This window comes from Halomonas ventosae (genome assembly GCF_004363555.1).
In the GTDB taxonomy this organism is placed as follows: domain Bacteria; phylum Pseudomonadota; class Gammaproteobacteria; order Pseudomonadales; family Halomonadaceae; genus Halomonas; species Halomonas ventosae.
Genome location: NZ_SNZJ01000023.1, coordinates 1 through 53,891, shown reverse-complemented (window position 1 = coordinate 53,891; position 53,891 = coordinate 1). Strand labels below are relative to the sequence as shown.

The following is a 53,891-nucleotide window of genomic DNA, read 5'->3' as shown; positions in this document are numbered from 1 at the left end:
GCGTGCCAAGCTGGCGCGCCAGGGCGAAGATGATGCCGCCCTTGGCGGTGCCGTCGAGCTTGGTCAGGGTGATGCCGGTGACCGGCACCGCCTCGTTGAAGGTCGAGGCCTGGGCGAGGGCGTTCTGGCCGGTCCCGGCATCGAGCACCAGCATCACCTCATGGGGGGCGCTGGCGTCCACCTTGCCCATCACCCGACGGACCTTCTTGAGCTCCTCCATCAGGTGGGCCTTGTTGTGCAGGCGGCCGGCGGTGTCGGCGATCAGCACGTCGACGCCCCGCGCCTTGGCGGCCGACACGGCATCGAAGATCACCGAGGCGCTGTCGGCGCCGGTGTGCTGGGCGATCACCGGCACGTCGTTGCGCTCGCCCCACACCTTGAGCTGCTCCACCGCCGCCGCCCGGAAGGTGTCGCCGGCGGCCAGCATCACGCTGCGCCCCTCGCGCTGGAAGCGCTGGGTCAGCTTGCCGATGGTGGTGGTCTTGCCCACGCCGTTGACCCCCACCACCAGGATCACGAAGGGGCCTTCACCCTTCGGCGGCAGCGTCAGCGGCCGGGTGACCGGCTCGAGCATCGCCGCGAGCTCCTCCTGCAGGGCCCGGTAGAGCGCCTGGGGCTCCTTGAGCTCCTTGCGCGAGACCCGGTCGGTGAGTCGGTCGATGATCTCGGTGGTGGCCTCGATGCCCACGTCCGCCATCAGCAGCTGGGTCTCGAGCTCCTCCATGAGATCGTCGTCGATCTGCTTGCGGCCCATTAAGAGGTCGGCCAGGCCGTCGGTGAGATTGGCGCGCGTCTTGCCGAGCCCGGCGCGGATGCGGGCGAACCAGCCCTTCTTCTCGGCGACCGGCTTCTCCTGCAGGGCCGCTTTGGGCTGAGCCGACGCGGGCTCGGATTCGGGTAATGGCTGGGCCTCGGGCGCAGGCTCCGCCTTGGGGTCGGGCTCAGGCTCGGGTTCGAATTCAGCCTGGGGTTCGGGTTCAGGCTCGGGTTCAGCCTGGGGGTCAGATCTTGCCTGGGGGGTAACCGCGGGCTCGGGCCTGGGTTCCGGCTCGGGCGCCTCCGCCGGCTGGCCGCCGGAGACCGCCTCGTCGCCCTCCTCGGTGGCCTCCTCCGCCTGGGAGGCGGTCTCGGTGACGTCGTCTGCCGCCTGCTCGTCCGACCGGCGCTCGGCCTCCTGTTCCGGTGTCGTCTGCTGCCCTTCCTGCTTCTTCTTGCGCTTGAAAATACCGAACATGGGGGGATCACGCCTCACGGATGAACGAATCGCCTCATCCTACCATCGCGCACCATGACTGTGGACAAGCCGGCGGTTACAATCCGCCCCCATGACACGACGCCGCCCCTCCTCTCGAAAGCCCCGCCAGCCAGCCAGCGCCAAGGCGAAGGGCCCCGGCCGGCTGCGCCTGATCGGCGGCGACTTCCGGCGCCGCCAGCTGCCGGTACTCGACCGCCCGGGACTGCGCCCCACCCCCGACCGGGTGCGCGAGACGCTGTTCAACTGGCTCGCCACCGCCGTGCCCGGGGCACGGGTCCTGGACCTCTTCGCCGGCACCGGGGCGCTCGGCCTGGAGGCCCTCTCGCGGGGTGCCCGGCAGGCGGTGTTCGTCGAGCGCGACGCTCAAGTGGCACGCCAGCTCGACGACAACCTCAGGGCCCTCAAAGCCACCGAGCGCGCGCAGCTGGTCACCGCCGATGCCCAGGCCTTCCTTGCCGGCGCCCCCACTCCCTTCTCCCTGGTGTTCCTCGACCCGCCCTTCCGCCAGGAGCTCGCCGGGACCTGCTGCCGCGCCCTGGAGGCCGGCTGGCTCGCCGAGGAGGCGGTGATCTACGTGGAAACCGAATCGTCGCTACCCCCCGAGGTGCCGGCCAGCTGGCAACTGCACCGCGAGGTACGTGCCGGCGACAGCACAGGACGGCTCTACCGCCGACATCCGCCAGGCGCGGGGTCGCCCGGCGGCGACGCTTGCTGAGCCCCGGGCGCGGCGTTACGCTGCGCGCTGAAGGAACCCAACGGGCACGCCCCACCAGCAGGATGTCGTCAGGAGAACAGGATGAGTATCGAACTCTTCAACCAGCTCGAACAGAAGGTCACCAGCGCCGTCGAGGCCCTGGAGTTGATGAGGATGGAAGCCGAGGAGCTGCGCGAGGAAAACGCCCGCCTGAAGCAGGAGCGCGAGGAGTGGGAGCGTCGCCTCTCCGCCCTGCTGGGCAAGTTCGACGAGGTGGAAACCACCGCCAGCAGCTGAGGCAACCTCAGGCCAGCGGGCGCGACATCAGCAGCGCATCCTCCCGCTGGCCGGTGGTGCGCGCCGGGTAGTAGCCCCGGCGGCGGCCGTCCTCGCCGAACCCCGCCCCCCGATAGAGCGCCAGGGCCGCCTCGTTGCCCGCCCTGACCTCGAGCAGCAGGCGCTCGCTGCGCCAACCGAGCGCCTGCTCGATCACCGCCGCCAGCAGGCACCCCGCCACCCCCTGGCCACGTGCCTCCCGGGCCACCAGGATCGCCTGAAGCTCCGCATCGAAGGGCAGCCGAACCACCACCGCATGGCCGACCAGACACGCCTCATGCTCGATACCGAACACCCGGGTGTCGGCGTCGGCCAGCGCCGCCTGCAGTTGGTGGGGTGTCCAGGGGTCGGGGCTGGCGGCCTGCTCCAGCGCCGACAGCGCTGCCAGGTCGGCCGGCCCCAGCCGCCGCACCGCCTCAATCGGCCTCACGGCCCGCCTGCCAGGCATCGCGCCAGCCGGCCATCCGCGGCCAGAGGGCGCGCTTGGCCTCGGCACTGCCGGCCAGCTCACCAAGCGCAGGCCCCTGCCAGGCCGGCAGCGCCAGCAGCGGGCAGTGGCCGTCGGCGAGGGACAGGATCTCGCCGAGGCTCTCGTCCTCGCCGAACACCAGCAGCCGTTCCGGTACCCACCCGCGCCGCTGCCGGCCGGCCAGGAAGGCCTGGAGACCCTCCCGGGCCTCCTCCAGCGGCGCCTCTACCGGCAATCCTTCCACCTGGGGCCAGCGGAAGGCCTCGAAGGCCGGCATCTGCTCGGGCACCACGCCGGCGGCCTGCAGCAGGTGGCGCAGCAGGCGCAGCTCCACGCTGCCGGGCGGCGCCTCCCGGGGCAGCAGCACCAGCCAGCGGCCATCCAGGCAGGCCACCTGCAGGGTGAAGCGCAGCGCCTCGCCATGACGCACGGGGGCCAGGCCCGGCGTCTCGGGTGTGGCCTCCGGTTCGTCGCTGGGCACCAGGTCACCGAGCAGCGCCCGGGCCTTGCCGGCCGAGGGCCGGTGACGCGGCTCCGGCTCGGCGGGGGCCGGTCGCGGGGCCGCGACCTGCGCCTCGGCGGCCTCGTCGAGCAGCGCATGCAGCCGCTCCCCCGGGGCACGGCGCTCCTCGGCCACCGGCGAGGCAGTCTCCCACTCGCAGGCCGGGGTGGGCAGGGCATTGGGCAGGCGATATCGGGAGACCCAGGCCGTCAGGCCCATGGCCTCCAGGTACTGCAGGCGCTGCGGCTCCGGGGTCACGACGTGCCGCCGCCCCGGCAGTCGGGGGAGTCGGGGCGGGAGCGGCCGCTGGCCTCCCACTCCTCGGGAGTGAAGAGGTGCAGGGCCAGGGCGTGGACGGGGCCGGCGAGCTCGTCGGCGAGCAGTGCATAGACCTGCTGGTGCCGCTTGACCGGCATCAATCCCTCGAAGCGGGAGGCGACCAGGGTGACCTTGAAGTGGGTCTCGGAATTCGGCGGCACGTTATGCCGATGACTCTCGTTCTCCACCGCCAGGAAGGCGGGCTCGAGGGCCCTGAGCTTGTCTTCGATGGTGGCCTGGATGCTCATGTCGGGGTTCCGATGCTGGATGAGTGATGGGGCCATTGTACGCCTTCAGTCCGGGTCAGACGACGCCCGCAGCGGCTCGGCTCGCCGCGCCTCGCGCTGGGCCCGCCCGGCCAGCGATACCCGCCCCAGGCTCGCCGCGAGCGACAGCACGCAGGCTCCCGCCCCGGCCCAGAGGGTCGCCTGCACCGGCGCCCCGGCGGCCAGGAAGGCGCCCACCAGCGCCACGCCCAGCGACTGGCCCACCGTGCGGGTGGTGCTCATCACGCCGGAGGCCCTGGCACTGCGCTCGCGGGGGACGCTGGCCATCATCTCGCGGTTGTTGGGGGGCTGGAAGAGCCCGAAGCCCAGCCCGCAGAGCGCCGTGCGCCACAGGCTGTCCACCACGCCGGCCCCGGCATCGAGCCCGGCCAGGGCGGCGAGGCCCAGCAGCAGCAGCACCAGGCCACCGCTGGAGAGCAGGCTGGGGTTGACCCGGTCGGCCAGCTGCCCGGCCAGGGGGCCCACCAGCATGATCGCCAGCGGCCAGGGGGTGAACATCCAGGCGGTCTCCAGCGGCGTGAAGCCCATCTCCTGCTGGTAGAGGAAGGAGAGCGCCACGAAGGCCAGGCCCTGGCCGACGAAGGCCAGCCCCGAGGCCGAGACCGCCAGCGTGAAGCGTCGCTCGGTGAACAGCGAGAGCGGCAGCAGCGGGTGGCGGGCCCGGCGCTGGCGTTGCAGGAAGAGCACGGCACTGAGCAGGCTCAGCGCCAGCCAGGCGAGCACCTGCCAGGCCGGCGCCCCGTGGCCGACGCCGTCCAGGCCGAGGAAGAGCCCGGCCAGCATGGCCACCGAACAGAGCGCGCCACGCCAGTCGAAACCGTCGCGCCGCCCCGCCTCCCGGGGCAGCGCCCGCCAGGCCAGCCAGGAGGCGCAGAGCCCCAGCGGTACATGCAGGGCGAACAGCCACGGCCAGCTGGCCACGGAGAGCACCAGCCCCCCGAGGGTCGGTCCGGCGGCGTAGCCACCGGCCACCACCAGGGCGGAGAGCCCCAGGGCGCTGCCGAGCAGCCGCGAGGGGAAGATCGAGCGATAGAGCGACGGGCCGATGGAGAGGGTCGCCGCGGCGCCGAGGCCCTGCAGGGCACGGAACAGCAGCAGGGTCTCCAGGTCCGGCGCCAGGGCACTGCCCAGAGCCGCCAGGGTGAAAAGCGCCACCCCGGCAGCATAGAGACGCCGACGGCTGACCAGCTCGCTGAGGGCGGCAAAGACCAGCAGGAAGGCGGCACAGACGACCTGGAAGAGGTTGGTGACCCACACCACCCGGGACGCGGAGACCCCGAGGTCGGCCGCCATGGAGGGCAGCGCGATATTGACCATGGTGGTGTCCACCACCGCCATCAGGGTCCCGAGGATCAGCGCCAGTACCGCCAGACGGCGCTCGGGGCCCGGCAGGCCGTCGTCGCCGGGGCGTGAATCGAAGAGTCGGCTCATCCTGCTTCCATCACTCGGGGTCCATAACGCGGAAACCGGCCGAAGCCGGTTTCCCATGGGCGCTGTCGGGCAGGAGGGTCAGTCCTGGTCCGTCTCCAGGAGCAGGGCGTCATCCACCTCGGAGATCTCCAGCGCCGCCTCGTCGTCGAGGTCGATGGCCAGATAGCTGTGCTCGACCTGCAGGAAGCGCTGGAAGAGCGCCCAGTCCAGGGCTTCCGGCCACTGGCGCTCGTCCTCTTCCCAGGCGCGCAGCTCGGTCTCCAGGATCTCGAGGTAGCGCTCGCGCACGAAGGCCTCCAGGGCCTCGGGCGCGTCCATCTCCGGGATCAGGTAGACGGTGCTTTCGCGTTCGACGTCGGCCAGGGTCAGGTCGTCCCCCTCCATGGTGGGTTCGAGCGCATTGATCCAGTCCACGAAGTGCCGGGTCGGCCTGACGCTCAGGGCGGAGCGGTTGAGCAGTTTCATCACGGTCTCCTCGACGTCGAAACGACAGCCATTATGGGTGCTCGGGCCGCCCCTTACCAACACTTCCGGCCCCGATCACTCTACCTCGGGGCGCATCGCCGGAAAGAGCAGCACATCGCGGATGGAGGCGCTGTCGGTGAACAGCATCACCAGCCGGTCGATGCCGATGCCTTCGCCGGCGGTGGGCGGCAGGCCGACCTCCAGCGCCCGCACGTAGTCGGCGTCGTAGTACATCGCCTCCAGGTCGCCGGCCTCCTTCTCCGCGGCCTGGGCGCGGAAACGCTCGGCCTGGTCCTCGGCATCGTTGAGCTCCGAGAAGCCGTTGGCGATCTCGCGGCCGCCGACAAAGAACTCGAAGCGCTCGGTGACGAAGGGGTTGGCGTCCTTGCGCCGCGCCAGCGGGCTCACCTCGGTGGGGTACTCGGTGATGAAGGTGGGCTGCTGCAGGCGGTGCTCCACCGTCTTCTCGAAGATCTCGATCTGCACCTTGCCCAGCCCCCAGCCATCCTTGACGTCGATGTCCAGGCGCTCGGCGATCTGGCGCGCGGCGGCCTCGTCGGCCAGGGCCTCGGCATGGATCTCGGGGTTGAACTCGAGGATGGCATCGAACACCGTGATCCGCCGCAGGGGCTGGCCGAAGTCATACTCGAAGGTCTCCAGCACCTCGCCCTCGCCGCTGCGCACGGTATTCACCACCGTGGTGGTGCCCAGCACCTTGCGGGTCACGCTGCGCAGCATCTCCTCGGTGAGGTCCATCAGGTCGTTGTGGTCCGCGTGGGCCTGATAGAACTCGATCATGGTGAACTCGGGGTTGTGGCGGGTGGAGAGCCCCTCGTTGCGGAAGTTGCGGTTGATCTCGAAGACCCGCTCGAAGCCGCCCACCACCAGGCGCTTGAGGTAGAGCTCCGGCGCGATGCGCAGGTACATGTCGATGTCCAGCGCGTTGTGGTGGGTGACGAAGGGGCGTGCCGTGGCGCCGCCGGGAATCGGCTGCAGCATGGGGGTCTCCACCTCCATGAAGCCGCGATCCTCGAAGAAGCGGCGCATGGCGCTGATCACCCCGGCGCGGGTCTCGAACACCTTGCGCGAGTCGGGGTTCATGATCAGGTCGACGTAGCGCTGGCGGTAGCGCGCCTCCATGTCGGTGAGGCCGTGGAACTTGTCGGGCAGCGGGCGCAGGCTCTTGGTGAGCAGCTTGGCCTCCACCATCATCACGTAGAGGTCGCCCTTCCCCGACTTGTGCACCGGCCCCCGGGCCGCCACGATGTCGCCGATGTCCCAGCCCTTGACGTCCTCCAGCACCTCGGCCGGCAGCCCCTTCTTGTCGACGTAGAGCTGGATCGTCCCGGACGGGTCCTGGATGACGATGAAGGGCCCGCGCTTGCGCATGATCCGCCCGGACACGGCGGCACGGCGGTCCAGGGCCTCCAGGTCGGCCTTCTCCCGGTCGCCGAGCTCGTCGGCCAGCTTGGCGGCCAGGCTGTCGCGGCGGAAGTCGTTGGGAAAGGCGCTCTGGCCGCTCTCGGCGGCACGCGCGCGGCGCGCCGCCAGCTTGGCACGACGCTCGGCGATCAGGCGGTTCTCGTCGTTCTGCGGGCTATCCGCTGAGGGGCTCTCGTTGGCCATATCACTACCTGTCATCAAGTTGGGCTGGGGCGGGAAAACGGCGACGGGGGAGGAGCGCCGCCACGGCGGGGCCCATCGCCCCGCCAGGAGCGGCAGGACTAGAGGCCCTGCTTGAGGCTGGCGACGATGAACTGGTCCAGATCGCCGTCCAGCACCTTGTCGCAGCTGCTCGACTGCACGCCGGTGCGCAGGTCCTTGATGCGCTGGTCATCCAGCACATAGGAGCGGATCTGGCTGCCCCAGCCGATATCGGCCTTGGAGTCCTCGGCCTCCTGCTTGGCCGCGTTGCGCTTCTGCATCTCGTGTTCCCACAGCTTCGCCTTGAGCTGCTTCATGGCGAAGTCGCGGTTGGCGTGCTGGCTGCGCTGGCTCTGGCAGGCCACCACGATGCCGGTGGGCTCGTGGGTGATGCGCACCGCCGAGTCGGTGGTGTTGACGTGCTGCCCGCCGGCACCGCTGGAGCGGTAGGTATCGGTGCGCAGGTCCGAGGGGTTGATCTCGACCTCGAAGCTGTCATCCACCTCCGGCGAGAGGAACACCGAGGCGAAGGAGGTATGCCGACGGCCGCCGGAGTCGAAGGGGCTCTTGCGCACCAGGCGATGCACGCCGGTCTCGGTACGCAGCCAGCCGAAGGCGTACTCCCCCTGGATGTGCACGGTGGCCGACTTGATGCCCGCCACCTCGCCGGCGGAGACCTCGATGATCTCGGCCTTGAAGCCGTGGTGCTCGGCCCAGCGCAAGTACATGCGCAGCAGCATGTTGGCCCAGTCCTGGGCCTCGGTGCCGCCGGAGCCGGCCTGGATGTCGAGATAGGCGTTGTTCTCGTCCATCTCGCCGGAGAACATGCGCCGGAACTCGAGCTTCTCGAGGCTGGCCTGCAGCCCCTCGAGCTCCTTCTGGACCTCGGCGACGGTGCCCTCGTCCTCCTCCATCTCGGCGAGTTCGAGCAGGTCGCGGCTGTCGCCGAGCCCCTGGTCGAGCTCGTCGATGGTGGCCACGATGGCCTCCAGCGTCGCCCGCTCCTTGCCGAGCTTCTGGGCATTGTCCGGGTCGCTCCAGACGTCGGGGTCCTCGAGCTCGCGGGTGACTTCCTCTAGCCGATCCTTCTTTTCGGCATAGTCAAAGATACCCCCTCAGGACGTCTGTCCGCTCAGACAGGTCCTTGATCAGGTGGTGAATCGGGTTGGTTTCCAGCATGGGCTCGCTCGCCTGAATCTGCAGTGGAAAGACGGCCGCCGCAGCGCTGGCGCGATGCCAGGACCCCGACGGCACGGAAAAGGCGCCTATTGTAGCGAAACGGCCCCCCCGTCGCATCCATCAGACCGCCGGGACCCGACCCGAGACGACAAGACCCGGCCGAAGCCGGGTCTCGAGGTCAGGCGCGTGTAAAGATGCTCAGAAGCGATAGTCCACCGAGAGGGCGAAGACATCCGCCGAGACCTCGTAGGTCCCCGAGAGGTTGCCCTTGGTCGCGTTCTCGTTCTCGAAGGTCGCCTGCTGGTCGATGTCGCCATCATCGGCGAAGACATGCATGTAGCCGGCAGTGATGCCGAGCTCCGGGCTGGGCATCCAGGTGGCGCCGAGCGTGGCCCACTGGCGATCGGCATCCGGCACCCGCGGGGTGCGGAACTCGGCGCTCGGCACCGGGCTCTCGTCCACGCCCAGGCCGGCACGCAGCAGCCACTGCGGGGTCAGCGCATAGTTGGCGCCCACCGAGAAGGCCCAGGTATCGTCCCAGTTCTCGGTGGTCGAGCTGTCCGTGCCATCCTCGAACTCGACCACCAGCTCGTCGAAGCTGCTCCACTCGGTCCACTCGGCGTTGGCCATCAGCGCCAGGCGATCGGTCAGCTGGTGATAGATACCCAGGTTCAGGTTGGCCGGGGTGGTCAAGTCAGCGGTTCCGCTCTGGTCATCCGGCAGGCCTGCTGCCACCAGAGGGTTATCAGAGCTGTAGTCCACCTCACCTTCCAGGGTCAGATCGATTTCCGAACGATAGCTGATCCCCAGGCGAGTCTGATCGGTGGCCTGAAAGAGTGCACCAAGCGTATAGCCATAGCCCCAATCGTCACCGGTCACCTCGGCAAAGCCATCCGCCTGTCCTGCTCCAGCGGCAGTGCTGGCAGGATTTCCTCCACCCGCAGCAACCCTTAGAGCACCAATTGTCGCAGTGTCTACTGCATTAGAAAGCGTGGCATCTGCATATTGCGCCCGCAGTCCCACCGCCAGGTTGAGGCGCTCGGTGGCCCGGTAGTTGAGGGTCGGCTGGAAGTCGATGGTGGTGAGCTCGGTCTCCACGGCGTGGTAGCGGCCGATCCAGTCCTTGTCGTACTTGGTGGAGAGCCCGTAGGGCGCATAGATGGCCAGGCCCAGGTCGAACTGCTCGTTCAGCTGCGTCTTGGCCGCAAAGCTCGGCACCACAGCACTTTCCCCCCCCTGGCTGGAGGTATCGGAGGTATAGGGCACTCCGAAGACACTGGATGCGCTCTCATCCTGCAACTCGAAATTGGCATCGATATAGGCCACCCCGCCGGCGACCTGATTGCCGTCGATATTGCCGATGGCGGCCGGGTTGTAGGCCATGAAGCTGGCGTCCTCGGCCCCCGCGGCGGCGTTGGAGAGGGCGTTGGCCAGCGTCTTGGCGCTCTGCTCGCGGACCTGGAAGCCGGAGGCGGAGACCTGGCTGGCGATCAGCGCCGTGGAGGCGATGGCCACGGCGAGGGAGAGCTTGTTGAACTTGTTGTGCATGGGCTCGACATCCTTTCGGGTAAGTGATGCTGGGTGCTTGTCATGGAACGTTCTGGCGTACCCGCAGTGTTTGCGAATCCTCCACCCGGGATCAAGCACAAACGGCCGTTTGAAAACGAAAAATGCTAATACTTTGGTCGCACGCACGTTTCATTCCTTGAACTTTCATCGACTTAGGTAATTCATGCTCACCGTGGCCGGCGCGGTTACACTGCCCCTTGACCTATGGGTAACCCAAGGGTTTTACACTTGCGCCATGACATCCCCGAGAGGCCCCACCATGAAGGTCAGCGAACTGGCACGCCTGGCCGGCGTCACCGCCGAGACCGTGCGCCACTACACCCGCGAGGGGCTGCTGCATCCCGAGCGCCATCCCGAGAACGGCTACCAGCTGTTCGGGCAGGGTGACCTGGACCGGCTGCGCTTCATCCAGCGGGCCCGCACCCTGGGCTTCGGCGTGGCCGAGATCCGCGACATCCTGGACCATGCCGACCATGGCGACTCGCCCTGCCCCATGGTGCGCGACCTGCTGGCCAGCCGGCTGCCGCAGATCCGGGAACGGATCCGCGAGCTGCAATCCCTGGCCTCGCGCATGGAGCAGGCCCTGGCCGCCTGGGAGGAGATGCCCGATGGCACCCCCGACGGCCACAGCCTCTGCCGCCTGATCGAGAGCTTTCCCGAACCGCTCACTGCCGGCCACGAGACCGGCGAGGAGACCCGATGAACGCCAGACAGCCCCTGGAACGCCAGGTGCCCGGCATGAACTGCCAGGGCTGCGTGGCCACCATGCGCCGGGCCATCCAGGCCCGGGACGCGCAGGCCGAGGTCACAGGCACCCCCTCCGAGAAACGCCTGGAGGTCACCACCACCCTGGCCGATGAGGCCCTGGACGAGGCGCTGGCCGAGGCCGGCTACCCGGCCGCCGGACAGCGCCGCCACGAGCGCAACGTGCCGGGCATGAGCTGCCAGGGCTGCGTGGGCAGGATGCGCAAGGCGATCCAGGCCGAGGACCCGAAGGCCGAGGTTGTCGGCTTCCCCGACGAGAAGCGCCTGGAGGTGGAGTCGGCCCTGGCGGGCGCCACCCTGGACCGGCTGCTGGAACAGGCCGGCTACCCGGCCACTCGCGCGTCGCAGGCTGGCGAGCCCGCCCCCGCGCAAGAGCCCGAGCGCCCATCCACCGAGGCGGCGCCCGAGCAGGACAAGGCCCCAGAGACGGAAGAGAGCGGCGCGCGCGCCACGACCCGCCGGCTGTCGATCAGCGGCATGACCTGCGCCAGCTGCGTGAAGAGCGTCCAGCAGGCCCTGGAGCGCACGCCCGGCGTGGTCGGCGCGGAGGTCAACTTCGGCACCCATACCGCCCAGGTGCGCGGCAGCGCCGACCCGGATGCCCTGGTCCGTGCCGTGGAGGACGTGGGCTACGGTGCCGAGCCCATCGTCGACATGCGCGAGGCCGAGCAGGCCCGCGCCGAGCGTGACGAGCGGGACTATCGCCGCCGCCAGAAGGGGAGTGCCTGGTCGCTGGCCCTGGCCGTGCCGCTGATGGCCAGCATGTTCGTCTTCCACCCCCACCCCGTGGGGACCGGGCGACTCTACTGGCTGGCGATCGGCCTGCTGACGCTGGCGGTGATGGTGTTCCCGGGCCGCCACTTCTTCGTCAATGCCTGGAAGAACTTCCGCCACCACCAGGCCAACATGGATACCCTGATCGCCATGGGCACCGGCACCGCCTGGCTCTACTCCATGGCGGTGGTGGCCGTCGGGCCCTGGCTGCCCGAGGTGGCCCGGGGCATCTACTTCGAGGCCTCGGCGATGATCATCGGCCTGGTGCTCCTGGGCAATGCCCTGGAGCTGCGCGCGCGGGGCCGGACCAGCGATGCCCTCAAGCGGCTGCTCGACCTGCAGAGCCGCACCGCGCGGGTGATCCGCGACGGTGAGGAGCGCGAGGTCGAGATCGACGAGGTGCGCGAGGGCGACCGCATCCGCGTGCGCCCCGGCGAGCGCCTGCCGGTGGACGGCGAGGTGACCGAGGGACAGAGCCATATCGACGAGTCCATGCTGACCGGCGAACCCCTGCCGGTGGCCAAGGGCGAGGGCGACGAGGTCAGCGCGGGGACCGTCAACGGCAAGGGATCGCTGATCTATCTTGCAACGCGCGTCGGTGCTGACACCCGCCTGGGCCAGATCACCGAGCAGGTGGCCAGCGCCCAGAACTCCCGCCCGCCCATCGGCCAGCTGGCCGACAAGGTGTCGAGCGTCTTCGTGCCCTCGGTGATGATCATCGCCGTGATCACCGCCCTGGCCTGGTTCAACTTCGGTGCCGAGCCAAGGGTGATCCATATGCTGGTCACCGCCACCACGGTGCTGATCATCGCCTGCCCGTGCGCCCTGGGCCTGGCCACGCCGATCTCCACGATGATCGGTGTGGGCAAGGCGGCCGAGCATGGCGTGCTGGTGAGAAGCGGCGATGCCCTGCAGACTGCCAGCAAGCTCACCACCCTGGTGGTGGACAAGACCGGCACCCTGACCGAGGGCAAGCCGGAGGTGACGGAATCGGAGGTGCTCGAGGGCGACGAGCGGGACATGCTGGGCCTGGTGGCGGCCCTGGAGCGCGGCTCCGAGCACCCCCTCGCGGCCGCCCTGATGACCCACGCGGAAGAGCGGCAGGCCGAGCCCGGCGAGATCCGGGACTTCGACACCGTCACCGGCGGCGGGGTCAAGGCGACCTCCGCCGACGGCAGGGCGCTGCTGCTGGGCAACGCTCGCCTGCTTCAGGAGGCCGGCATCGACCTGTCCAGAGGCCGTGACATTGCCGGCCAGCTGGAGGAGAAGGCGCGCACCGTGGTCTACCTGGCGGTGGATGGCCGGCTGGCCGCGCTCTTCGGCATCAGTGACCCCTTGCGTCATGACACCATCGCCGCAGTGAAGCGCCTGCAGGCCGACGGCCTCAAGGTGGTGATGCTCACCGGCGACAACGCGCATACCGCCGCCGCCATCGCCCGGGAGGTCGGCATCGACGATTTCCGGGCGGGACTCCTGCCCGAGGACAAGCACGCCGAGATCGAGCGCCTTCAGTCCGAGGGCGAGATCGTGGGCATGGTGGGCGACGGCATCAACGACGCCCCGGCCCTGGCCCGGGCCGATGTGGGCTTCGCCATCGGCCAGGGCACCGACGTGGCCATCGAGAGCGCCGGCATCACCCTGGTGCGTGGTTCGCTGCACGGCGTGGCCGCCGCCATCGAGATCAGCCGGGCCACCCTGCGCAACATCAAGCAGAACCTGGTGGGTGCCTTCGGCTACAACACCCTCGGTATTCCCATCGCCGCCGGGGTGCTCTACCCCGTCACCGGCACCCTGCTCTCGCCGATGATCGCCGGGGCCGCCATGTCGCTCTCCTCGATCACCGTGGTCAGCAATGCCAACCGGCTGCGCCTGTTCCGCCCCTCCGGCGAGGCCGCGGGCGGCGACAACGACAGCCACCAGAATCAGGAGGACGCACGATGAGCTGGATCGTCAATCTCGCCGGCCTGGCGCTGATCGCCCTGATCGCCTGGTGGTTCTGGGGGAGCCAGCGCTGACCCTTGCTAGACTGAAGGGGAATTACCGGAAACGGAGGTGGCCATGCCCAGGCTCAACGGCGTACTGGAGACCGCGCTCTACGTGGAGGACATGGCCCGGGCGCGGACCTTCTTCGAGGGCGTGATGGGACTCTCGCCCTTCAACGCCGACCACCGCTTCACCGCCTATGACGCCGGGGCCGGCTCGGTGCTGCTGCTCTTCCTGCACGGCGAGACGCTGGAGACCGTAGTGCTGCCCGACGGGATGGGGACCATCCCGCCCCACGACGGCAGCGGCCGGGTGCACCTCGCCTTCGCCATCGCCGCCCGCGAGCTCGCGGCCTGGGAGGACCAGCTCGAGGATCACGGCATTGCCATCGAGGGGCGCACCCACTGGCCACGAGGGGGAGAGAGTCTCTATTTCCGCGACCCCGACGGCCACCTTCTGGAACTGGCCACCCCCGGGGTCTGGCCCAACTATTGAGAACGCTCTCCCGCGAGAGCCTGCCTCTCTAATCCGGCCACGACCCCGGCGGTCACCTGCTGGAGCTGGCCACGCCCGGCGTCTGGCCCAACGAGTGAGCCACCATGCCTCAGCTGACGCCCATGTAGCGCCCCGGCTTGTGGTTCAGCGCGATGATCAGGTTGAGCGCCAACGCCCCCACCACCGAGAGGCCCACCCGCTCGATCGGCAGCACCAGCAGGGCGACCAGCATGATCAGCGCATCGATCCCCAGCTGGACGTAGCCCGCCCGCCAGCCATAGCGGTCCTGCAGGAAGAGCGCAAGGATGTTGATGCCGCCGAGGCTCGTGCGGTGGCGGAACAGCACCAGCATGCCGATGCCGATCAGGCTGCCGCCCATCAGCGCCGCATAGAGCGGCTGCAGCCACTCGATGCGGATCCAGCCGGCGGTGAGCTCCGAGAACACCGAGACCAGGCCGATGGCCACGAAGGTGCGAAGGGTGAACGACCAGCCCATGCGACGCACGGCCAGCCAGTAGAACGGCAGGTTGATCAGGAAGAACCCGATCCCGAAGCGCCAGCCGGTGGCGTACTGCAGCAGGAAGGCCAGGCCCGCGGTACTGCCGGTGAGCAGCATCGCTTGGGTATAGAAGCTGACGCCGAGGGCGACGAAGAGCGTGCCGACCAGCATCGCCATCACGTCCTCATGGGCGCGATGGGGGTCGGTGGGCAGTTCCTGGGGATCCATCTCTCTTTCCTTATAGTGGCTCGGCGTGCTCGACCATCAGCTGGAGGCTCTCGCGCCCCCGCCAGCGGTTGCGATTGAGCTTGAAGGCACAGTGCAGGCGATCGCCGACGCCGAAGGCCGGCACCTCCCCCGGGGTCAGGGCGCGAAACCAGATGGCCTTCAGGCTCGCTGCCCCGGCGGAGAGCTCGAGCATCAGGTGGCTGCCATCGGCCCCCACAGGTCTCAGCGCCTCGACCAGGAACTCGCCCTGGAACAGCGGGGCATCGAACTCCCGGCCATAGGGCCCGAGCCGCTCGAGCTCGTCGAGGGTGGCGAGGCCGAGCTGATGGGGCGCCAGCTCACCGTCGGTAAGGATTCGCGGGCAGAGCTCGGTATCGCCAAGCTGCTCGGCCACCGCCTGCAGGAAGGCCGTACGGAACGCCGACAGGTGTTCGCGCGGCACCCCCACCCCGGCGGCGCCGCGGTGGCCACCGAAGCGCGGCAGCGCCTCGGGCGCCAGCGCGAAGGTGCGCTGCAGGGCGTCGCGCAGGTGCAGCCCCTCGATGGAGCGCCCGGAGCCGGTGAGCATGCCGGGGGCCGCTGCCGGGGTCAGCACCAGCGCCGGCCGGCCGAAGGCCTGCACCAGCCGCGAGGCGACGATGCCCTGCACGCCCGGATGGCCCGACTCCAGGAAGACGACGATGGCGGGCTCGTCGGCCGTCAGGGCCGGCAGCGCCAGGGCCTTGGCCTCCTCGGCCATCTCCGCCTCGATCGCCTTGCGCGACTGGTTATCCTGATCCAGCACATCCAGGTAGCGGCTCGCCACATGATCCTGCTCGGCGAGCATAAAGTGCAGCGCCGCATAGGGATCGTCGAGCCGCGAACGGGCGTTGATCCGTGGTCCCATCTGGAAGGCCAGGGTCTCGGCATCGAAGGGCACACTGTCGGCCCCCAGGCGTGCCGCCATGGCGCGCCAGCAGGCGGCCTCCATGCGATTGATCAGCGCCAGGCCATGGGTCACCACGGCGCGGTTGGCGGCGCTGCCGCCCAGGGAGACGCAGTCCGCCACCGTGCCCAGTGCCACGTAGGAGAGCCAGGGCGAGAGCTTGGGCGTGGCTTCGGGCAGCACCCCCCACTCGACCAGCACGCCGCGGGTCAGCGACATCGTAAGCCAGGCCACCATGCAGCCGGCGATGGTCGGGTCGGGATAGGCGCAGTCGTCACGGGTGGGATTGACCACGGCATAGGCCGAGGCCGGCGGCCCCTCCACCGGCAGGGCGTGGTGGTCGCTGACCACCACCTCGATGCCGGCATCCCGGAGCCGGGCGATGCGCGGCTCGTCGGAACTTCCACAGTCGGCGGTGATCACCAGGCTCGGCCGCGGCGAGAGCGCCAGTGTGCGCTCCACCAGCGGCAGGCTGATGCCGTAGCCGTCATGGATGCGGTGGCCAATGAGGCTGTGCAGGCGCGCCTCGGGCACCCCGAAGAGCTCCACCAGGGTACGCCGGATCACCACGTGGGAGGTGATGCCGTCCACGTCGTAGTCGGTGAGGATGCCGATATGCTCGCCATCCACCACCGCCTGGGCAATGCGCTCGGCCGCACGCCGTGCGTCGGCGAGCTTCTCGGGGTGGGCCAGGTGGCGCAGGCTGGGCGAGACCAGCGGCGCCAGTTCACCCTGGTAGCCGGCAAGCCGCCCCGCCAGCACCCGGGCCTGAAGCTCGGTCAGGCCCTCTTCGCGAGCACGGGCATAGAGCCCCTCATCGCGGGGCCTGGGCTGGATGCGGGGGCGCAAACGCGCATGCAGATCGATGGGATCGGTGACGGCGTCCAAGCCATGCTCCTCTGGTTCAAGTCGGTGACCGTTGGGCAAGAGAAGGCGCCGGACCGAGCGAGGGGCGCCGGGGACAGGCCGAAGAGGGGGTCCTATGCCAGGGATGGTATCGGTAGCGCCCAGGGAAGGGTTCACAGCGCCTCCTCGATGGTCCGACACTTCGGGGCCTGTCGCCGGGTCAGCCCCAAGCGGGCATCGTACGCCAGCGGCGCTTGGGCTTCACACAACTAGCCTGGCGCCCCTCGCCAGTGATGTCGCTGGGTCATGCACTTCAGCGCCGGTTCTCGGCCACGAACTGCTGCACGGCGGAAAGCTCCGCGGGCAGCACGGTGTAGCGCTCCTCGCGCTCCAGCAGGTCGTCCATGTGCGGCGGCAGCGGCACGCCCGGGAAGCCGGCCTTGACCACCGCTTCGGCGAACTTGGCCGGGTGGGCCGTGGCCAGGGTGATCACCGGGGTCGCGGCATCGGCACGCTCCTGCTCGGCGGCACGGTAGCCGGTGGCGGTGTGCGGGTCGAGGATCTCCTGGGTGCGGTGATGCGCCTCGCGGATCACCTCCAGGATGGTGGCATCGTCCACGCTGTGGCTGGCGAAGGACTCGCGCAGCCTGGCCAGCGGCGCCTCGGCCAGCGCCGAGGGCTCGCTCTGGAAGCGCTCGAGCAGGGCCTTCACCGCCGCCCCGTCGCGCTCGTAGGCCTCGAACAGCAGCCGTTCGAAGTTGGAGGACACCACGATGTCCATGGAGGGCGCCAGGGTGGCCACCAGCTCCTGCTTGGAGAAGTCGTTGTCGGCCAGGGTGCGGTGCAGGATGTCGTTGGCATTGGTGGCGATGATGAACTGCTTCACCGGCAGCCCCATGCGCTTGGCCATGTAGCCGGCGAAGACATTGCCGAAGTTGGCCGAGGGCACGCAGAAGCTCACCGCCCGGTGGGGGGCCCCCAGCGCCACGGCCGAGGCGACGTAGTAGACGATTTGGGCCATTATGCGCGCCCAGTTGATGGAGTTCACCGCCACCAGCCGGGTGCCATTCAGGAACGACTGGTCGGCGAAGCTCGCCTTGACCATCGCCTGGGCGTCATCGAAGTTGCCCTCGATGGCGACATTGAAGACGTTGTCGGCCAGCACCGTGGTCATCTGGCGTCGCTGCACCTCCGAGACCCGCTGGTGGGGATGGAGGATGAAGATGTCCAGGTTGTCGCAGTGGCGGCAGCCCTCGATGGCCGCCGAGCCGGTATCCCCGGAGGTCGCCCCCATGATGACGGCCCGCTCGCCACGCTTCTGCAGGAAATGGTCGAGGATGCGGCCGAGCAACTGCAGCGCCACGTCCTTGAAGGCCAGCGTCGGGCCATGGAACAGCTCGAGCAGGAAGTGGTTGGCATCGAGCTGGTTGAGCGGCACCACGGCATCGTGGCTGAAGGTGGCATAGGCCTCCTCGACGATGCCGCGGAAGGTCGCGTCGTCGATCTCGCCGTTGACGTAGGGCTGCATGACCCGGAAGGCGATCTCGGCATAGGAGAGCCCGGCCATGGCCGCCAGGTCATCATGGGAAAGCGTCGGGATCTCATCCGGCACATAGAGGCCGCCGTCGCTGGCCATGCCGGTGAGCACGACCTCCTCGAAGGAGAGCGCGGGCGCCTGCCCGCGGGTGCTGATATAGCGCATGGCTTACTCCTGCTCGTCCAGCGACTCGACCCGAATGCGCGTCACCGGGCCGGCGATGTCGGCCAGCGACTCGATCAGGCGGATCGCCTCGTTCATCTGCTTCTCGCGGGTGCGATGGGTCAGCAGGATGATCGGCACCAGTTCGCCCTCGGTGGCCTCCTTCTGGATCAGCGCCTCGATGGAGATGCCCTGCTCGGAGAGGATGGTCGCCACCCGCGCCAGCACGCCGGGGCGGTCCACCGCCAGCAGCCGCAGGTAGTAGGCGGTGATGATGTCTTCCATGGGCATGATCGGCAGGTCGCTCTCCTGCTCGCCGATGCCGCTGAAGGCCAGGTAGGGCACCCGGTAGTGGTGATCGGTGGCGATGTCGCGGGCCACGTCCAGCAGGTCGGCGACCACCGCGGAGGCGGTGGGCTCGGCGCCGGCACCGGCTCCGTAATAGAGGGTCGGTCCCACGGCGTCGCCCATCACCGCGATGGCGTTCTTGACGCCGTGGACGCTGGCCAGCAGGCGTTCCTTGGGAATCAGGGTCGGGTGCACCCGCAGTTCGAGGCCCGATTCGGTACGCTTGGAGATCCCCAGATGCTTGATCACGTAGCCCAGGTTGTCGGCCTGCTCCACGTCCTCGGCGGTGATCCGCGAGATGCCCTCGGTGTAGGCCTTGTCGAACTGCAGCGGCACGCCATAGGCGATGGAGGCGAGGATGGTCAGCTTGTGGGCGGCGTCGATGCCCTCGACGTCGAAGGTCGGGTCGGACTCGGCGTAGCCCAGCGCCTGGGCCTCGGCGAGCACGTCCTCGAAGGCCCGCCCCTCGTCGCGCATATGGGTCAGGATGTAGTTGCCGGTGCCGTTGATGATGCCGGCCACCCACTCGATGCGGTTGGCCCCCAGGCCCTCGCGCAGCGACTTGATCACCGGGATGCCACCGGCCACCGCGGCCTCGAAGGCGACGATCACGCCCTTCTCGTGGGCGGCCCGGAAGATCTCGTTGCCGTGCACGGCGATCAGCGCCTTGTTGGCGGTAACCACGTGCTTGCCGTGCTCGATGGCGGTGAGCACCAGCTCGCGGGCCACGTCGTAGCCGCCGATCAGCTCGACCAGCACGTCGATATCGGGGTTGGTGGCCACCTCGAAGACGTCGGAGGTGGTCCGGATGCCGGTGGTATCACAGTCGGGATTGAGGCTGCGGAAAGCGACCTGCTCGATGACGATCGGACGTCCCGCCCGCCGGGCGATGTCGTCGGCATTGCGTGTCAGCACGTTGAAGGTTCCGCCACCGACGGTCCCCAGGCCACAGATTCCCACTCTCACCGGTTTCAATGTCATTCCCCTCGTTCTGGCGTGTGTCTCAGCGTGGATCGGGCCCGTCCGGGCCCGCCGTGCCGACGTTCATCGACGTCGGTCATCACTCGTTCAGGCCGAGCATGGCGGCCAGGCGCTCCGCCGGCACGTAGCCGGGCACCAGGCGACCGTCGGGCAGCACGATGGCCGGCGTACCCTGGACGCCGAGCTCCATGCCCAGATGATACTGTTCCTCGACCGGATTGTCGCAGTCGGCGGCAGCCGACAGCGCTTCCTCGCGCTTGGCCGCGGACATCGCCTCGGCCGGATTGTCGGCACACCACACCTGCTGCAGCTCCCTGCCCCCCGGCGAGCCCAGGCCGCTGCGCGGGAAGGCCAGGTAGTGCACCTCGATCCCCAGCTCGTTGAGCCGTGGCACCTCCTCGTGGAGCTGCCGGCAGTAGGGGCAGGTGGTATCGGTGAAGACCATGAGGGTGGCGCGTGGCTCGCCGGGGCCGCGGAAGACCACCCGCTCGCTCTCCGGCACCGCGGCGAGACGCCCGCTGCGCTCGGCGTTGCGCCCCTGCTCGGTGAGGTTGACCAGGCCGTTTTCGCCGTTCTCGTAGAGGTCGCCGACCAGGAAGTGGCTGCCCTCGGCGTTGCTGTAGAAGGTCTCGCCACTCTCCAGCCTCACCTCGAAGAAGCCCTCCAGCGGTGTCTCGCGCACGCGCTCCACGGGCATGGACTGGCCGTTGACCGTGAGGGTCTCGGCCAGCTGTTCGGCCGGGTCGGCCTGGGCGACGGGCAGCAGGGCCAGGGAGGCGGCGAGCAGTCCGCCGCCGAGGGTAAGGGTCGATCGTCTCATGAGTCAGCCTCGAGGATGATGGTCGGCATGCAGGGCTTCCAGTCGCACCTGCGCCACATGGGTATAGATCTGCGTGGTCGAGAGGTCGCTGTGACCGAGCAGCAGCTGTACGACACGCAGGTTGGCCCCATGATTCAACAGATGGGTGGCGAAGGCGTGGCGCAGGGTATGCGGCGACAGCGGCCGGTCGATGCCGGCAGTACGCGCATGGGCCTTGATGCGGTGCCAGAAGGCCTGGCGCGTCAGGCAGCGGTCGCCCCGCCCGGGAAACAGCGCCGGTCGGGTGATGTCGACCATCAGCGCCCCCCGGGCGCCACGCAGGTAGCGCGACAGCCAGGCCACGGCCTCCTCGCCCAGTGGCACCAGGCGGTCCTTGTCGCCCTTGCCCCGCACCCGGACCACCCCCTGGCGCAGGTTGACCGCATCGGTGGTCAGCCCCACCAGCTCGCTGACCCGCAACCCGGCCCCGTAGAGCAACTCGAGCATCGCCCGGTCACGCAGCCCCAGGTCGGTGGCCAGATCCGGGGCCGCGAGCAGGCGCTCCACCTCGGCCTCCTCCAGGGTATCGGGAAGCGAGGGGCGCACCCGGGGCAGCCGCACCTCGGCCAGCGGGTCCTGGTCGACGAGCCCTTCTGCCAGCGCCCAGCGATAGAAGCCGCGCAGGCTGGAGAGCAGCCGGGCGTTGCTGCGCAGGCTGTAGCCGGCCTCGCGACGCTCGTCGAGCCAGGCCGGCAACTCCCCGCCGGCCGGCGCCAGCAGCCGCTGGTTGGCGCACTCCAGGCGCGCCTGCCAGGCGCTCAGGTCGTGGCGATAGGCGGCCAGGGTATTGTCGCTCGCCCCCCGCTCCAGCCACAGGCCGTCGAGGAAGGCATCGACCAGCGCGCCCGCATCCATGGTGGCTTGCATACGGCTCCCGGTCAGGCCCCAGCAGCACGAAACCCCGCCCCGCGGCAGCGGTGACGGGGTCTCGCGGGAGGTGCGGGGCCTGGGGCCCCGGCACCACGGGCCGGCAGAGGCAGCTGCCTCAGGCCAGCTTTTCCTTGATGCGGGCAGACTTGCCGCTGCGCTCGCGGAGGTAGTACAGCTTGGCCTGGCGCACGTCACCGCGACGCTTGACCTCGATGGAGTCGACCAGCGGGCTGTAGGTCTGGAAGGTCCGCTCGACACCGACGCCGTGGGAGATCTTGCGTACGGTGAAGGCCGAGTTCAGGCCACGGTTGCGCTTGCCGATGACCACGCCCTCGAAGGCCTGGAGACGCTCGCGGGAGCCTTCCTTGACCTTGACCTGGACGACCACGGTATCGCCGGGGGCGAAGGCCGGGACTTCCTTGCTCATCTGCTCGCTCTCGAGCGCCTGGATCACCTTGTTCTTGCTGCTCATGACATTGACTCCTTGATAACCTGATCCGCCGGTCGGCTTGGGTTGCCGGCGAACCGTGATCCCGGCGCCCGAGTCGAGCTCGAGAGCGCGGGAATGCCGTTGGTGACACAGGTCCACCGGGCCCGCTGCGGGGCATGGCGTCCTGCACCTCCGCCCTGTCCTACCGCGTGGACAGTGCGTAGTCCTCGATGAACTCCTCGAGCAGCTTGCGTTGCTCGCCACTCAACGTCCTGCCTTCCAGCAGGTCGGGACGCCTGAGCCAGGTCCGCCCCAGGGACTGCTTGAGCCGCCAGCGCCGGATGGCGCCATGGTGGCCGCTGAGCAGGACCTCCGGCACCCGCCGCCCGTCGACTTCCTCCGGGCGCGTGTAGTGCGGACAGTCCAGCAGTCCGTCGTTGAAGGAGTCCTCGACCGCGGAATCCTGATGGCCCAGCACCCCGGGCACCAGCCTTGCCGCGGCATCGATCAGCACCATGGCCGGCAGTTCGCCGCCGCTGAGCACATAGTCGCCGATCGACCACTCCTCATCGATGTCGGCTTCCACCACCCGCTCATCGATGCCTTCATAGCGCCCGGCCACCACCACCAGGGGTGGGCCCGACGCCAGCTCCTGCACGCCCCGCTGGTCCAGGCGGCGCCCCTGGGGCGACAGGTAGATGACCTTCGCCCGCGTCCCGGTGGCCGCCTCGGCCCGCTCGCGAGCGGCGTGGATGGCCGCGCGCAGGGTGTCGACCTTCATCAGCATCCCCGGGCCACCGCCATAGGGGCGGTCATCCACGGTGCGATGCCGGTCGGTGGCGAAGTCCCGGGGGTTCCAGAACTCGAGCGCGATGCGCCCCTTCTCCACCGCCCTGCCCGTGACGCCATGGCGAGTGATCGCCTCGAACATCTCGGGAAACAGCGAGACCACCCCGACCCACATGCTGGCCGCCTGCCCGGCAGCCGCCGAATCGTAGGTCATCGAACCGGTTTCCGTCGGGGCTGTATCCGTCAAAACTGTTTCCGTCAAAATTCCGGATCCCAGTCGACGGTCATCACGCCGGCCTCGAGGTCCACGTCCAGCACCACCTCGCCGGGGAGGTAGGGCAGCAGCCGTTCGCGAGCCTCGATGCCCTCGTCGACCTCGCCCTTGACCACCAGGACGTCGTTGGCGCCGGTCTCGAAGAGATAGGCGATCTCTCCCAGCGCCAGCCCCTCGCGGGTCACCACCCGAAGGCCTTCCAGCTGATACCAGTAGTAGTCATCAGCATCGAGCGCGGGCAGTTCCGCCTTGGGCAGCAGGATCTCGGCGCCGGCCAGGGCCTCGGCCGCCTCGCGGCTGTCGACCCCCTCGAGCCGGGCCACCAGGCCCTTGCCCTGACGGCGTCCCTGCAGGACGCCCACCCGGGTCAGCGTCGTCCCCTGGCGCAGCACCCAGGACGCGTAGTCGAGGATGCCCTCCATGGGGCTGGTGTACGAGTACACCCTCAACCAGCCCTTGACACCGTAAGGGCTGGTCAGCGTGCCCAGCACCACATGATCGTCGGCGGGCTGCGCTTGCGCGTGTTCGCTCATCGACGACCCCTGGAGCGTTGCAGCCGGCAAGTCAGGCCCTTCAGGCCTGCTTGCGGGCTTCCTTGACCAGCTCGGCGACGCGGTCGGAGAGCTGGGCCCCCTGGCTCTGCCAGTGGCTGATGCGCTCCAGGTCGACGCGCAGGCGCTCTTCCTGGCCACGGGCCACCGGGTTGAAGAAGCCCAGGCGCTCGATGAAGCGGCCGTCACGGGACTTGCGGGAATCGGTCACGGTGAGGTGGTAGAAGGGACGCTTCTTGGCGCCACCACGTGCCAGACGAATGGTAACCATGCGTTGATTATCCTTCGGTTGAAGTTGCGGATGTTTCGGCCGAGGTGCCGATACCCTGCTGGCCCTCGACGATCTGCTACGGGAAGCGGGCCGACGGCCCGGCTTCGGGTCATTCGGTCACGACGATGGCCGCGTCGATCGCGGTCCTGCCAGTGAAGACGCGACATTCTACGGAAAACCGCCCGACTTGGAAACCTTTTTGCAGGGAGCGCCCCGCCGCGGGCCGGCTCAGCGCCACGGCATGCCGCCGGGACCGCCCATGCCCCCCATGCCACCGGGGCCGCCCGGACCACCGCCGCCCATCATGCCGGACATGCCGCGCATCATCTTCTGCATGCCGCCCTTCTTGCCCGCCTTCTTCATCATCTTCTGCATCTGCTTGTGCTGCTTGAGCAGGCGATTGAGGTCGGGCACCTGCAGGCCGGCACCGGCGGCGATTCGCCGCTTGCGCGAGCCGTTGATGATCTCGGGCTTGCGCCGCTCCTGGGGGGTCATGGAGTTGATCAGCGCCTCCAGCTTGCCCAGCTCCTTCTCGGGGCCGGGGCCCTGCGCCATCTCGGCCATCTGGCCCATGCCCGGCAGCTTGCCCATCAGGCCACCCATGCCGCCCATCTTCTTGAGCTGCTGGAGCTGGTCGCGGAAGTCCTCGAGGTCGAAGCCCTGTCCCTTCTTGACCTTCTTGGCCAGCTGCTCGGCCTTCTTCTTGTCGACGGTGCGCTCGGCCTCCTCGATCAACGACAGCACGTCGCCCATGCCGAGGATGCGAGAGGCCACGCGATCCGGATGAAAGGGCTCGAGGGCATCGACCTTCTCGCCCACCCCCATGAACTTGATCGGCTTGCCGGTGATATGGCGCACCGAGAGGGCCGCACCGCCGCGGGCGTCGCCATCGGCCTTGGTGAGGATCACCCCGGTGAGCGGCAGCGCCTCGTGGAAGGCCTTGGCGGTATTGGCGGCGTCCTGGCCGGTCATGGCATCAACGACGAACAGCGTCTCGTCGGGCACCACGGCCTTATGCAGCGCCTGGATCTCGGCCATCATCGCCTCGTCGATCGCCAGGCGGCCGGCGGTGTCGACGATCACCACATCATGGAACTGGATCCGGGCATGCTTGATCGCCGCCTCGGCGATGGCGACAGGCTGCTGGTCGGAGCGCGACGGGAAGAAGTCGACCTCGACCTCCTTCGCCAGGGTCTCGAGCTGGTCGATGGCTGCCGGCCGATAGACGTCGGCAGAGACCACCAGCACCTTCTTCTTCTCACGCTCGCGCAGGTAGCGCGCCAGCTTGGCCACCGAGGTGGTCTTGCCCGCCCCCTGCAGGCCGGCCATCAGCACCACGGCCGGGGTGCCCTTGAGGGTCAGCCCCTCGTTGGCCTCGCCCATGATCGCCTCGAGCTCCTGCTGGACGATCTTGACGAACTGCTGCCCCGGAGAGAGGCTCTGGGAGACCTCCTGTCCCACCGCACGCTCGCGCACGCGGTCGATGAACTCCTTGACTACCGGCAGGGCCACGTCGGCCTCGAGCAGCGCCCGGCGCACCTCGCGCAGGGTGTCCTTGACGTTGTCCTCGGTCAGGCGCGCCTGACCCTTGATCGACTTGAGCGTCTGCGACAGACGCTCGCTGAGATTCTGGAACATGGGCCTCTCCAAGAACGATGGCCGGAGAGCCGACCCGGCACCGACCGGGGGCTCCCTGCAATGGTCGAAAATTATACGCCCTGTAGCCGCCAGTCTCCATGCATGACGGGCATTCGCCGCCCTCGCGGGGCGCGACGCCGGCTGTGCGCGGCCCGGTGGATTCGGTATAGTAGCGGCTCCATTCCATCCCACCAGGCGCTGGCGAAGGCGCACGGACAGCGATCGATGCAGCCGCTATCACTTGCCGTCATGGCCTTCATCTTCTACCTCGGTGCCGCCTCCTGGCAGGGGCTGACCCTGGTTCGACGGGTGCCGCCCCGCGCCATGCTGGTGCGCGGGCTGAGCCTGCTCGGCCTGCTCTGTCACCTGCCCCTGGCCGCCACCCTGCTGGCCCGGGGTGACTCCCTGCTGCCCGGGCTCTCCACCAGCGCGGTGCTGGCCAGTGGCCTGGCCGTGCTGGTGCTGCTGGTGGTCAGCCTCGTCAAGCCGGTCCTCAACGTCGCCACCGGGCTGCTGCCGCTGGCCGGCCTGACCCTGCTGCTGGCGGTCGGCCTGCCGAGCCCCGAGCGCGGGGCCGGCATGACCCCGGGGATCGCCCTGCACGCCCTGAGCAGCGCGCTGGCATTCGCGTTGCTGGCCATCGCCGCCATCCAGGCAGTCCTGCTCGGCGTCCAGAACCAGGCGCTGCGCCATCACCACATCCGCGGCGTGGTCCAGTCGCTGCCGCCGCTGACCACCATGGAACGGATCCTCTTCGAGCTGATCTGGGCCGGCATGATCCTGCTGACCCTGTCGATCGTCAGCGGCTTCCTGTTCATCGACAACATGTTCGCCCAGCACCTGGCCCACAAGTCCATCCTCTCGCTGGCTGCCTGGGTGATCTTCGCCACCCTGCTGTTCAGCCACCACCGGCTGGGCTGGCGAGGCATGCGGGCGGTCCGCTGGACCCTGGGCGGCTGCCTGGTGCTGCTGCTGGCCTACTTCGGCAGCAAGTTCGTGCTGGAGATCCTGCTCGACCGCGGCTGACGCCGGCACTCGCCTTGACACCGCATGACCGACCCCCTACAACTCGAGCCTGATACGCCTTTGAGGATCCTTCGACTTGAGTGACGACTTCCCGCTGGGACTGCTGTTCGGCCTGCTGTTCCTGCTCGTCTGTCTTTCCGCCTTCTTCTCCAGTTCCGAGACCGGGATGATGTCGATCAACCGCTATCGCCTGAGCCACCAGGCGAACAGCGGCGAGTCGCGCGCCCTGCGGGTGATGCGCCTGCTCGCCAGGCCGGACCGGCTGATCGGCGTGATCCTGATCGGCAACAACCTGGTCAACAACCTGGCGGCCGCCATCGCCACCGTGCTCGCCATCCACTTCTTCGGCGAGGTCACCGGCCCGGCCATCGCCCCCCTGGTGCTGACCATCGTGATCCTGATCTTCGCCGAGGTCACGCCCAAGACCTATGCCGCGGTCAAGCCCGAGCGCATCGCCTATCCCGCCTCGCTGGTGCTCGAGCCGCTGCTCAAGCTGCTCTATCCCCTCGTGTGGCTGGTCAACGCCATCTCCAACGGCCTGCTGCGCCTGCTCGGCGTGAAGAGCATCGACGGCGAGACCGACAACCTGACCCGCGACGAGCTGCGCACCGTGGTGCACGAGGCCGGCACCCTGATCCCGCGCCGCCACCAGGCGATGCTGCTGTCGATTCTCGACCTCGAGAACGTCACCGTGAACGACATCATGGTGCCGCGCCACGAGGTGATGGGCCTCGACCTGGACGACGACCTGGAGGAGATCCTGGCCCGCATCCGCACCAGCCAGCACACCCGGCTGCCGGTCTACAAGGGCGACATCAACAACATCATCGGCATGCTCCACCTGCGCAACGCGGCGCGTTTCCTGTCCCGCGGCGAGGTGACCAAGGCCGCCATCGTCCAGGAGGCCCGCGAGCCCTACTTCATCCCCGAGTCCACCCCGCTGCACACCCAGCTGCTCAACTTCCAGAAGCAGAAGCGGCGCATCGGCATCGTGGTGGACGAGTACGGCGACGTGGAGGGGCTGGTGACCCTGGAGGACATCCTCGAGGAGATCGTCGGCGAGTTCACCACCGACGTGGCGGGCCTGGACCAGGAGATCCACCTGCAGGACGACGGCAGCCACGTGATCGACGGCACCGCCAACATCCGCGACATCAACAAGGCACTGGGCTGGCAGCTGCCCACGGATGGCCCCAAGACCCTCAACGGCGTGATCCTCGAGCATCTGGAATCCTTCCCCGACGGCCCGGCCTGCCTGCAGATCGGCAGCGTGCGCATGGAGATCCTCGAGGTCCGTGACAACCTGATCACCGCGGCACGCTGCTGGCAGCCGACACGGCGCCCCGCCCGACTCGGCTGATGCCTACCTCCGCGCGCTGTCGGCCCAGCCATCGGCCTCGGCCTTGAGCGAACGCACCCGGGCCTCGACGTTGCGCCGGCTCGCCTCGCCGGCCGGCAGGGGCTCACCGAAGAACAGCGCCACCCGCGCCCGGAACCGGCGAGGCGGCTTGGTCAGAGCCTTGCCGCCATGGTGCGAGGTCCAGGAGCCCCAGAGACCGGCGAGGCCAGCGGGCACCACCGGCACCGCATCCCGGGCCAGGATCAGCTCGAGGCCACGGCGGAAGGGGTGCACCTCGCCGTCCGGGGTCAGGCGCCCCTCGGGAAACACCATCACCACCTCGCCCTGGCGCAGCGCATGGCTGACCTCGATCAGCGCACGACGCACGCTGCCCGGGTCGCGACGGTCGGCATCCACGGGGATGGCCCCCACCAGCCGGAACAGCCAGTTGAGCCAGGGCGACTCGTAGATCGGCTTGTCCATCAGGAAGCGCAGCGGCCGCGGGCTCGCCCCGCCCACCACCAGGGCATCCATGAAGCTGACATGGTTGCAGACGACGATGGCCGGACCACGCGGGGGAATGTGGTGGCGGCCGCGGAAGCGCAGCCGATAGACGAGGTGAACCAGCAGGAAGACCAGCCAGCGCAGGAAGGGCCGGGGCGCACTGGCCAGTCGCCAGCTCCCCGCCACCATCGCCAGGCCCGTGACCCCCCACAGCCAGGGGGTCATCACGTCACGCCGGGCGCGTGCCTGAGGCCCGCCAGGATGGTGGCGAGCAGCTGGTCGAGCAGTTCGCCCACCTCCAGCGGCTCGCCCTGCCAGTACCCCAGGCGCTCGTTGAGCCCCAGCTGGACCAGGCCATGGACGCTGCCCCAGAGGGTGCGACTCAACCGCCGTGCCTCCAGGTCGTCCAGCGCCGGCTGGTACTCCTTGAGGGTCGCCTCCACGCGCAGGAAAAGGCCCTCGATCATCTCGTTCTGGCGCTGGTCCAGCTCGCCCTCCTGGGCCAGGGGATAGTCGAACAGCAGCTGCCAGCGGTAGGCATCCTCGCGGGCGAACTGCCAGTAGGCCCTGGCCAGCGCCTTGAGCCGCTCCTCGGGGGCGATATCGGCGAGCAGCGGCTCGATCACCCCGCGCAGGCGCGCCAGGGTCTCGATGTTGACGTGCTGGAGCAGGTTGCCGAAGCTGCCGTAGAGCTTGAGCAGGGTGCTCGGCGCACAGCCCACCTCCCGGGCGAGGGCACGCAGCGACAGCGTGTGGGCCGGGTGCTCCTGCAGCCAGGCATCGCATGCGGCCATGACCTGGGCATGGAGTGCCTCGGGGGCATGCTGTCTGGGACGGGCCATCGGGTTCCTCGCAGGGATAGTGGCGGGCATCGCGGGTCGGGCGACAAGGATACCCTCATCGAACACTGTTTTCGACAGGATATCCCACACGGATGACGATGCAAGCCGACGCCAGGATCGCCGCCCGTTCGCCGCTTTTCTCGTCAGGTCGACTTGGTTACCCTGTCGCCCCACCACCCCGGAGACCCCATGGCCGGCCGACTGCACATCGCCCCCCTCGAGCTCGAGCGCCTGCTGCCCGACCTGGCCGCCGAGACCACCCCGATCACCGGCGCCAACCTGGCCCCGCGTCGTCCCCTGTCGATCGTGCGCCTGGAAGGGGGCCGGCTGCGCCTGGTGAACGCCTTCTGGGGGCTCACGCCCCCCTGGTTGAAGGTGCTCGACCATGCGCCCCACTGCGCCCGGGCCGAAGCGCTGACGACCCGACCCATGTTCCGCGAGGCCTTCGACGCGCGCCGCTGCCTGGTCCCGGCGAGCGGCATCTATGTGTGGAAGCCGCAGCCACGCTTCAAGCAGCCCTTCCTGGTGACCCGCGTCGACCGCGGCCCGCTGCTGCTGGCAGGGCTCTGGTGCCGCTTCCATACCACCCTGAGCGAGTACAATGACTCCATGGCGCTGATCACGGTGCCCACCGGGACGCTGCTCGCCCCGCTCACCGACCGGCTACCGGCGGTGATCCCCCCCGAGGACGCGAGGCGCTGGCTCGACCCGCAGACCCCGGTGGCCGAGGCGCAATCGATGCTCGTGCCCGCTCCCGGGGAACTGTTGGGCGCCTTTCCGGTATCAAGACGAGTGAATGATCCCGCTAACCAGGATCCGGCCTGTGCCCATCCCACCGGGCCCATGCTGCGCCAGCCCATGCCACAGGAGCGATGATGACACAGCCCTTGCCTGCCCCCCTGCGCCAACCGGCCCGCCTGCTCGCCTGGCTTGCCGTGGCCGCGACCCTGATCACGGGCCTGGCCGCCCGGGCCGAGGCACCCGAGCCAGCGGCGACCGTCGACGAGGTCGTCTCGCCGCGGGTCAGCCCCCACGATGACCGCGACTACCGTGCCCTGACCCTCGACAACGGCCTGAGCGTGCTGCTGGTCAGCGACCCCGAGGCCGACCAGGCCGCCGCCTCGCTGAACGTCGGCGTGGGCAGCGCCCAGGACCCGGAGGACCTGGCCGGCCTGGCCCACTTCCTCGAGCACATGCTGTTCCTGGGCACCGATGCCTACCCGGCGTCGGACGCCTACCAGGCCTTCCTGTCGCGCCATGGGGGGAGCCACAATGCCTTCACCGCCCCCCATGACACCAACTACTTCTTCGACATCGAGCCGGACGCCCTGGCCGGCGCCCTGGACCGGTTCAGCCGCTTCTTCGTTGCCCCGCTGTTCAATGCCGACCGCCTGGAGAGCGAGCGCAACGTGGTCCACTCCGAGTACCAGGCGCGCATCCGCGACGACGGGCGCCGCGCCCAGGACGTGCTCGACCAGCTGCTCAATCCCGAGCACCCCACCACCGGCTTCTCGGTGGGCAGTCGCGAGACCCTGGCCGACCGCCCCGCAGGCGAGCCGAGCCTGCGTGAGCGGGTGATCGACTTCTACGAGAACCACTACGGTGCCAACGTCATGCACCTGGCCGTGGTCGCCCCCCAGCCCCTCGATGAGCTGGAGGCCATGGTCACCGAGCGCTTCGCCGAGGTACCCGACCGCGGCCTCTCCCGCCCGGTCATCGAGGCGCCGCTGGTGGCGGAACAGGCCCTGCCCCGGGCCGCCGAGATGCAGTCGGTGCGCGACAGCCAGCGGGTCAGCTTCCTGTTCCCTGTTCCCGACCCCCAGCAGGCCTATCGCCACAAGCCGGCCGACTACCTGGCCAACCTGCTCGGCCACGAGGGCGAGGGCAGCCTGCTCGCGGTGCTGCGCGAGGCGGGCTGGGCCGACGGCCTCTCCGCGGGGATGACCCGCGGCGACGGGCGCCATGCGCTGTTCGCCGTGGACATCAGCCTGACGCCGGATGGCGCCGAGCGGCTCGACCGCATCCAGGAAAGTCTGTTCGCCACCATCGAGCGGATCCGCGACGCCGGCCTGGCGGAATGGCGCTACGAGGAGCAGGCGCGCCTGGCCGAGCAGCAGTTCCGCTTCCAGCAGCACGGCTCGCCCCAGGGCGATGCCATGCGGCTGGCCATGAACCTGTCACGCTACCCGCTGAAGGACGTCAACGTCGCGCCCTACCGCATGGATGGCTTCGATCGCGACCAGATCACGCGCTGGCTCGACGGCCTGCGGCCCGAGAGGATGCTGCGGCTCTACAGCGGCCCGGAGGTGGAGGGCGAAAAGGTCTCGCCCTGGTTCGACGCCCCCTGGCGAGAGGTCGAGGCGACAGGCGAAGCCGAGCCGCTGGCGGGCCTCGCCCTGCCCGAGCCCAACCCCTACATCGCCGAGGATCTCGAACTGCTCGACCGCCACGACGAGGTCCCCGAGAAGCGCATCGAGGCGCCGGGCTTCAGCTTCTGGTACAAGGCGGATGCCAGCTTCGACACCCCCAAGGTGGAGTGGCGCTTCAGCCTGCAGCATCCCGCCGCCAGCCAGGAGGCTCGCGAGGCGGCGCTCTCCCGGCTGCTCGCCGGCTGGCTTGGCGACAGCCTCAACGAGACCCTCTACCCGGCAAGGCTGGCCGGCCATGGTTTCGAGGCCTATGCCCACGCCCGGGGCATCACCCTGTCGTTCTCCGGCTGGCGGGACCGCCAGGACCGGCTGATCGCCCGGGTGCTCGACCAGTTGCAGGAGGGCGAGATCGACGCGGCGAGCTTCGACCGGGTGCACTACCGCCTGCAGCGAGAATGGCGCAATGCGCCCCAGGACGCCCTCTACCGGCAGGCCCATCGCACCCTGGCCGAGGCCCTGGTACGCCCCCAGTGGCCTACCGATGCCCTGCTCGAGGCCAGCCGCGAGCTCGGCGTGGAGGACCTGCGCGACTTCCGCAAGCGCTTTCTGGCCGAGCTGCGCCTGGAGGCCATGGCCGTGGGCAACCTCGACGCCGCGCTCGCCGAGCGCGAGGCAAGACAGGTCGTCGAGGCGCTCTCCCCCTCCCTTGCGGACGACGAGATCCCGGACCTCGTCCCCCTGCAGGCGGATGAGCTGCCCGCGCTGACACCGACCACCACCCGGGAGGAGTCGCTGGTGCTGCGCTACCTCCAGGGACCGGACCGCTCGCTGGCCAGCCAGGCGCGCCTGGCGGTGCTGGGCCAGCTGCTGGAGACTCCCTTCTACCAGCGCCTGCGCACCGAGGAGCAGCTCGGCTATGTGGTCAACGCGGGTTACTCACCGATGCTGGATGCCCCGGGCATCAGCCTGCTGGTGCAGTCTCCCGATACCGCAAGCGAGGCAATCCAGGCGCGCATCGATGCCTTCCTGGACGACTTCGCCGGTCGGCTCGAGGCGCTCGACGACGAGGAGCTGGCGCCCTATCGCCAGGCCGTGCACGACGAGCTGATGCAGCGCGACACCAGCCTCTCGGGGCGCACCAATCGCCTGTGGCGCGCGCTCGCCTACGGTGACATCGCCTTCGACCGCCACCGCCGTCTCGCCGAGCGGGCACTGGCCGTGACGGCCGAGGAGCTGCGCGAGGGCTGGCCGGCACTGCGCGAGGAGGCCGTGGCGCGGGTGAGCTTCGACCCGGGTGACGAGCCCAGCGACGTGCTCTCCCTGAGCCACCACCTGAAGCCGCTGCCCGAGAGCAAGGACTGACCCGCCGACACGACAGCGCCCGGCCATCGGCCGGGCGCTGTCGTTGGCATCGCGATGCGGACCCTGTGGTCAGTCGAAGGCCTGGGGCGGCATGATCGCCTCCACGTGCATCACCAGCTCCTCGAGGATCTGCCGGTCACGGTCGGAGAGCGGCACACTGTTGAGCCGCTCGATCTCCCGGGCGAACTCCTTGAGGGTCAGGCCGGCGATGGCCGGGTCGTTCATGCGCTCCCAGCGGAAGGCCTCCCAGCGCGCCTGCTCCTCGCTCTCCAGGGTCTCCGGATAGCTGCGGGCCCGGTAGCGGAACAGCATCTCCTCGAGGCGCGGGTCCTGGAAGGCGAAGCGTGCCCCCACCAGGTCCCAGGGGTCGGTCTCGCGCACCCGCTGCATCTGCTGGCGGTCCGCCGGCGAGAAGAAGCCCCCGGCATAGAGCATCAGGTCCGGGTCATGTGGCGGCTCGGGAGGCGGCGCGGCAAACACCTCGGCGACCCGGGCAGCCACTTCCGGTCGGGCCGACAGCTGCTTCCAGTGCTCGCGGCAGGCAGCCAGGTCAAGCCCCAGGCGCTCGACGATCGCGCCATACTCACCCTTGTGCGGCCCTTCCACGTCCTTGAGGGCGCTGGTCGGGAACAGCACCGGGCACTTGTTGAGGTGGATCACCTTCAGCGGAATGCGCTCGGCTCCCTCCGCCAGGTCGTCGTTGCTGACGAAGACCCGCTCGCGGATCTGCTCCGGGGTGAGCTCCAGCAGCGGGGCCGGATCCATGGAGAGGTCGAAGACGATCACCCCGTTGGGGTTGGAGGGGTGCTCGGCCAGCGGCATCACCAGGGCGCTGCAACCGCGACTCGCCGGGTAGCGCCGCGAGATGTGCAGCACCGGCTTGCGCCCGGGCAGGTCCAGCTGCCGGGCGACGGCACGCTTGCCGCGCAGCCCGAGCAGGTAGTCGAAGAGCTTGCCGTTGCGCTCCCGCAGCAGCCTCGCCAGGGCGATGGTGGCGCGGACGTCGGCCAGGGCATCATGGGCCCCCGCATGGGCGATGCCGTTGGCGGCCGTCAGGTTTTCCAGCTTGAAGCTCGGCGCGCCATCGTCGCGCGTCGGCCACTCGATGCCCTCGGGGCGCAGGGCATGGAAGGCACGCACCACGTCGATCAGGTCCCAGCGCGAGTTGCCGTTCTGCCACTCCCGGGCATAGGGGTCGAGCAGGTTGCGATAGAAGAGGTGGCGGCTCACCTCGTCGTCGAAGCGCAGGCTGTTATAGCCCAGCGCGCAGGTGCCCGGCTCGCTCATGGCCGCCTCGACCACGCCGGCGAACTCGGCCTCGGGCAGGCCGCGGCGACGGGCCTGCTGGGGCGTGATGCCGGTGATCAGGCAGGCCTGGGGATGGGGCAGGAAGTCATCGGCCGGCTTGCAGAAGAGCTCGAGAGGCTCGCCAATCTCGTTGAGGTCGGCATCGGTGCGAATGGCCGCGAACTGGGAGGGGCGGTCGCGGCGCGGGTCGGCGCCGAAGGTCTCGTAGTCGTGCCACAGGAAGGACTGCGGGGCGGCGGGGGACTGCGCCATGGGCGGGAGCTCTCCGAAGGGCGTGGATTCACGGGCCCCAGCCTAGCACAGCCCCGCGGACGACTCAGCCGACGGGCCGTCACCCGGGAGACGCTCAGGGACCGCGCTCAGGCCTTGGGCAGGGTCACGTTGAGCTCCAGCACCGAGCAGTTGTCCTCGCTGTCGAGGGTGATGTTCACCGCATCGTCGTCGATCTGCACGTAGCGGCGGATCACCTCCAGCAGCTCCTTCTCCAGCAGCGGCATGTAGTCCGGCTGCCCCCGCTGGGTGCGCTGATGGGCCACGATGATCTGCAGCCGCTCCTTGGCGACCGACGCGGACTTCTTGCGCTCTCGCTTCAGGAAATCGAGCAACTTCACCGGCGGACTCCTCCAAACATGCGGCTCAACAGGCTCTTCTTCTGGTACTCGTGGAAGCGCAAGGGCACCTCCTCGCCCAGCAGGCGCGCCACGGTATCGGCATAGGCCTGGCCGGCATCGCTGTTGTCATCGTGGGTGACCGGCACCCCCTGGTTGGACGCCCGCAGCACCGCCTCCGACTCCGGGATCAGGCCGAGCAGGTCGATGGCCAGGATCTCGCGGATGTCCTCCAGGTTGAGCATGTCCCCCAGGTCGACCCGGCCCGGGTTGTAGCGAGTGATCAGCAGGTGCTCCTGGATCGGGTCCTCGCCGCGCTCGGCGCGCCGGGTCTTGGAGGCCAGCAGGCCGAGGATACGGTCGGAGTCACGCACCGAGGAGACCTCGGGATTGGTGACCACGATCGCCGCGTCGGCGTAGTACATGGCCAGCTGGGCGCCGCGCTCGATGCCCGCCGGGGAGTCGCAGATGATGAAGTCGAAGTCCTTGCTCAGGGTATCGAGCACCTTCTCGACGCCCTCCTGGGTCAGGGCATCCTTGTCGCGGGTCTGGGAGGCCGGCAGGATGTGCAGGTTGTCGACCCGCTTGTCGCGGATCAGCGCCTGGTTCAGCCCCGCCTCGCCCTGGATCACGTTGACCAGGTCATAGACCACGCGGCGCTCGCAACCCATGATCAGGTCGAGGTTCCGCAGCCCCACATCGAAGTCGATGACCACGGTCTTCTTGCCACGCAGCGCCAGCCCTGTGGCGATGGCGGCTGCGCTGGTTGTCTTGCCGACCCCACCCTTGCCGGAGGTCACAACGATGATCTTGGCCAAGTGTCGCATCCTGTCTTGTGATGATGAAAGGGAATGGTGGTGCCAGCGCGGCTGCCACGCCGGTCGCCGGCATCAGGCCAGCGGCGTGATGCCGAGCTGGTCATCGCTCAGCCGGACCTGGACGGTGGTACCCAGCAGGCGCGGGTCGATGTCCTCGAGGCGCTTGTAGTTACCGGCCACCGAGAGCAGCTCGGCATGCAGCTCGCGGCAGAAGATGCCGGCCTGGGAATCACCATGGATACCGGCCAGGGCACGCCCGCGCAGGGCCCCGTAGACATGCACGCTGCCGGCGGCGAGCACCTCGGCGCCGGCATTGACTGCCCCCACCACCACCAGGTCGCCCTCGGGCGCCGTCACCTGCTGCCCGGAGCGTACCGTGCCGCGGTAGATGCGACCGCCCGCCGTGGTGCCGGCCAGCGCATCGGAAGACACGGCCTCTCCCGCCGGCTCGAGCGGCTCTTCCAGTTCGGCCTCGGCGTCGCCGTCAGCGGCGACGCTCTCCAGGGGGCGCGGGCGGGAGGCCTCCTGGGGCGGGAACCAGCCCAGCCCCAGGGCCCAGGCCGACTGCTTGACCGGGTCCGGGCCACCGCGCACCGCCACCGGGAGCAGCTTGTGGGCCCGGCACACCGCGCAGATGCGCTCCAGGGCCAGGTGGGGTTCATCGAGCTTCTCGACGTTGAGAACGACGGGGGTATGCTGGAAGAAGGCCGGCGACTGGCTGAGCTTGCCCGCGAGCTGCTCGCGAATGCGCTCGGGATCGGCGCTGGTCAGCTCCATGACCGTCATCGGCAGCATCCCCCCCTTGAAGGTGAATGCCATGCTGTCCCTGTCCACTTTGAGACTCATTGCCGAACTCCACGTCGGGTGATGATCGGGGTACAGCCACAAAGCTAAGCGAGTGGCTGCGACCCTGCAACCGATCATACGGTCAAGGGGCAGCCGTTGTCAGTGTCTCCGGATGGCCACACCTCCCGGTCGGCTGGCCTTTTCTGCAACCTCGGCACGTGCTTAGATACTCTCGACCCAGGCACCGCACCGCTGCCGCCAACAATAACGACCTTACCCGCGCCCCGTCGGGGCGCACTCCCTTTTGCCAGGATGCCCCATGCCAGGACTCCTTCGTCGCCTGTTCGCCCCGCGCTGGAAACACCCGGACCCCGAGGTCCGCCGCCAGGCCGTCGTCCGCCTCGACCCGTCCCGCGATGACCAGCGCCATGCCCTCGAGCGGCTCGCCCTCGACCCCGAGCCCGCGGTGCGCGAGGCGGCCCTGGCCCGCCTGGAGGATCCCGAGCGCCTGATCGCCCTGTGCATGGAGGGTGACGCCTCCCCGGAGCTGCGACGCCACCTGGTGGCCCTGCTCGCCGGGCGCCGCGGTGCGCATGACCTGCCGACACGCATCGCCCTGGTGGAGCGGCTCGAGGACCCTGGCCTGCTCAACGAGCTGGCCCTGCAGGGCGACAACCAGCAGCTGCGCCTCGCCGCCCTGGCCCGCCTCGAGGCGGAAGAGGATCTGATCCGCCAAGCCTGCGACAACGGCATCGCCGCCGTGCGTCATGCCGCCGCCGCCCGGGTGGAGAGCGAGGCGGGCCTCTCCCGCCTGGCCCACGAGGCCCGCCGCGACCGCCAGGTGGCCCGCAAGGCGCGTGAACGCCTCAACCGGATGCGGGCCGACGCCGCCTCCCTGGCAGCCGCCCGGGAGCGCCGCGAAACCCTGCTCGAGACCCTCGAGCAGCACGGCGGCAGCCCCTGGGAACCGCTCTATGCCGGTCGCTTCCGCCATCTGATGCGCGAATGGGCCAAGCTCGAGGACCTGCCGGACGCCCGACAGGAGCGGCGCTATCAGGATGCCTGCCTGCGCTGCCGCAAGGTCATCGGCGACCACGAGGCCCAGGAGCATGCACGGGATGCCGACCATCGCCAGCGCGAGAGTGCCGACCAGACCCGGGAGGCCCTGGTCGAGGCCCTGGAGGAGAGCCTCGAGGGCCTGCAGCAGGGCGACCGGCTGACCGACCAGGACATTGCCAGCCTGCGCGCCCAGAAGCGCCTGCTGGCCACCCGCTGGCAGGGCCTCTCCGACCAGCACCTGGCCGACGAGGCACTGCGTGACCGCTATGACCGGGCCCTGGCCGCCTATGAGGGCATCGTCCAGGCGCGCGTCCGCCTGGACGAGCGTGCCGAGGCGATCGAGCAGGCCCTGGCCGACGGCGATGACCAACGCCTCGAGGCGCTGGTGGAGGCCTGCGGCTGGCCATCGGGACTGGCCCCGGCGCCGCTGCTTGAGCGAGCCCGGCAGCGCCTGGCCGCCGAGCCTGCCCGGGAAGACGCCGATCTGGAGGCCCGACTGTCACGCTTCGTCGAGGAGCTCGACCAGCTCGAGCGCCTGCTGGAGAGCGGCGCCTTCAAGGGCGCCAGCCGACTGCACCAGCGCCTGCGCCAGCAGGCCGAGCGGCTGCCCCAGGCAACGCTCGAGCCGTACCAGGCGCGACTCAAGCGCCTCGCGGCACGACTCGCCGAACTGCGCGACTGGCGCGGCTTTGTCGCCGGGCCCAAGCGTGACCAGCTTTGTCTCGCCATCGAGGCGCTGGCCGAGGAGGAGAGCGCCAGCGACCAGGCCCTCGACCGACACCATCGCCAGCTGGTCAGGGAGTGGAAGGCCCTGGGCGATGCCGCCGCCAACCGCGAGCAGTCCGCCCGCTTCCGGGCCGCCTCCGACCGTATCCACGAGCGCCTGGCCCCCTGGCGGGAGCGCCAGCAGGCCGAACGCCAGCGCAATCTGGCGGGCCGCGAGGCACTGTGCGAGCAGCTCGAGACACTGCTCGAGCAGCCTGCCCACGAGGCCGACCCCGATGCGCTGCGCGAGATCCGCGACCGCTCGAGAGAGCAGTGGCGCCGCTTCGCCCCGGTACCCCGGGAGCAGGCCGAGCCCATCGGACGACGCTTCGGGCGCATCCGTCACGACCTCCAGGCGCTGATCGACCGGCGCGCCCGGGAGATCGCCGAGGCCAAGCGCGACCTCATCGAGCAGACCCGCGAACTGCTGGCCCGGGAGATGCCCGCGGCCAGGCGGGCCGAGCAGGCCAAGGCGCTGCAGCGTCGCTGGCGTGAGCTGGGGCGCGCACCCAAGGGCGAGGAGCAGGCGCTGTGGCGGGAGTTCCGCTCGCTGTGCGACGACATCTTCGCCAGCCGTGATGCCGCCCGGGATGACCAGGCCCAGCGCAACCAGGCCCGTCTGGATGCCATGCAGGCGCTGATCGACCGGCTTGACAGCTGGCACCCGGCGCACAGCCGCGAGGTTAGCGTGCTGGACGAGGCGGTGCGCGAGGCCACGGCACTTGAGCCCCTGCCCTCGGGACGGCGCAGCGAGGGCATGCGCCGCCGCTGGACCGGCATCGTGCGCGCCCGCCGCGAGCGCCTGGCCCGCCTGTCGCTGGCCGAGGAAGCCGAGCGCTGGCAGGCCATCCGCCCCCTGCTCAATGCCCACCTGCAGGCGGATGCCCGGCGCCTGGCGGGTGGTCCCGTCGAGACGGTTCCCCTGCCGGATGGCCTGGCGCTGCCGAGCTCACTGCGGGACGCCCACGAATGTCGCAATGCCGCCCGTCGGACCGGCGCGGACGATGCGGTGGAGGAGCGACTGGCACGCCTGCGGGCCCACCTGTCACTGCTGGCCGGCGGTCGCGTCAACCAGCGGGACGACCCGCTGCGCCTGGCGATCCAGGTCGAGCGCCTCAACGACAGCCTGAGCCAGCAGACCTCCCGCGCCGAGGAGCTCCATCAGATACTCGCCGACCTGCTGGCCACCGGCCCGATGCCCGAGGGGCTCTGGGAGCGCGAGGTGGGCGAACTCGACCGCATGCTCGAGAGCCTGGCCGAGCTGCCACCGCCCTGATCGGGAACGCCGCCCACAGACGCGACAGCGCGAGGCGGATGCCTCGCGCTGTGGGGCTGCCGCCGGGGTCACCGGCGACAGGGGAGCGTGCGACGGTCGGGCGATCAGCCCATGAACTGCCCGCCGTTGATGTCGATGTTGGCGCCGGTGATGAAGCCCGACTCCTGGTCGGCGAGGAAGGTCACCAGGCGACCGATCTCCTCGGGCGTCCCGTAGCGCTTGACCGGGATGGTCTCGCGGATGGCCTCACGGACCTTCTCGGGAATGTTCATGATCATGTCGGTGGCGATGTAGCCGGGTGACACCGTGTTCACGGTGATGCCCTTGGTGGCGGTCTCCTGGGCCAGCGACATGGTCAGGCCATGCATGCCCGCCTTGGCCGCGGCGTAGTTGACCTGGCCAAACTGGCCCTTGCGGCCATTGATGGACGAGATGTTGATGATCCGACCATAGCCCTTCTCGAGCATGCTCTCGATCACGCTGCGGCAGGTGTTGAAGACGCTGTTGAGGTTGGTGTCGATGACCTCGTGCCACTGGTCCGGCGTCATCTTCTTCATGGTGCCGTCGCGGGTGATCCCGGCGCAGTTGACCAGCACGCTGATGGGACCGTGCTTCTCCTCGATCTCCTTGACCCCTTTCACGCAGGCATCAAAGTCGACCAGGTCGATCCCGGCGATGTCGATGTTGTCGAAACCCTCGGCCTTCTGGGTCTCCAGCCAGGCCTTGGCCTTCTCCGGGTTGTGGTATCCCGCAACCACCGTGTAGCCCGCTGAGGCCAGCGTGCGGCAGATGGCGCTGCCGATACCCCCGGTACCACCGGTGACCCAGGCGACGGGTGCTTGTGTTGTCATTGACTACCTCCCTGATATGCATGACATCTTTCTGGCGTGGCGCCAGGCCGGCCATCACCAGTCTTGTTCATTGACCTGTCACCTTGATGACAGCAGAGGGAGTATGGACCAGAAAATGCCACCGGGACGAGCGTTTGAAATCAATCCTTGACCAAAGGCGAATAGCCTGTAGAATACGCTCCACGTTGATGCGGGGTGGAGCAGTCTGGTAGCTCGTCGGGCTCATAACCCGAAGGTCATCGGTTCAAATCCGGTCCCCGCTACCAAATTCCTGAGAGAGGCCAGAACCTAACGGTTCTGGCCTTTTTCATGTCTACAGTAAAACTTTCTGGTAACTCGTCGGGCTCGGCTCTTCACAACCCCAGAAAGGTCATCGGCTCAATCCGGTCCCTGCGACCAGATACCGAAAAAGCCGATTCCTGCGGGAGTCGGCTTATTCATGTGGTATGACCGTCGGTCATCGGTTCCCTGTCGTTCCAGAGTCAGCGGTCCCCGCTGCCCTCCTCTCGCCCCTTGATGGCAGGCGCCATGCCCAGCCGGCCGATGCCTGGCAGCTTGAGCGCCGGGCGGAGCGGGTCGATGCCCAGCGCGAGGCCCAGCAGGCTGACCTCGAGCCCCTCGTCGCGCCCCAGGGTCACTCCCAGCAGGCCACCCAGCGAGGCGGTGACGCCGCGCCCGCCCGGCGCCGCGGCCAGCACGCCGTCGAGCAGGTAGTCCTTGCCCACCGCCGTCACCGGCAGCGCCGCCTCCAGTCCCTCCACCTCGCGGACCACCCAGGCGGTGAAGGTGTTGCTGTTGGGGCCCGGCCAGGCACGGTAGGTCGAGGGGGCCGGGTAGGCCGCCACCGCGGCCTCGATCCCGGGAATCAGCCGCGCGGCCGCCTCGCCCCGGTAGTCGGCCAGCAGCACCGGTTCGCTGCCGTACCAGGCCCGGTCCGGCGTTGGGGTCGAGCGGGACACCAGGGCCGGACGGCGCCAGCTGAGCACATGGTGCATGCGCCAGGCGCTGGCTCCGGCTTCGCGAGTGGCGATCCAGGTATGCACGCCGAAGGCGCCGCGCCAGCCCCAGGCCCTGGCGGCATAGAGCTGCACCACTGCCCCCGAGGCCTCGGCTGCGGGCGGGGCCAGGCCGGCCGGGGCACGATCGGCCGTGGACCAGTGGCCACGACCCTCCACGCGCTCGGTGGCCAGCATCCACAGCGGCCCGGCCAGCAGCAGGGCGAGCATCACCGCCAGCCCGGCGGTCATACGCAGAATTCGTCCTACCATGAGCCGCTCCCCTTGAAGTCGCGGGCGATCACCCGCATCTGTACAGCAAATTCATCCCCACGCAAGGCTAGCGATCATGCCCATCGTCGACCCCCGCACCGGTGAGCCGCTCACCGACGACACTTCCGCCGGCGAGAATGCCGAGGCGCCGTCAGCCGGCGGCCAGAACGCCGAGATGATCATCGACGTCGACGCCAGCAACATCCAGCAGCTGCTCGAGACCTCGATGCAGGTGCCCGTGCTGCTCGACTGCTGGGCCCCCTGGTGCGAGCCCTGCAAGAACCTGATGCCGATCCTCGAGAAGCTGGCCCGCGAGTACCGGGGGGCCTTCATTCTCGCCAAGCTCAACATCGACGAGAACCAGGAGATCGCCGGCCAGCTCGGCGTGCGCTCGGTGCCGGACGTCAAGCTGATCAGCCAGGGCGGCCTGGTCGACCACTTCCAGGGCGCCCTGCCCGAGAAGCAGGTGCGCGAGTGGCTGGGACGCTACTTCCCGGCGCCGGAAGAGGCCCCGGCGAGCCCCGAGGACCAGGCCGCCGAGGCCCTGGCCGCCGGCGATGCCGCTACCGCCCGGCAAATCTACCAGGAGCTGGTGCAGCAGTATCCCCAGCACCACCCCTACCAGGTGGAGCTGGCCCGCGCCCTGGTGGCCGATGGCCAGGCCGAAGAGGCCCGCGCCCTGCTGGACAACCTCCCCCCGGAGGAGCGCGATGCCGCCCCGGCCCGCGGCGTGCGCGCCAGCATCGAGTTCGGCGAGCAGGCCCCCTCCGCAGAGGAGCTGGCCGCCCTGGAGGGCCGCGACGACAGCGAGGCCCACTACAAGCGCGCCCTGCGCCAGGTGGCCGACGGCCACTACGAGGAAGGCCTGGATGCCCTGCTGGCGCTGATGAAGCGCGACCGCGCCTACGGCGACGATGCCGCCCGCCGTACCCTGCTGCAGGTCTTCGATGCCCTGGGGGCCGACCATCCGCTGACGGTCGCCTACCGCCGCAAGCTCTTCGCCCTGCTCTACTGACGCGCCAGCCAGGGTCCGACTCGCACGGCCGCCTCCCGGGGCGGCCGTGCGTGTGTTCAGCCCCCGAGCACGGCATCCAGGCGCGCCAGGGCCGCCTCCAGCTGGGTGGCCGTGGTGCCGAAGTTGAGACGGGCAAAGCCCGGCCAGCCGAAATCGGCGCCGTCGGAGAGGGCCACGCCGGCCCGCTCGAGGAGCAGCCGCTGCGGCGCCCCCTCCAGCCCCTCGAGCGCTCGCGCCTCGCGCAGGTCCAGCCAGGCCAGGTAGGTGGACTCGGGCGGACTCATGGCCACGCCGGGCCAGCCGGCCACCCGCTCGACCAGCGCCTGGCGATGGCCGCGCAGCACGCCCAGCAGGGCCTGCCGCCATGCCTCGCCCTGGGCATGGGCGGCCTCGGCAGCGACCAGCCCCAGTACATTGCCATCGGGGGTCAGCCCCTTGATGCCCTTGGCGAAGCGTCGCCGCAGGCCGGCGTCGGGGATCACCGCGCAGGCCGTGGTGAGCCCCGCCAGGTTGAAGGTCTTGGATGGCGCCCAGAGGGTCACGATGCGCGAGGCCAGCTCCGGGAACGCGACCGCCAGCGGCACATGGCGGGCGCCCTCGTCGAGCAGCAGGTCGCAGTGCAGCTCGTCGGAGACCACATACAGGTCGTGACGCGCGACCAGTTCCACCAGCCCCGCCAGCTCCTCGCGGGTCCATACCCGACCGGTGGGATTGTGGGGATGGCACCAGAGCAGCAGCCGGGTCTCGGGGGTGATGGCTGCCTCCAGCGCCGCAAGGTCGAGCCGCCAGGGCTCGCCGGGCGCGGCCGGGGCGCTCATCGCCGCCTGCTGCGGCATGCGCCCGGTGCGCTCGGCCACCCGCAGGAAGGGCGGGTAGATGGGCGTCACCGTCAGCACGCCGTCCCCGGGCTCGGTCAGCGCCAGGCTCGCCATGTGCAGCGCCGGCACCACCCCCGGCAGCCACAGCTGCCAGCCGGGCTCGATGGCCCAGCCATAGTGCTCGGCGCTCCAGGCGCAGAGTGTCTCGCGCAGCGAGTCGGGCACCAGGCCATAGCCGAAGACGCCATGCTCGACCCGGGCCCGCAGGGCCTCGATGACCGCAGGTGGCGAGGCGAAGTCCATGTCGGCGACCCACAGCGGCAGCACGTCATCGCCGTAGCGGTGCCACTTCTGCGAGGGCCAGTCGCCGCCCGACGGGTGGCGGCGCTCGACGGGCGTGGCAAAATCGAATTCCATGTGCAGTTCCCGATCCCAGAAGGCCAACAAGATGAACGAGACCATGCCCCAAGACGGCTTCTATGCCAAGGTACGCCGCGGCCTGCCCGCCCTGGTCGCCCAGTGGCTGACCCTGGGCCAGGGCGATGCCGACCGCCTGGCGCTGCTGCTCGCCGAGACCGCCCGGGTGACCCGAATCGGGCTCCCCGAGCAGACCCCGGATGGTGACACCCTCGTCGATTGGAGCCGTCCCGACGGCGAGGAGCCCCCCCTCTGGGCGGCGCGCACCGCCACCTTCCTGCTGGTGCAGATGCCGGCCCGGCCGCAGCCGGCCAGCGACGACGAGGCCTGCGCCTGGGCCTACTGCTGGCTGCGCAACCGCGACTTCGAGGACCTCGCCGCCGCCGAGCAGGCACTGCCCGGGCACCTCCGCGAACCGCTGGCTGCCGTCCTCACGGCCGCCTGGACCGACCTCAAGGGGCTGCGCCTGGTCTGAGGACCGACTAGCGCCGCCGCGTCGCCCGCTTCTTGGGGCGGAAGCCGGCGGGCTTGGTGGAGAGCCATGCGACGAAGGTCTGGATCTGCGGGTGGGCCATCAGTGCCTCCCGGCTGCGATAATGCTCGGCCAGTTCTCGCTCGCCAAGCACCGCATGGAGGTGCTTGTGGCAGGGATGGCAGACCCAGAGGATGGCGGTGAGCCGCTCCGCCCGGTCGAAGCGTCGCCGGTAGCGGGCCTTGCCGTGCAAGGCCCGCGGAATGAGATGGTGGCGGGTCAGCGGCGCGGCGCGCCCGCACAGCTCGCAGGCCTCGGGACGCGGCGGGGGCGTGAGATCATGACCGGCCATGCGGGCCTCCCGACATTCCAGGACACACCCGAAAGGATAAGGAAAACAGGATGGAAGTTCCCCTGAGCTGGCAGCTGGCCAAGCTGCTGGTATCGATCGGCGTGGTGCTCGGCCTCTCGGTGATCGCCGAACGGGTCAGCACCCGCGTGGCCGGCCTGCTGGCCGGCTACCCGCTGGGCACCGCCATTGCGCTGTTCTTCATCGGCCTGGAGATCTCCCCGGCCTTCGCCACCCAGAGTGCCGTGCACACCCTGGCCGGCTTCACCGCCACCCTGGCGCTGGGCGGCGGCTACCTGCTCTGCGCCCGCCGCGACGGCCTGGCCGGCGTGCTCGCCGGCACCGCGGGGGGGCTCGCCGCCTGGCTGGCGGTGAGCCTGCTGCTGACCCAGGTGGAGTTCACCCGCCTGACCGGCACCCTGACCACCCTGGCGGCGATCTTCCTCTTCATCCGGCTCTACCGTCGGGTACCGGAAACCGCGACCGGCGCCCGCGGCGGCTTCAGCTGGGCGGCGCTGGGCCTGCGTGCCGCCCTGGCCGCCGGGATCATCTTCCTGATCACCGGCCTCGCACACGTGATGCCGGCCGCCTGGGCCGGGGTCATGGCTGCCTTCCCGGTGACCATGTACCCCTTCCTGGTGATCCTGCACCTGACCCATGGCGCCGCTCCGGTGGCCACGGTGATCAAGCACTACCCGGCGGGGCTCGGCGCGCTGCTCTGGTACGCCCTGTGCGTCTCGCTGACCTATGACAGCCTGGGGCTGGTGCTCGGCACCCTCGTTGGCTTCGCCGTCGCCACCGCCTGGCTGCTGGCCTGGACCCGCCTGCTGGCCTGGCGGGCCGCTCGCCTGGCGGCAAGACCACGCGCCGGGACTTGACCGAGCGCTTGCTCGGGGCAAAGCTGTCAGGCCGACATGGATCACGAGGACCCTCCCCGATGTTCACCCGCACCATCGAGCCCGCCTTCTACGACACCGATGCCCTGGGCCACGTCAACAACACCCGGCTGCCGGCCTGGTTCGAGCTGGCCCGCAACGACCTCTTCCGGCTCTTCACGCCGGACCTGGACCCGCGCAAGTGGCGCCTGATCATGGCGCGCATGGAGGTCGACTACCGGGCCGAGCTGCAGTACGGCCGCGAGATCGAGATCCGCACCTATGTCTCGCGGCTCGGCAACAGCTCCTTCACGGTGAGCCAGGAGGCGCGCCAGGACGGCCAGCTGACCAACCTCGGCCATACCGTGATGGTGCACTTCGACCACGAGGCCAAGAAGGCCATCCCCATCGAGGGCGAGCTGCGCGAGGCCCTCGAGGCTCACCTCCAGGCGGAGCCGGCGGACGCATGACCCCGGCGGTGAAGGTCCTCGAGAAGGCCGGCGTCGCCTTCAGCCTGGCCGAGTACGACCATGACCCGCGCAGCCCCGCCTACGGCGAGGAGGCCGCCCGGGCGCTGGGCCTCTCGCCCGAGGCGGTGTTCAAGACCCTGCTCGCCCGGCTCGACGACGGCCGCCTGGTGATGGCCATGTTGCCGGTCTCCGCCCAGCTCGACCTCAAGGCCCTGGCGCGGGCGGCCGGGAGCCGCAAGGCCAGCCTGGCCGACCCCGCCGATGCCGAGCGTGCCACCGGCTACGTGGTCGGCGGCATCAGCCCGCTGGGCCAGAAGAAGCGCCTGCCGGCCTTCCTCGACGCCGGCGCCGAGCGCCTCGCGACCCTCCACGTCAGCGGCGGTCGCCGCGGGCTGGAGATCTGCCTGGCGCCGGACGACCTGGCGCGCCTGACCGGGGCCCGCCTCGCGGCCCTGGCACGGCACTGAATCGCCGCCGAGCCGAAGCCCGGCCTACGGTGTCACAACAGGACCGCCATCCACCGACGGGAGCCCCCATGGCCATTCGCTATACCCTCTGGCTGGACCCGGACGACACGCCCCGGCATCGCGCCGTCGAGGCCGACCTGGAGCGCTACTTCATCGCGCGCTTCGCAGACTATCCCCACATCCGCTTGTTCGGTGCCGACCCTTACGATTATGATGCGCCGTTCAATCGCCTCCATGACGTGCTGATGGCGCGGGCCGGCGAGTATTGCGAGCGGGAGTGGCGCTACGTCCCCACCCCCGAGCAGCTCAACCGCGCCTTCTTCCTCGCCGTGGGGCACTCGAACAAGTTCGTACGGGACGAAGACGATGGTGATCCGCACCGACCTGGCCCCTGACGCGCGGCAGCTGGCCATCATCGCCGAGCAGCTCGGCCGCGCGCCCCGCGGCATCGAGGCCCTGGCTGCCACCGACGGCGAGGGTACCCCGCTGGTGCTGCGCATGGCGCCCATCGTCGACGGCAAGCCCTTCCCGACGCTCTACTGGCTCTGCTCCGAGCGCCTCAAGGTCGAGATCTCGCACATCGAGGCCGCCGGGGTGATCAAGCAGCTGGAGACTCGCCTGCAGCAGGACCCCGACTTCCTGGCCGCCTACCACCGCAGCCACGACGCCTACGTGGCGGCCCGCTGGGCCTACATGAGCGAGGCCCAGAAGGCCGAGGTGACCCGCCTGGGCTATGCGGACGTGCTCACCGAGCGCGGCATCGGCGGCATCGCCAACCGCGACCAGGTGCGCTGCCTGCACACCCAGTATGCCCACCACCTCTGCGGCGAGAACGTCATCGGCCAATGGCTCGATGAGCACTACGGCGTGGCCGACTGCCTGCCCTGACGCCAACAACAACCCCTTCCCTGACCACCTCCAAGGAGACCCCCGGATGTACCTGGATACCCATGTGATTGCCAGTCTCGGACTGATCGCCAGCATGCTCGTCATCACCGGCGTGGGCGTGAAGCTGCTGCGCCAGGCCATGAAGCGCGATGCCGCAGGCATGCGCTGAACCGACCGGCTCGCATCACACCCCCAGGGGCGCCTTTTCGGCGCCCCTGTCGTTTCCAGGCTTTCGACTCCCCCGCGTGGTCGCTAGCATGAGTGCTTGCCAAGGAGGAAGACATGTCGAGATTCTGCGTCTATCTGGGGTCCCGGGAGGGCCGTGACCCGCAATTCGTCGAGTCGGCGCGCCGACTCGGTACCGAGCTGGCCCGTCGCGGCCATGGCCTGGTCTATGGCGGCGCCCGCGTCGGCCTGATGGGGGAGCTGGCCGATGCCGTGATGGCGGCCGGCGGCGAGGCGATCGGGGTGATGCCCGACCACCTGGTCGAGCGCGAGCAGGCCCACCACGGCCTGACCGAGCTGGTGCGGGTACGCAACATGCACGATCGCAAGGCCAGCATGGCGGCCCATGCCGATGCCTTCATCGTGCTGCCCGGGGGCATCGGCACCCTGGAGGAGTTCTTCGAGGCCTGGACCTGGCACTACCTGGGCCTGCACGACAAGCCCATCGGCGTGCTCGACACCGCCGGCTTCTATGCCCCGCTGCTGGCCTTCCTGGACAGCACCGTGGAGCACGGTTTCCTCAATGGCCGCACCCGGGCCGAGCTGGTCGATGCTACCGACCCCGCCGAGCTGCTGGAAGCGCTGGAGCGCCGACTGGCCACGGCCGGCTGACCCGCCATGGCCTCAGGCGCCGGCGGCAAGCTCGAGGGTGCGCAGGTAGGTGAGCTGCAGCAGGCGCGCATCCTCGCCGGCCCGGTGCCGGTGGATGCCCTGCTCGCGGATGATGGCTTCCTTGGTGCGACTCCACAGGGCCTGCTGCCCCTCGCTGAGCAGGATGCGCAGGGCCTCGAGGCGGAAGGCCGGCAGCATGCCCGCATGGTGGAAGAGCAGCGATAACCAGGTGTTGTCGTAGCCCCAGCTGTCGCTGTAGGCGATGCCGACCTCTCCCAGCTCGTCATTGAGCCAGCGGGCCACCTGGCGCACCGGGTAGCCCTCGCGCTGCAGCCGACCACGGCTGATGCCGTGCAGCAGCTCGGCCTTGGGATCCCAGTGCGTCCACTCGGCCAGCGGCTGGATGAGGAAGGCGCAGGTACTGCCATCGGCGCGGGCCAGGCCGACCTCGATGGGGTAGCTGCCGCGCCCGAAGCCGGACGCCTCGATATCCAGCAGTGTGGGTAGCGTCACGGGCGGGAGAGTCCTTGGTCGAGATGGCCGATGGCAGGGGAGGCGAAGAGCTAGTGTCGCGTCTCGCCTTCGGCCTTGTCCAGAGAACCAGAGCCCAGAGAACCAGAGTCCAGCGAACCGGCAAGCCCGGCAAGGCGGTCGGCCAGGGCCTGCCAGTGACCGGCCTTCTCGACATCCACCGGCAGCCCCAGCTCGCCGTTGCGATAGGCGCGGGCCAGGCGGGTGGCCGCCAGGGGGTGGCCCGCCTCGCCGGCCCGCGCGTACCAGGTCACCGCATGGTCGTCGCGGCTCGGATACTGGGCGCAGCCATGCTCGTGGATCTGGCCGGCCTGGTACTGGGCCTTGGCATCCCCGGCATGGGCGGCCTCGAGCACGTAGCGCGCCCCGCGGGCCTTGTCCTGGGGACTGACGCCGCGGTGGAAGAGCATATGACCATACTGCGACAGCGCCGCCGGATGCCCGGCATCGGCGCAGCGCTGGAAGAGGTGCATGGTCAGGCGCTGGGTACGCGGCGAGCGGGGGAGCCAGCGGGTATGGAACAGCTGCTGTGCAAGCCGGTACTCGAGCCGGGTGAACAGTGAGGATGCCTCTGGCATGGCAACAACCCTGCGTCCAGTGGTGCGGAAACGATACCGGCCACCTCCTGTGGCCGGTATCGCTCCCTGCGGAAAACGGTGGCCCTGCGGACTCCGCCGGGGCAATGGGGAAGCAAGCATACGCGCGCCCCGGCAGTGACTCAACCCCCGGGATTTGCCGCCCCGCCCGGGCCCCGCTACCCTACCGGCTCAACCCCTTCAGCAGTCCTGCCAGGAGTGACGGATGCAGACGCGACCGCTAGGCGATACCGGCATCGAGGTCAGCCGCCTGTGCCTCGGTACCATGACCTTCGGCGAGCAGAACAGCGAGGCACAGGCCCACGAGCAGCTCGACCGCGCCGTGGCCTTCGGCATCGACTTCATCGACACCGCCGAGATGTATCCGGTGCCTCCCGTGGCCGAGACCCAGGGCCGCACCGAGGCCTATATCGGCAGCTGGCTGAAGCGGCGCGGCAGCCGGGATGACGTGATCATCGCCACCAAGGCCACCGGTCCCGGCCTTGGGCATATCCGCGGCGGCCCGCGGCTGACCCGGGAGCACCTCCACCAGGCGATCGACGACAGCCTCGCCCGGCTGCAGACCGACTACGTGGACCTCTACCAGCTGCACTGGCCCGACCGGAAGGCCAACTTCTTCGGCAGGCTCGGCTACGAGCCTGACGAGGAGGAGGACGCCACACCGCTGGAGGAGACGCTGTCGGCGCTCAAGGAGCTGGTGGATGCCGGCAAGGTGCGCGCCGTCGGGCTCTCCAACGACACGCCCTGGGGCGTGATGCGCGCCCTGCACCTGGCCGACACCCTGGGCCTGCCCCGGGTCGCCAGCATCCAGAATCCCTACAGCCTGCTCAACCGCAGCTTCGAGGTGGGGCTGGCCGAGATCGCCCACCGCGAGCGGGTGGGGCTGCTGGCCTACTCGCCGCTGGCCTTCGGCATGCTCTCCGGCAAGTACCTGAATGGTGCCCGTCCCGCCGGCGCCCGGCTGACCCTCTTCGAGCGTTTCCAGCGTTACACCAACCCGCTGGCCGAGGAAGCGACCGCGGCCTACGTGCAGATCGCCCGCGACCATGGCCTGGACCCCGCCCGGATGGCCCTGGCCTACGTCAACTCGCGCCCCTTCCTGACCAGCAACATCATCGGCGCCACCACCATGGAGCAGCTGGAGAGCAACCTGGCCAGCGAGTCCCTGCGGCTCGATGACGAAGTGCTGGAGGCCATCGAGACCGTTCATCGGCGCATTCCCAACCCCGCGCCCTGAGCCGACGCCGGCGCGAGGGGCTATCACCCCGATAGCCCCTCGCCCCCGGGCCGCTTGGTATACTGGCCTGCATCGCCATCAGGCCATCCCCCTTCAGGCACAGGAGCGCCCCCATGCTGAGCGTGATCTCGCCCGCCAAGACGCTGGACTTCGAGACCCCGGCCACCACGGCCCTGCATACCCAGCCGGACCATCTCGACAGCAGCCGCGAGCTGATCGAGATCCTGCGCGACTACTCGCCCCAGCGGCTCAGCGAGCTGATGGGCATCAGCGACAAGCTGGCCGGCCTCAATGCCGCCCGCTTCGCCGAGTGGCACACCCCCTTCACGCCAGAGAACGCCAAGCCCGCCGCCCAGGCCTTCCAGGGCGACGTCTACGTGGGGCTCGAGGCGGACACCTTCAGTGACGACGACAACGCCTTCGCCCAGGAGCACCTGCGCATCCTCTCCGGCCTCTATGGCCTGCTGCGCCCCCTGGACCTGATCCAGCCCTATCGCCTGGAGATGGGAACCCGGCTCGAGAACCCCGCGGGCAAGGACCTCTACGCCTTCTGGAAGGAGTCCCTCACCGCGGAGCTCGACCGCGCCGTGGCGGCAAGCGGCAGCCCGGTGCTGGTCAACCTGGCCTCCAACGAGTACTTCAAGGCGATCGACACGAAGCGGCTCGAGGCACGCGTGATCACCCCGGTGTTCAAGGACGAGAAGAACGGCAAGCTGAAGATCATCAGCTTCTATGCCAAGAAGGCCCGCGGCCTGATGGCCGCCTGGATGATCCGCCAGCGCCTGGACGACCCCGAGGGCCTCAAGAACTTCGACGTGGCGGGCTATGCCTACAACGCCTCTCTCTCGGAAGGCGACACCCTGGTCTTCACCCGCGCCGAGGGCGCCGCCTGAGGGGCTAGCCGGTAAAGACCAGGGGGCGTGCCGAGCGGCCCCGGAGGAAGCGACGGTGGGCCTGCTTGAAGCGCTCGTCGTCGCAGCGATGCAGCCACTCGTAGGCGACCATGTCGGCACTCACCGGCACCGCACCGGCCTGGACCATCCGCTCCTTGGCCAACCGCGCCTCGCCGGCCCGCCGGCTGGCGCAGGCCTCCACCAGCCAGTAGACCTCGTAACCCGCCTGGAGCAGGCCAAGGCCGGTCTGCATCACGCAGATATGCGCCTCGGTGCCGCACAGCACCACCTGGCGACGATCACCGGCGGCCATGGCCTCGGCGAAGGCCGGCTCGGCATGGGCATCGAAGTGGACCTTGTGCCACAGGCGGTGCGCCGGCAGGGCCTCGAGCAGCCGCGGCTCGCTGCCTCCCAACCCCTCGGGATACTGCTCGGTGACCCACACAGGCACCTCGAGCTCGCCGGCCATGCCGCCTAGCCAGGCGGCCTCGGTCACCGCCTGGTCGCCATGTTCGATCACCGGCAACAGGCCGGCCTGCAGGTCGACGATCAGCAGCAGGCTGTTCTCTCGCATCAGGCGCATCGGCGGCCCCTCTCTTTATGCGTTAGTTGTCGTGGCTGACCAGCATAGCCGCTAGAATGGACGCTTCCGACCCTTTCTCATCCCCTTCCCCGATGGAGAACTCCCCCGATGCGTCATCTTCTCGTCATGCTCGTGGTTGGCGTGCTGGGCTTCGGCCTGGCCGTGGACCATGCCGATGCGCGCCGCCTGGGTGGCGGCAAGAGCTTTGGCAGCCAGTCCCGTACCGTGCAGCAGCAGCCCGCGGCTACCCAGAACCAGGCCGCCGGCAGCCGCGCCACCCAGGCGCGCCCCGGCTCACGGATGGGTGGCATGCTCGGCGGCCTGCTCGCTGGCGGCCTGCTCGCCGCGCTCTTCTTCGGTGGGGCCTTCGACGAACTGCGCCTGATGGATATCCTGCTGGTCGCCGGCGTGGCCTTCCTGCTCTTCAAGCTGCTGGCCCGCCGCCGGCCGGCCATGGCCGGAGGCCCGGGCCAGCCGGATGCCTCCGCAGGACCCCAGCGCTTCCAGGCCGAACAGGCACCGCTGGGTGGCGGGGCCGCCTTCGCCTCGGAGCCAGAGTGGTTCGACCGGGAACGCTTCCTCGGCGGCGCCAAGGAGCATTTCATGACCCTGCAGCGCGCCTGGGACAACAACGACTTCGCCGGCATCCAGGAGTACGTGACTCCGGAGCTCTACAACCTGCTGCGTGAGGAGCGTGACCAGCAGCCGGCGAACAATCGCACCGAGATCGTGCGGCTGTTCGCCGAACTCGGCGATATCCGCGAGGTGGGCCAGGAGGCCGAGGCCACGGTGATCTTCCACGGCATCATCGCCGAGAATGGGGAAGAGAACGAGTTCAACGAGACCTGGCACCTGACCCGTCAGCTGCGCGACGGCGCGCCCTGGTACCTGCAGGGAATCGAGCAGAATCCCGGCGCCTGACGCCCCACGGCGTGGCAGGCCAAGACGCGAAAGGCCGGGCAAGTTGCCCGGCCTTTTCTATTTTCTGCTTTCGGTTTCTGTTACCGGCAGTGGGCGATCAGTTCTGGGCATCCTCGGCCGCCTGCTCCATCTCCTCGCCCGCTTCTTCCATTTCTTCGCCCATCTCTTCCATGGACTCGTCGATGTTCTCGCCCGCCTCTTCGGCCGGCCCCTGCTCTTCCTCGCAGGCCGCCAGGCCGGCCCCCAGCATGGCGATCAACAGGGCCAGGCCCAACTTGCGCATCATGGTGTTCTTCATGCTCATCTCCTTCTGAGACGTCCAGATCCATTGGGGTCTTGCAGGAAAACCCTAGCCGCTGGCAGACGGCCTTTCCACTCCGGCTTGCAACATCTTGTAACGGGGTGAGTGCCGGACATGAAAAGACCCCGTGCTCTTTCGAACACGGGGTCTTCTCGGGATAGGTGCCTGACGATGACTTGGCCGGCACCCCGGGACTCTTCATGGGGAGGCCCCCGGAACGACGAAACCCCGACCAATGGCCGGGGTTTCTGAATAAGTGCCTGACGATGACCTACTCTCGCATGGGGAGGCCCCACACTACCATCGGCGCTGAGCGGTTTCACTGCTGAGTTCGGCATGGGATCAGGTGGTTCCCGCACGCTATGGTCGTCAGGCGAAAAACGGTGAATCATGCTGAGCTGTCTACGAGATCGTCTCGTCGTATCCGGCTGTCGGTCGCCATCGGCAGACCGCTTGGGTGTTATATGGTCAAGCCTCACGGGCCATTAGTACCGGTTAGCTCAACGCCTTGCAGCGCTTCCACATCCGGCCTATCAACCAGCTGGTCTCGCTGGGCCCTTCAGGAGGCTCGAGGCCTCGGGGATGTCTCATCTTGAAGGGGGCTTCCCGCTTAGATGCTTTCAGCGGTTATCCCGTCCGCACATAGCTACCCGGCAATGCCACTGG

Annotated in this window: 56 protein-coding genes, 1 tRNA gene and 2 rRNA genes (1 of these 59 running past the window's edge); 23 read left to right on the top strand and 36 right to left on the bottom strand. The window is 69.3% G+C overall.

What is annotated here, in order from left to right; genetic code table 11:
* On the bottom strand, window positions 1-1,234 hold the 5' portion of the coding sequence (ftsY, locus tag DFP85_RS16640; RefSeq protein ID WP_133637547.1) for a signal recognition particle-docking protein FtsY. 110 nt of this gene lie to the left of the window's left edge; 1,234 of the gene's 1,344 nt are visible here — the first part of the coding sequence; it begins with the start codon at window positions 1,232-1,234; its stop codon lies off the left edge, out of view.
* A 91-nt stretch (window positions 1,235-1,325) separates the two neighbouring features.
* Between ftsY and rsmD the strand changes: the two genes are divergently transcribed.
* Both rsmD and DFP85_RS16630 read left to right on the top strand, forming a co-directional pair.
* On the top strand, window positions 1,326-1,970 hold the full coding sequence (gene rsmD / locus DFP85_RS16635) for a 16S rRNA (guanine(966)-N(2))-methyltransferase RsmD (protein WP_133637546.1): 645 nt from the start codon (window positions 1,326-1,328) through the stop codon (window positions 1,968-1,970).
* A gap of 81 nt (window positions 1,971-2,051) precedes the next feature.
* Window positions 2,052-2,246 (top strand): cell division protein ZapB, encoded by a 195-nt coding sequence (locus DFP85_RS16630; protein ID WP_106231375.1) that lies wholly within the window; start codon window positions 2,052-2,054, stop codon window positions 2,244-2,246.
* 7 nt (window positions 2,247-2,253) lie between these two features.
* Here DFP85_RS16630 and rimI read toward each other — a convergent pair whose 3' ends face one another.
* The 8 genes from rimI to DFP85_RS16590 form a co-directional block, all read right to left on the bottom strand.
* A complete protein-coding gene (rimI, locus tag DFP85_RS16625; protein WP_243737330.1) occupies window positions 2,254-2,715 on the bottom strand; it encodes a ribosomal protein S18-alanine N-acetyltransferase in 462 nt (153 codons plus the stop codon).
* Window positions 2,702-3,514: a hypothetical protein gene (locus tag DFP85_RS16620; protein WP_133637544.1), complete on the bottom strand. Its 813-nt coding sequence runs from the start codon at window positions 3,512-3,514 to the stop codon at window positions 2,702-2,704. Before DFP85_RS16620 ends, rimI begins: the two co-directional genes overlap by 14 nt.
* Window positions 3,511-3,822, bottom strand: coding sequence for a BolA family protein (locus DFP85_RS16615; protein ID WP_133637543.1), 312 nt, complete (start codon window positions 3,820-3,822; stop codon window positions 3,511-3,513). Before DFP85_RS16615 ends, DFP85_RS16620 begins: the two co-directional genes overlap by 4 nt.
* A gap of 45 nt (window positions 3,823-3,867) precedes the next feature.
* Entirely contained in the window at window positions 3,868-5,292 is a 1,425-nt protein-coding gene (locus DFP85_RS16610) for an MFS transporter (protein ID WP_133637542.1), read from the bottom strand.
* Window positions 5,293-5,370: 78 nt separating this feature from the next.
* Window positions 5,371-5,757, bottom strand: a complete 387-nt coding sequence (locus DFP85_RS16605; RefSeq protein WP_133637541.1) for a hypothetical protein — start codon at window positions 5,755-5,757, stop codon at window positions 5,371-5,373.
* Window positions 5,758-5,832: 75 nt separating this feature from the next.
* The gene (gene lysS / locus DFP85_RS16600) at window positions 5,833-7,383 is read right to left on the bottom strand and encodes a lysine--tRNA ligase (protein ID WP_133637540.1); all 1,551 of its coding nucleotides are present in this window, start codon (window positions 7,381-7,383) and stop codon (window positions 5,833-5,835) included.
* 98 nt (window positions 7,384-7,481) lie between these two features.
* Window positions 7,482-8,580 (bottom strand): peptide chain release factor 2 gene (gene prfB, locus DFP85_RS16595; RefSeq protein ID WP_133637539.1). Its coding sequence is split into 2 segments (ribosomal slippage): window positions 7,482-8,504 and window positions 8,506-8,580, totalling 1,098 coding nucleotides; the frame shifts between segments, so codons are not numbered across the junction.
* 198 nt (window positions 8,581-8,778) lie between these two features.
* A complete protein-coding gene (locus DFP85_RS16590; protein ID WP_133637538.1) occupies window positions 8,779-10,128 on the bottom strand; it encodes an OmpP1/FadL family transporter in 1,350 nt (449 codons plus the stop codon).
* Window positions 10,129-10,408: 280 nt separating this feature from the next.
* Here DFP85_RS16590 and DFP85_RS16585 point away from each other — a divergent pair, with 280 nt between their 5' ends.
* From DFP85_RS16585 to DFP85_RS16575, 3 genes are all read left to right on the top strand, one after another.
* On the top strand, window positions 10,409-10,852 hold the full coding sequence (locus DFP85_RS16585) for a MerR family transcriptional regulator (protein ID WP_133637537.1): 444 nt from the start codon (window positions 10,409-10,411) through the stop codon (window positions 10,850-10,852).
* Complete coding sequence (locus DFP85_RS16580; RefSeq protein WP_341776984.1) at window positions 10,849-13,629, top strand: heavy metal translocating P-type ATPase; 2,781 nt, start codon at window positions 10,849-10,851, stop codon at window positions 13,627-13,629. The genes DFP85_RS16585 and DFP85_RS16580 overlap by 4 nt, the downstream gene beginning before the upstream one ends.
* A 117-nt stretch (window positions 13,630-13,746) precedes the next feature.
* Window positions 13,747-14,166, top strand: coding sequence for a VOC family protein (locus DFP85_RS16575; protein WP_133637536.1), 420 nt, complete (start codon window positions 13,747-13,749; stop codon window positions 14,164-14,166).
* Window positions 14,167-14,275: 109 nt separating this feature from the next.
* Here DFP85_RS16575 and DFP85_RS16570 read toward each other — a convergent pair whose 3' ends face one another.
* The 11 genes from DFP85_RS16570 to ffh form a co-directional block, all read right to left on the bottom strand.
* Window positions 14,276-14,893: a YitT family protein gene (locus tag DFP85_RS16570; protein ID WP_133637535.1), complete on the bottom strand. Its 618-nt coding sequence runs from the start codon at window positions 14,891-14,893 to the stop codon at window positions 14,276-14,278.
* 10 nt (window positions 14,894-14,903) lie between these two features.
* Window positions 14,904-16,706, bottom strand: coding sequence for a single-stranded-DNA-specific exonuclease RecJ (locus tag DFP85_RS16565; RefSeq protein ID WP_133637534.1), 1,803 nt, complete (start codon window positions 16,704-16,706; stop codon window positions 14,904-14,906).
* A 271-nt stretch (window positions 16,707-16,977) separates the two neighbouring features.
* Window positions 16,978-18,366, bottom strand: a complete 1,389-nt coding sequence (gene thrC, locus DFP85_RS16560) for a threonine synthase (protein WP_133637533.1) — start codon at window positions 18,364-18,366, stop codon at window positions 16,978-16,980.
* A 3-nt stretch (window positions 18,367-18,369) separates the two neighbouring features.
* Complete coding sequence (locus DFP85_RS16555) at window positions 18,370-19,686, bottom strand: homoserine dehydrogenase (RefSeq protein ID WP_106231361.1); 1,317 nt, start codon at window positions 19,684-19,686, stop codon at window positions 18,370-18,372.
* An 85-nt stretch (window positions 19,687-19,771) separates the two neighbouring features.
* On the bottom strand, window positions 19,772-20,512 hold the full coding sequence (locus DFP85_RS16550) for a DsbC family protein (protein ID WP_133637532.1): 741 nt from the start codon (window positions 20,510-20,512) through the stop codon (window positions 19,772-19,774).
* A gap of 3 nt (window positions 20,513-20,515) precedes the next feature.
* Window positions 20,516-21,418 carry a site-specific tyrosine recombinase XerD gene (gene xerD / locus DFP85_RS16545; protein ID WP_208108537.1) on the bottom strand — a complete coding sequence of 301 codons (903 nt, stop codon included), beginning with the start codon at window positions 21,416-21,418 and terminating at the stop codon, window positions 20,516-20,518.
* Window positions 21,419-21,536: 118 nt separating this feature from the next.
* A complete protein-coding gene (gene rplS, locus DFP85_RS16540) occupies window positions 21,537-21,893 on the bottom strand; it encodes a 50S ribosomal protein L19 (protein ID WP_106231358.1) in 357 nt (118 codons plus the stop codon).
* 160 nt (window positions 21,894-22,053) lie between these two features.
* The gene (trmD, locus tag DFP85_RS16535; protein WP_133637566.1) at window positions 22,054-22,815 is read right to left on the bottom strand and encodes a tRNA (guanosine(37)-N1)-methyltransferase TrmD; all 762 of its coding nucleotides are present in this window, start codon (window positions 22,813-22,815) and stop codon (window positions 22,054-22,056) included.
* 83 nt (window positions 22,816-22,898) lie between these two features.
* Window positions 22,899-23,447 carry a ribosome maturation factor RimM gene (gene rimM / locus DFP85_RS16530; protein ID WP_133637531.1) on the bottom strand — a complete coding sequence of 183 codons (549 nt, stop codon included), beginning with the start codon at window positions 23,445-23,447 and terminating at the stop codon, window positions 22,899-22,901.
* Window positions 23,448-23,487: 40 nt separating this feature from the next.
* Entirely contained in the window at window positions 23,488-23,736 is a 249-nt protein-coding gene (rpsP, locus tag DFP85_RS16525; RefSeq protein WP_133637530.1) for a 30S ribosomal protein S16, read from the bottom strand.
* Between the two features lie 228 nt (window positions 23,737-23,964).
* Window positions 23,965-25,374 carry a signal recognition particle protein gene (gene ffh, locus DFP85_RS16520; RefSeq protein WP_133637529.1) on the bottom strand — a complete coding sequence of 470 codons (1,410 nt, stop codon included), beginning with the start codon at window positions 25,372-25,374 and terminating at the stop codon, window positions 23,965-23,967.
* 225 nt (window positions 25,375-25,599) lie between these two features.
* Here ffh and DFP85_RS16515 point away from each other — a divergent pair, with 225 nt between their 5' ends.
* Together DFP85_RS16515 and DFP85_RS16510 are read left to right on the top strand one after the other, a co-directional pair.
* A complete protein-coding gene (locus DFP85_RS16515; protein ID WP_133637528.1) occupies window positions 25,600-26,400 on the top strand; it encodes a cytochrome C assembly family protein in 801 nt (266 codons plus the stop codon).
* Between the two features lie 76 nt (window positions 26,401-26,476).
* Entirely contained in the window at window positions 26,477-27,760 is a 1,284-nt protein-coding gene (locus DFP85_RS16510; protein ID WP_133637527.1) for an HlyC/CorC family transporter, read from the top strand.
* Between the two features lie 3 nt (window positions 27,761-27,763).
* Here DFP85_RS16510 and DFP85_RS16505 read toward each other — a convergent pair whose 3' ends face one another.
* Window positions 27,764-28,432: a 1-acyl-sn-glycerol-3-phosphate acyltransferase gene (locus DFP85_RS16505; protein WP_424955099.1), complete on the bottom strand. Its 669-nt coding sequence runs from the start codon at window positions 28,430-28,432 to the stop codon at window positions 27,764-27,766.
* Between the two features lie 35 nt (window positions 28,433-28,467).
* Window positions 28,468-29,085 carry a TetR/AcrR family transcriptional regulator gene (locus DFP85_RS16500; RefSeq protein ID WP_106231350.1) on the bottom strand — a complete coding sequence of 206 codons (618 nt, stop codon included), beginning with the start codon at window positions 29,083-29,085 and terminating at the stop codon, window positions 28,468-28,470.
* 189 nt (window positions 29,086-29,274) lie between these two features.
* On the opposite strand from DFP85_RS16500, the gene DFP85_RS16495 reads away from it, so the two are divergent.
* Both DFP85_RS16495 and DFP85_RS16490 read left to right on the top strand, forming a co-directional pair.
* A complete protein-coding gene (locus DFP85_RS16495; protein WP_133637525.1) occupies window positions 29,275-29,961 on the top strand; it encodes an SOS response-associated peptidase in 687 nt (228 codons plus the stop codon).
* Window positions 29,961-32,816: an insulinase family protein gene (locus DFP85_RS16490; protein WP_133637524.1), complete on the top strand. Its 2,856-nt coding sequence runs from the start codon at window positions 29,961-29,963 to the stop codon at window positions 32,814-32,816. Before DFP85_RS16495 ends, DFP85_RS16490 begins: the two co-directional genes overlap by 1 nt.
* Window positions 32,817-32,885: 69 nt before the next feature.
* Here DFP85_RS16490 and sbcB read toward each other — a convergent pair whose 3' ends face one another.
* The 4 genes from sbcB to minC form a co-directional block, all read right to left on the bottom strand.
* A complete protein-coding gene (gene sbcB, locus DFP85_RS16485; protein ID WP_133637523.1) occupies window positions 32,886-34,376 on the bottom strand; it encodes an exodeoxyribonuclease I in 1,491 nt (496 codons plus the stop codon).
* Window positions 34,377-34,483: 107 nt separating this feature from the next.
* Entirely contained in the window at window positions 34,484-34,735 is a 252-nt protein-coding gene (gene minE, locus DFP85_RS16480; protein ID WP_071944062.1) for a cell division topological specificity factor MinE, read from the bottom strand.
* Window positions 34,732-35,550 carry a septum site-determining protein MinD gene (gene minD / locus DFP85_RS16475; protein ID WP_106231346.1) on the bottom strand — a complete coding sequence of 273 codons (819 nt, stop codon included), beginning with the start codon at window positions 35,548-35,550 and terminating at the stop codon, window positions 34,732-34,734. Before minD ends, minE begins: the two co-directional genes overlap by 4 nt.
* Window positions 35,551-35,622: 72 nt before the next feature.
* Complete coding sequence (gene minC, locus DFP85_RS16470; protein ID WP_133637522.1) at window positions 35,623-36,396, bottom strand: septum site-determining protein MinC; 774 nt, start codon at window positions 36,394-36,396, stop codon at window positions 35,623-35,625.
* Window positions 36,397-36,655: 259 nt separating this feature from the next.
* Between minC and DFP85_RS16465 the strand changes: the two genes are divergently transcribed.
* The gene (locus DFP85_RS16465) at window positions 36,656-39,436 is read left to right on the top strand and encodes a DUF349 domain-containing protein (protein ID WP_133637521.1); all 2,781 of its coding nucleotides are present in this window, start codon (window positions 36,656-36,658) and stop codon (window positions 39,434-39,436) included.
* A 104-nt stretch (window positions 39,437-39,540) separates the two neighbouring features.
* Here the strand turns inward: DFP85_RS16465 and phbB are convergent, their stop codons facing one another.
* A complete protein-coding gene (gene phbB, locus DFP85_RS16460) occupies window positions 39,541-40,287 on the bottom strand; it encodes an acetoacetyl-CoA reductase (protein ID WP_133637520.1) in 747 nt (248 codons plus the stop codon).
* A 189-nt stretch (window positions 40,288-40,476) separates the two neighbouring features.
* Between phbB and DFP85_RS16455 the strand changes: the two genes are divergently transcribed.
* Window positions 40,477-40,553, top strand: a tRNA-Met gene (locus tag DFP85_RS16455).
* 216 nt (window positions 40,554-40,769) lie between these two features.
* Here DFP85_RS16455 and DFP85_RS16450 read toward each other — a convergent pair.
* Window positions 40,770-41,555, bottom strand: a complete 786-nt coding sequence (locus tag DFP85_RS16450) for a DUF3750 domain-containing protein (protein WP_243737329.1) — start codon at window positions 41,553-41,555, stop codon at window positions 40,770-40,772.
* A 76-nt stretch (window positions 41,556-41,631) separates the two neighbouring features.
* Here DFP85_RS16450 and DFP85_RS16445 point away from each other — a divergent pair, with 76 nt between their 5' ends.
* Window positions 41,632-42,570, top strand: coding sequence for a tetratricopeptide repeat protein (locus tag DFP85_RS16445; RefSeq protein ID WP_133637519.1), 939 nt, complete (start codon window positions 41,632-41,634; stop codon window positions 42,568-42,570).
* Between the two features lie 56 nt (window positions 42,571-42,626).
* Here DFP85_RS16445 and DFP85_RS16440 read toward each other — a convergent pair whose 3' ends face one another.
* Entirely contained in the window at window positions 42,627-43,805 is a 1,179-nt protein-coding gene (locus tag DFP85_RS16440; protein ID WP_133637518.1) for a MalY/PatB family protein, read from the bottom strand.
* A gap of 43 nt (window positions 43,806-43,848) precedes the next feature.
* Between DFP85_RS16440 and DFP85_RS16435 the strand changes: the two genes are divergently transcribed.
* On the top strand, window positions 43,849-44,280 hold the full coding sequence (locus DFP85_RS16435; protein ID WP_133637564.1) for a hypothetical protein: 432 nt from the start codon (window positions 43,849-43,851) through the stop codon (window positions 44,278-44,280).
* Window positions 44,281-44,287: 7 nt separating this feature from the next.
* Here the strand turns inward: DFP85_RS16435 and DFP85_RS16430 are convergent, their stop codons facing one another.
* Window positions 44,288-44,629, bottom strand: coding sequence for a hypothetical protein (locus DFP85_RS16430; protein ID WP_133637517.1), 342 nt, complete (start codon window positions 44,627-44,629; stop codon window positions 44,288-44,290).
* Between the two features lie 50 nt (window positions 44,630-44,679).
* On the opposite strand from DFP85_RS16430, the gene DFP85_RS16425 reads away from it, so the two are divergent.
* From DFP85_RS16425 to DFP85_RS16400, 7 genes are all read left to right on the top strand, one after another.
* On the top strand, window positions 44,680-45,504 hold the full coding sequence (locus DFP85_RS16425) for a hypothetical protein (RefSeq protein WP_133637516.1): 825 nt from the start codon (window positions 44,680-44,682) through the stop codon (window positions 45,502-45,504).
* A gap of 59 nt (window positions 45,505-45,563) precedes the next feature.
* Window positions 45,564-45,971: an acyl-CoA thioesterase gene (locus DFP85_RS16420; protein ID WP_106231338.1), complete on the top strand. Its 408-nt coding sequence runs from the start codon at window positions 45,564-45,566 to the stop codon at window positions 45,969-45,971.
* Window positions 45,968-46,438 (top strand): Cys-tRNA(Pro) deacylase, encoded by a 471-nt coding sequence (ybaK, locus tag DFP85_RS16415; RefSeq protein WP_133637515.1) that lies wholly within the window; start codon window positions 45,968-45,970, stop codon window positions 46,436-46,438. Before DFP85_RS16420 ends, ybaK begins: the two co-directional genes overlap by 4 nt.
* Window positions 46,439-46,506: 68 nt before the next feature.
* Window positions 46,507-46,833: a hypothetical protein gene (locus DFP85_RS16410; protein ID WP_133637514.1), complete on the top strand. Its 327-nt coding sequence runs from the start codon at window positions 46,507-46,509 to the stop codon at window positions 46,831-46,833.
* Window positions 46,805-47,326, top strand: a complete 522-nt coding sequence (locus tag DFP85_RS16405; protein ID WP_133637513.1) for a DUF501 domain-containing protein — start codon at window positions 46,805-46,807, stop codon at window positions 47,324-47,326. Before DFP85_RS16410 ends, DFP85_RS16405 begins: the two co-directional genes overlap by 29 nt.
* 46 nt (window positions 47,327-47,372) lie before the next feature.
* Window positions 47,373-47,495, top strand: coding sequence for a hypothetical protein (locus tag DFP85_RS19240; RefSeq protein WP_278031952.1), 123 nt, complete (start codon window positions 47,373-47,375; stop codon window positions 47,493-47,495).
* Between the two features lie 113 nt (window positions 47,496-47,608).
* Window positions 47,609-48,163, top strand: coding sequence for an LOG family protein (locus DFP85_RS16400; RefSeq protein WP_133637512.1), 555 nt, complete (start codon window positions 47,609-47,611; stop codon window positions 48,161-48,163).
* Window positions 48,164-48,175: 12 nt separating this feature from the next.
* Here DFP85_RS16400 and DFP85_RS16395 read toward each other — a convergent pair whose 3' ends face one another.
* Together DFP85_RS16395 and DFP85_RS16390 are read right to left on the bottom strand one after the other, a co-directional pair.
* Window positions 48,176-48,676: a hypothetical protein gene (locus DFP85_RS16395; RefSeq protein WP_133637511.1), complete on the bottom strand. Its 501-nt coding sequence runs from the start codon at window positions 48,674-48,676 to the stop codon at window positions 48,176-48,178.
* Window positions 48,677-48,726: 50 nt separating this feature from the next.
* Complete coding sequence (locus tag DFP85_RS16390; RefSeq protein ID WP_133637510.1) at window positions 48,727-49,272, bottom strand: tetratricopeptide repeat protein; 546 nt, start codon at window positions 49,270-49,272, stop codon at window positions 48,727-48,729.
* 223 nt (window positions 49,273-49,495) lie between these two features.
* On the opposite strand from DFP85_RS16390, the gene DFP85_RS16385 reads away from it, so the two are divergent.
* Window positions 49,496-50,527 (top strand): NADP(H)-dependent aldo-keto reductase, encoded by a 1,032-nt coding sequence (locus DFP85_RS16385; RefSeq protein WP_133637509.1) that lies wholly within the window; start codon window positions 49,496-49,498, stop codon window positions 50,525-50,527.
* Between the two features lie 113 nt (window positions 50,528-50,640).
* Window positions 50,641-51,420, top strand: a complete 780-nt coding sequence (gene yaaA / locus DFP85_RS16380) for a peroxide stress protein YaaA (RefSeq protein WP_133637508.1) — start codon at window positions 50,641-50,643, stop codon at window positions 51,418-51,420.
* A gap of 4 nt (window positions 51,421-51,424) precedes the next feature.
* On the opposite strand, the gene DFP85_RS16375 is transcribed toward yaaA, so the two are convergent.
* Entirely contained in the window at window positions 51,425-52,003 is a 579-nt protein-coding gene (locus DFP85_RS16375; protein ID WP_133637507.1) for an isochorismatase family protein, read from the bottom strand.
* A 108-nt stretch (window positions 52,004-52,111) separates the two neighbouring features.
* Between DFP85_RS16375 and DFP85_RS16370 the strand changes: the two genes are divergently transcribed.
* Window positions 52,112-52,924 carry a Tim44 domain-containing protein gene (locus DFP85_RS16370; RefSeq protein WP_133637506.1) on the top strand — a complete coding sequence of 271 codons (813 nt, stop codon included), beginning with the start codon at window positions 52,112-52,114 and terminating at the stop codon, window positions 52,922-52,924.
* 97 nt (window positions 52,925-53,021) lie between these two features.
* On the opposite strand, the gene DFP85_RS16365 is transcribed toward DFP85_RS16370, so the two are convergent.
* From DFP85_RS16365 to DFP85_RS16355, 3 genes are all read right to left on the bottom strand, one after another.
* Window positions 53,022-53,222: a hypothetical protein gene (locus DFP85_RS16365; protein ID WP_133637505.1), complete on the bottom strand. Its 201-nt coding sequence runs from the start codon at window positions 53,220-53,222 to the stop codon at window positions 53,022-53,024.
* Window positions 53,223-53,483: 261 nt separating this feature from the next.
* Window positions 53,484-53,599 (bottom strand): 5S ribosomal RNA (gene rrf, locus DFP85_RS16360).
* A 90-nt stretch (window positions 53,600-53,689) separates the two neighbouring features.
* A 23S ribosomal RNA gene (locus DFP85_RS16355) occupies window positions 53,690-53,891 on the bottom strand; the annotation flags it as partial.

What these genes read in the sequence shown, in the direction of transcription:
- DFP85_RS16550 (WP_133637532.1), bottom strand. Translation starts at nt 20,512, where the DNA reads ATGAGACGATCGACCCTTACCCTCGGCGGCGGACTGCTCGCCGCCTCC.
- DFP85_RS16590 (WP_133637538.1), bottom strand. Translation starts at nt 10,128, where the DNA reads ATGCACAACAAGTTCAACAAGCTCTCCCTCGCCGTGGCCATCGCCTCC.
- ffh (WP_133637529.1), bottom strand. Translation starts at nt 25,374, where the DNA reads ATGTTCCAGAATCTCAGCGAGCGTCTGTCGCAGACGCTCAAGTCGATC.
- DFP85_RS16375 (WP_133637507.1), bottom strand. Translation starts at nt 52,003, where the DNA reads ATGCGCCTGATGCGAGAGAACAGCCTGCTGCTGATCGTCGACCTGCAG.
- DFP85_RS16365 (WP_133637505.1), bottom strand. Translation starts at nt 53,222, where the DNA reads ATGAAGAACACCATGATGCGCAAGTTGGGCCTGGCCCTGTTGATCGCC.
- DFP85_RS16435 (WP_133637564.1), top strand. Translation starts at nt 43,849, where the DNA reads ATGCCCCAAGACGGCTTCTATGCCAAGGTACGCCGCGGCCTGCCCGCC.
- DFP85_RS16495 (WP_133637525.1), top strand. Translation starts at nt 29,275, where the DNA reads ATGGCCGGCCGACTGCACATCGCCCCCCTCGAGCTCGAGCGCCTGCTG.
- minC (WP_133637522.1), bottom strand. Translation starts at nt 36,396, where the DNA reads ATGAGTCTCAAAGTGGACAGGGACAGCATGGCATTCACCTTCAAGGGG.
- DFP85_RS16400 (WP_133637512.1), top strand. Translation starts at nt 47,609, where the DNA reads ATGTCGAGATTCTGCGTCTATCTGGGGTCCCGGGAGGGCCGTGACCCG.
- DFP85_RS16370 (WP_133637506.1), top strand. Translation starts at nt 52,112, where the DNA reads ATGCGTCATCTTCTCGTCATGCTCGTGGTTGGCGTGCTGGGCTTCGGC.
- DFP85_RS16570 (WP_133637535.1), bottom strand. Translation starts at nt 14,893, where the DNA reads ATGGATCCCCAGGAACTGCCCACCGACCCCCATCGCGCCCATGAGGAC.
- DFP85_RS19240 (WP_278031952.1), top strand. Translation starts at nt 47,373, where the DNA reads ATGTACCTGGATACCCATGTGATTGCCAGTCTCGGACTGATCGCCAGC.
- DFP85_RS16410 (WP_133637514.1), top strand. Translation starts at nt 46,507, where the DNA reads ATGGCCATTCGCTATACCCTCTGGCTGGACCCGGACGACACGCCCCGG.
- DFP85_RS16445 (WP_133637519.1), top strand. Translation starts at nt 41,632, where the DNA reads ATGCCCATCGTCGACCCCCGCACCGGTGAGCCGCTCACCGACGACACT.
- DFP85_RS16605 (WP_133637541.1), bottom strand. Translation starts at nt 5,757, where the DNA reads ATGAAACTGCTCAACCGCTCCGCCCTGAGCGTCAGGCCGACCCGGCAC.
- DFP85_RS16500 (WP_106231350.1), bottom strand. Translation starts at nt 29,085, where the DNA reads ATGGCCCGTCCCAGACAGCATGCCCCCGAGGCACTCCATGCCCAGGTC.
- DFP85_RS16385 (WP_133637509.1), top strand. Translation starts at nt 49,496, where the DNA reads ATGCAGACGCGACCGCTAGGCGATACCGGCATCGAGGTCAGCCGCCTG.
- sbcB (WP_133637523.1), bottom strand. Translation starts at nt 34,376, where the DNA reads ATGGCGCAGTCCCCCGCCGCCCCGCAGTCCTTCCTGTGGCACGACTAC.
- DFP85_RS16630 (WP_106231375.1), top strand. Translation starts at nt 2,052, where the DNA reads ATGAGTATCGAACTCTTCAACCAGCTCGAACAGAAGGTCACCAGCGCC.
- DFP85_RS16610 (WP_133637542.1), bottom strand. Translation starts at nt 5,292, where the DNA reads ATGAGCCGACTCTTCGATTCACGCCCCGGCGACGACGGCCTGCCGGGC.
- DFP85_RS16390 (WP_133637510.1), bottom strand. Translation starts at nt 49,272, where the DNA reads ATGCCAGAGGCATCCTCACTGTTCACCCGGCTCGAGTACCGGCTTGCA.
- DFP85_RS16420 (WP_106231338.1), top strand. Translation starts at nt 45,564, where the DNA reads ATGTTCACCCGCACCATCGAGCCCGCCTTCTACGACACCGATGCCCTG.
- DFP85_RS16430 (WP_133637517.1), bottom strand. Translation starts at nt 44,629, where the DNA reads ATGGCCGGTCATGATCTCACGCCCCCGCCGCGTCCCGAGGCCTGCGAG.
- DFP85_RS16405 (WP_133637513.1), top strand. Translation starts at nt 46,805, where the DNA reads ATGGTGATCCGCACCGACCTGGCCCCTGACGCGCGGCAGCTGGCCATC.
- phbB (WP_133637520.1), bottom strand. Translation starts at nt 40,287, where the DNA reads ATGACAACACAAGCACCCGTCGCCTGGGTCACCGGTGGTACCGGGGGT.
- DFP85_RS16450 (WP_243737329.1), bottom strand. Translation starts at nt 41,555, where the DNA reads ATGGTAGGACGAATTCTGCGTATGACCGCCGGGCTGGCGGTGATGCTC.
- DFP85_RS16515 (WP_133637528.1), top strand. Translation starts at nt 25,600, where the DNA reads ATGCAGCCGCTATCACTTGCCGTCATGGCCTTCATCTTCTACCTCGGT.
- thrC (WP_133637533.1), bottom strand. Translation starts at nt 18,366, where the DNA reads ATGCGCTATATCAGCACCCGCGGGCAGGCGCCCGCGCTCTCCTTCGAG.
- rplS (WP_106231358.1), bottom strand. Translation starts at nt 21,893, where the DNA reads ATGAGCAGCAAGAACAAGGTGATCCAGGCGCTCGAGAGCGAGCAGATG.
- trmD (WP_133637566.1), bottom strand. Translation starts at nt 22,815, where the DNA reads ATGTGGGTCGGGGTGGTCTCGCTGTTTCCCGAGATGTTCGAGGCGATC.
- yaaA (WP_133637508.1), top strand. Translation starts at nt 50,641, where the DNA reads ATGCTGAGCGTGATCTCGCCCGCCAAGACGCTGGACTTCGAGACCCCG.
- rimM (WP_133637531.1), bottom strand. Translation starts at nt 23,447, where the DNA reads ATGAGCGAACACGCGCAAGCGCAGCCCGCCGACGATCATGTGGTGCTG.
- lysS (WP_133637540.1), bottom strand. Translation starts at nt 7,383, where the DNA reads ATGGCCAACGAGAGCCCCTCAGCGGATAGCCCGCAGAACGACGAGAAC.
- DFP85_RS16615 (WP_133637543.1), bottom strand. Translation starts at nt 3,822, where the DNA reads ATGAGCATCCAGGCCACCATCGAAGACAAGCTCAGGGCCCTCGAGCCC.
- rsmD (WP_133637546.1), top strand. Translation starts at nt 1,326, where the DNA reads ATGACACGACGCCGCCCCTCCTCTCGAAAGCCCCGCCAGCCAGCCAGC.
- DFP85_RS16465 (WP_133637521.1), top strand. Translation starts at nt 36,656, where the DNA reads ATGCCAGGACTCCTTCGTCGCCTGTTCGCCCCGCGCTGGAAACACCCG.
- ybaK (WP_133637515.1), top strand. Translation starts at nt 45,968, where the DNA reads ATGACCCCGGCGGTGAAGGTCCTCGAGAAGGCCGGCGTCGCCTTCAGC.
- rpsP (WP_133637530.1), bottom strand. Translation starts at nt 23,736, where the DNA reads ATGGTTACCATTCGTCTGGCACGTGGTGGCGCCAAGAAGCGTCCCTTC.
- DFP85_RS16440 (WP_133637518.1), bottom strand. Translation starts at nt 43,805, where the DNA reads ATGGAATTCGATTTTGCCACGCCCGTCGAGCGCCGCCACCCGTCGGGC.
- DFP85_RS16505 (WP_424955099.1), bottom strand. Translation starts at nt 28,432, where the DNA reads ATGGTGGCGGGGAGCTGGCGACTGGCCAGTGCGCCCCGGCCCTTCCTG.
- DFP85_RS16490 (WP_133637524.1), top strand. Translation starts at nt 29,961, where the DNA reads ATGACACAGCCCTTGCCTGCCCCCCTGCGCCAACCGGCCCGCCTGCTC.
- DFP85_RS16585 (WP_133637537.1), top strand. Translation starts at nt 10,409, where the DNA reads ATGAAGGTCAGCGAACTGGCACGCCTGGCCGGCGTCACCGCCGAGACC.
- DFP85_RS16425 (WP_133637516.1), top strand. Translation starts at nt 44,680, where the DNA reads ATGGAAGTTCCCCTGAGCTGGCAGCTGGCCAAGCTGCTGGTATCGATC.
- xerD (WP_208108537.1), bottom strand. Translation starts at nt 21,418, where the DNA reads ATGCAAGCCACCATGGATGCGGGCGCGCTGGTCGATGCCTTCCTCGAC.
- DFP85_RS16580 (WP_341776984.1), top strand. Translation starts at nt 10,849, where the DNA reads ATGAACGCCAGACAGCCCCTGGAACGCCAGGTGCCCGGCATGAACTGC.
- DFP85_RS16575 (WP_133637536.1), top strand. Translation starts at nt 13,747, where the DNA reads ATGCCCAGGCTCAACGGCGTACTGGAGACCGCGCTCTACGTGGAGGAC.